The organism is Actinomadura sp. 1N219 (assembly GCF_044326405.1).
Lineage (GTDB): Bacteria > Actinomycetota > Actinomycetes > Streptosporangiales > Streptosporangiaceae > Spirillospora.
The window spans coordinates 1081924-1139594 of record NZ_JBIRAY010000001.1; the positions used below are offsets into that span (position 1 = coordinate 1081924).

At 71.0% G+C, this 57671-nt stretch carries 50 protein-coding genes (2 of these 50 only partly in view); 30 read left to right on the forward strand and 20 right to left on the reverse strand.

What is annotated here, in order from left to right; all coding sequences use genetic code 11:
• Positions 1-372, reverse strand: partial view of an LCP family protein gene (locus ACH35V_RS04910; RefSeq protein ID WP_395970309.1) — the 5' end (the start) only. Its footprint begins 1059 nt before the window's first position; only the first 372 of its 1431 coding nucleotides appear in the window; the start codon lies at positions 370-372; the stop codon falls past the left edge of the window.
• A 91-nt stretch (positions 373-463) separates the two neighbouring features.
• Entirely contained in the window at positions 464-1303 is an 840-nt protein-coding gene (locus tag ACH35V_RS04915) for a TIGR03089 family protein (protein ID WP_395970310.1), read from the reverse strand.
• A 99-nt stretch (positions 1304-1402) separates the two neighbouring features.
• Here ACH35V_RS04915 and ACH35V_RS04920 point away from each other — a divergent pair, with 99 nt between their 5' ends.
• The 3 genes from ACH35V_RS04920 to ACH35V_RS04930 all read left to right on the forward strand — a co-directional run bounded on the left by ACH35V_RS04920 (position 1403) and on the right by ACH35V_RS04930 (position 5624).
• Positions 1403-3457 carry a hypothetical protein gene (locus tag ACH35V_RS04920; protein ID WP_395970311.1) on the forward strand — a complete coding sequence of 685 codons (2055 nt, stop codon included), beginning with the start codon at positions 1403-1405 and terminating at the stop codon, positions 3455-3457.
• 147 nt (positions 3458-3604) lie between these two features.
• On the forward strand, positions 3605-4522 hold the full coding sequence (locus ACH35V_RS04925; protein ID WP_395971136.1) for a glycosyltransferase family 2 protein: 918 nt from the start codon (positions 3605-3607) through the stop codon (positions 4520-4522).
• A 10-nt stretch (positions 4523-4532) separates the two neighbouring features.
• Positions 4533-5624: a glycosyltransferase family 4 protein gene (locus ACH35V_RS04930; protein WP_395970312.1), complete on the forward strand. Its 1092-nt coding sequence runs from the start codon at positions 4533-4535 to the stop codon at positions 5622-5624.
• Here ACH35V_RS04930 and trxA read toward each other — a convergent pair.
• The 3 genes from trxA to ACH35V_RS04945 all read right to left on the reverse strand — a co-directional run bounded on the left by trxA (position 5605) and on the right by ACH35V_RS04945 (position 8231).
• A complete protein-coding gene (gene trxA, locus ACH35V_RS04935) occupies positions 5605-5928 on the reverse strand; it encodes a thioredoxin (protein WP_395970313.1) in 324 nt (107 codons plus the stop codon). The genes ACH35V_RS04930 and trxA overlap by 20 nt on opposite strands.
• A complete protein-coding gene (locus tag ACH35V_RS04940; RefSeq protein ID WP_395971137.1) occupies positions 5925-6953 on the reverse strand; it encodes a YbhN family protein in 1029 nt (342 codons plus the stop codon). Before ACH35V_RS04940 ends, trxA begins: the two co-directional genes overlap by 4 nt.
• Positions 6954-7121: 168 nt before the next feature.
• Positions 7122-8231 carry an RNA-guided endonuclease InsQ/TnpB family protein gene (locus tag ACH35V_RS04945; protein WP_395970314.1) on the reverse strand — a complete coding sequence of 370 codons (1110 nt, stop codon included), beginning with the start codon at positions 8229-8231 and terminating at the stop codon, positions 7122-7124.
• Positions 8232-8347: 116 nt separating this feature from the next.
• Between ACH35V_RS04945 and ACH35V_RS04950 the strand changes: the two genes are divergently transcribed.
• From ACH35V_RS04950 to ACH35V_RS04970, 5 genes are all read left to right on the forward strand, one after another.
• On the forward strand, positions 8348-9052 hold the full coding sequence (locus ACH35V_RS04950) for a class I SAM-dependent methyltransferase (protein WP_395970315.1): 705 nt from the start codon (positions 8348-8350) through the stop codon (positions 9050-9052).
• An 89-nt stretch (positions 9053-9141) separates the two neighbouring features.
• The gene (locus tag ACH35V_RS04955) at positions 9142-10275 is read left to right on the forward strand and encodes a glycosyltransferase family 4 protein (protein WP_395970316.1); all 1134 of its coding nucleotides are present in this window, start codon (positions 9142-9144) and stop codon (positions 10273-10275) included.
• A gap of 28 nt (positions 10276-10303) precedes the next feature.
• Positions 10304-11371 (forward strand): sugar phosphate nucleotidyltransferase, encoded by a 1068-nt coding sequence (locus tag ACH35V_RS04960; protein ID WP_395970317.1) that lies wholly within the window; start codon positions 10304-10306, stop codon positions 11369-11371.
• Positions 11372-11565: 194 nt separating this feature from the next.
• On the forward strand, positions 11566-12333 hold the full coding sequence (locus tag ACH35V_RS04965; RefSeq protein WP_395970318.1) for a DNA-3-methyladenine glycosylase family protein: 768 nt from the start codon (positions 11566-11568) through the stop codon (positions 12331-12333).
• Positions 12334-12648: 315 nt separating this feature from the next.
• Positions 12649-13569 (forward strand): LysR family transcriptional regulator, encoded by a 921-nt coding sequence (locus ACH35V_RS04970; protein ID WP_395970319.1) that lies wholly within the window; start codon positions 12649-12651, stop codon positions 13567-13569.
• Here the strand turns inward: ACH35V_RS04970 and ACH35V_RS04975 are convergent, their stop codons facing one another.
• The 3 genes from ACH35V_RS04975 to cofD all read right to left on the reverse strand — a co-directional run bounded on the left by ACH35V_RS04975 (position 13570) and on the right by cofD (position 18459).
• Complete coding sequence (locus ACH35V_RS04975; protein ID WP_395970320.1) at positions 13570-16119, reverse strand: bifunctional FO biosynthesis protein CofGH; 2550 nt, start codon at positions 16117-16119, stop codon at positions 13570-13572. It lies immediately after the preceding gene.
• A gap of 103 nt (positions 16120-16222) precedes the next feature.
• Positions 16223-17509, reverse strand: coding sequence for a coenzyme F420-0:L-glutamate ligase (locus ACH35V_RS04980; protein ID WP_395970321.1), 1287 nt, complete (start codon positions 17507-17509; stop codon positions 16223-16225).
• Positions 17506-18459 carry a 2-phospho-L-lactate transferase gene (gene cofD / locus ACH35V_RS04985; RefSeq protein ID WP_395970322.1) on the reverse strand — a complete coding sequence of 318 codons (954 nt, stop codon included), beginning with the start codon at positions 18457-18459 and terminating at the stop codon, positions 17506-17508. The genes ACH35V_RS04980 and cofD overlap by 4 nt, the downstream gene beginning before the upstream one ends.
• A gap of 138 nt (positions 18460-18597) precedes the next feature.
• Here cofD and ACH35V_RS04990 point away from each other — a divergent pair, with 138 nt between their 5' ends.
• The 4 genes from ACH35V_RS04990 (at position 18598) to ACH35V_RS05005 (ending at position 25058) form a co-directional block, all read left to right on the forward strand.
• Positions 18598-19581 (forward strand): hypothetical protein, encoded by a 984-nt coding sequence (locus tag ACH35V_RS04990; protein ID WP_395970323.1) that lies wholly within the window; start codon positions 18598-18600, stop codon positions 19579-19581.
• Between the two features lie 176 nt (positions 19582-19757).
• The gene (locus tag ACH35V_RS04995; protein WP_131966384.1) at positions 19758-20027 is read left to right on the forward strand and encodes a WhiB family transcriptional regulator; all 270 of its coding nucleotides are present in this window, start codon (positions 19758-19760) and stop codon (positions 20025-20027) included.
• Positions 20028-20226: 199 nt separating this feature from the next.
• Entirely contained in the window at positions 20227-23499 is a 3273-nt protein-coding gene (locus ACH35V_RS05000; protein ID WP_395970324.1) for a glycosyltransferase, read from the forward strand.
• Positions 23496-25058 carry a DUF5719 family protein gene (locus ACH35V_RS05005; RefSeq protein WP_395970325.1) on the forward strand — a complete coding sequence of 521 codons (1563 nt, stop codon included), beginning with the start codon at positions 23496-23498 and terminating at the stop codon, positions 25056-25058. The genes ACH35V_RS05000 and ACH35V_RS05005 overlap by 4 nt, the downstream gene beginning before the upstream one ends.
• Before the next feature lie 14 nt (positions 25059-25072).
• Here ACH35V_RS05005 and ACH35V_RS05010 read toward each other — a convergent pair whose 3' ends face one another.
• Positions 25073-25555, reverse strand: a complete 483-nt coding sequence (locus tag ACH35V_RS05010; protein ID WP_395970326.1) for a metallopeptidase family protein — start codon at positions 25553-25555, stop codon at positions 25073-25075.
• 166 nt (positions 25556-25721) lie between these two features.
• Here ACH35V_RS05010 and ACH35V_RS05015 point away from each other — a divergent pair, with 166 nt between their 5' ends.
• The 7 genes from ACH35V_RS05015 (at position 25722) to ACH35V_RS05045 (ending at position 32820) form a co-directional block, all read left to right on the forward strand.
• Entirely contained in the window at positions 25722-26102 is a 381-nt protein-coding gene (locus ACH35V_RS05015; RefSeq protein ID WP_132173385.1) for a DUF3499 domain-containing protein, read from the forward strand.
• A gap of 117 nt (positions 26103-26219) precedes the next feature.
• Positions 26220-27575 (forward strand): phosphomannomutase/phosphoglucomutase, encoded by a 1356-nt coding sequence (locus tag ACH35V_RS05020; RefSeq protein WP_395970327.1) that lies wholly within the window; start codon positions 26220-26222, stop codon positions 27573-27575.
• Between the two features lie 118 nt (positions 27576-27693).
• The gene (locus ACH35V_RS05025; RefSeq protein ID WP_395970328.1) at positions 27694-27876 is read left to right on the forward strand and encodes a Trm112 family protein; all 183 of its coding nucleotides are present in this window, start codon (positions 27694-27696) and stop codon (positions 27874-27876) included.
• Positions 27873-29033 (forward strand): SIS domain-containing protein, encoded by a 1161-nt coding sequence (locus tag ACH35V_RS05030; RefSeq protein ID WP_395970329.1) that lies wholly within the window; start codon positions 27873-27875, stop codon positions 29031-29033. The genes ACH35V_RS05025 and ACH35V_RS05030 overlap by 4 nt, the downstream gene beginning before the upstream one ends.
• Before the next feature lie 2 nt (positions 29034-29035).
• On the forward strand, positions 29036-30004 hold the full coding sequence (locus tag ACH35V_RS05035; protein WP_395970330.1) for a cation diffusion facilitator family transporter: 969 nt from the start codon (positions 29036-29038) through the stop codon (positions 30002-30004).
• Between the two features lie 437 nt (positions 30005-30441).
• On the forward strand, positions 30442-32085 hold the full coding sequence (locus ACH35V_RS05040; protein WP_395970331.1) for a sensor histidine kinase: 1644 nt from the start codon (positions 30442-30444) through the stop codon (positions 32083-32085).
• Between the two features lie 60 nt (positions 32086-32145).
• The gene (locus tag ACH35V_RS05045; protein WP_395970332.1) at positions 32146-32820 is read left to right on the forward strand and encodes a response regulator; all 675 of its coding nucleotides are present in this window, start codon (positions 32146-32148) and stop codon (positions 32818-32820) included.
• 28 nt (positions 32821-32848) lie between these two features.
• On the opposite strand, the gene ACH35V_RS05050 is transcribed toward ACH35V_RS05045, so the two are convergent.
• Positions 32849-33202 (reverse strand): MerR family transcriptional regulator, encoded by a 354-nt coding sequence (locus tag ACH35V_RS05050; protein ID WP_067905708.1) that lies wholly within the window; start codon positions 33200-33202, stop codon positions 32849-32851.
• 126 nt (positions 33203-33328) lie between these two features.
• Between ACH35V_RS05050 and ahcY (ACH35V_RS05055) the strand changes: the two genes are divergently transcribed.
• The 3 genes from ahcY (ACH35V_RS05055) to ACH35V_RS05065 all read left to right on the forward strand — a co-directional run bounded on the left by ahcY (ACH35V_RS05055) (position 33329) and on the right by ACH35V_RS05065 (position 36853).
• Positions 33329-34759 carry an adenosylhomocysteinase gene (gene ahcY, locus ACH35V_RS05055; RefSeq protein ID WP_395970333.1) on the forward strand — a complete coding sequence of 477 codons (1431 nt, stop codon included), beginning with the start codon at positions 33329-33331 and terminating at the stop codon, positions 34757-34759.
• 255 nt (positions 34760-35014) lie between these two features.
• Positions 35015-36271, forward strand: a complete 1257-nt coding sequence (ahcY, locus tag ACH35V_RS05060; protein ID WP_131966399.1) for an adenosylhomocysteinase — start codon at positions 35015-35017, stop codon at positions 36269-36271.
• Positions 36272-36274: 3 nt separating this feature from the next.
• The gene (locus ACH35V_RS05065) at positions 36275-36853 is read left to right on the forward strand and encodes a hypothetical protein (protein WP_395970334.1); all 579 of its coding nucleotides are present in this window, start codon (positions 36275-36277) and stop codon (positions 36851-36853) included.
• A 9-nt stretch (positions 36854-36862) separates the two neighbouring features.
• Here the strand turns inward: ACH35V_RS05065 and ACH35V_RS05070 are convergent, their stop codons facing one another.
• The 4 genes from ACH35V_RS05070 to ACH35V_RS05085 all read right to left on the reverse strand — a co-directional run bounded on the left by ACH35V_RS05070 (position 36863) and on the right by ACH35V_RS05085 (position 40345).
• A complete protein-coding gene (locus ACH35V_RS05070) occupies positions 36863-37483 on the reverse strand; it encodes a hypothetical protein (RefSeq protein ID WP_395970335.1) in 621 nt (206 codons plus the stop codon).
• The gene (locus tag ACH35V_RS05075; protein WP_395970336.1) at positions 37480-38169 is read right to left on the reverse strand and encodes a putative 2OG-Fe(II) oxygenase; all 690 of its coding nucleotides are present in this window, start codon (positions 38167-38169) and stop codon (positions 37480-37482) included. The genes ACH35V_RS05070 and ACH35V_RS05075 overlap by 4 nt, the downstream gene beginning before the upstream one ends.
• Before the next feature lie 133 nt (positions 38170-38302).
• Positions 38303-38800, reverse strand: coding sequence for a bacterioferritin (gene bfr, locus ACH35V_RS05080; RefSeq protein ID WP_395970337.1), 498 nt, complete (start codon positions 38798-38800; stop codon positions 38303-38305).
• Positions 38801-39247: 447 nt separating this feature from the next.
• Positions 39248-40345 (reverse strand): RDD family protein, encoded by a 1098-nt coding sequence (locus ACH35V_RS05085; protein WP_395970338.1) that lies wholly within the window; start codon positions 40343-40345, stop codon positions 39248-39250.
• Positions 40346-40419: 74 nt separating this feature from the next.
• On the opposite strand from ACH35V_RS05085, the gene ACH35V_RS05090 reads away from it, so the two are divergent.
• Positions 40420-41415 carry a stage II sporulation protein M gene (locus tag ACH35V_RS05090; protein WP_395970339.1) on the forward strand — a complete coding sequence of 332 codons (996 nt, stop codon included), beginning with the start codon at positions 40420-40422 and terminating at the stop codon, positions 41413-41415.
• Between the two features lie 198 nt (positions 41416-41613).
• On the opposite strand, the gene ACH35V_RS05095 is transcribed toward ACH35V_RS05090, so the two are convergent.
• From ACH35V_RS05095 to ACH35V_RS05115, 5 genes are all read right to left on the reverse strand, one after another.
• Positions 41614-42906 carry a DUF58 domain-containing protein gene (locus ACH35V_RS05095; protein ID WP_395970340.1) on the reverse strand — a complete coding sequence of 431 codons (1293 nt, stop codon included), beginning with the start codon at positions 42904-42906 and terminating at the stop codon, positions 41614-41616.
• Positions 42906-43874: an AAA family ATPase gene (locus ACH35V_RS05100; RefSeq protein WP_395971138.1), complete on the reverse strand. Its 969-nt coding sequence runs from the start codon at positions 43872-43874 to the stop codon at positions 42906-42908. The genes ACH35V_RS05095 and ACH35V_RS05100 overlap by 1 nt, the downstream gene beginning before the upstream one ends.
• A gap of 68 nt (positions 43875-43942) precedes the next feature.
• A complete protein-coding gene (locus ACH35V_RS05105; protein WP_395970341.1) occupies positions 43943-45160 on the reverse strand; it encodes a DUF4350 domain-containing protein in 1218 nt (405 codons plus the stop codon).
• A complete protein-coding gene (locus ACH35V_RS05110) occupies positions 45154-45861 on the reverse strand; it encodes a DUF4129 domain-containing protein (RefSeq protein WP_395970342.1) in 708 nt (235 codons plus the stop codon). Before ACH35V_RS05110 ends, ACH35V_RS05105 begins: the two co-directional genes overlap by 7 nt.
• Entirely contained in the window at positions 45858-46970 is a 1113-nt protein-coding gene (locus ACH35V_RS05115; RefSeq protein WP_395970343.1) for a hypothetical protein, read from the reverse strand. The genes ACH35V_RS05110 and ACH35V_RS05115 overlap by 4 nt, the downstream gene beginning before the upstream one ends.
• A gap of 463 nt (positions 46971-47433) precedes the next feature.
• Here ACH35V_RS05115 and mtrA point away from each other — a divergent pair, with 463 nt between their 5' ends.
• The 7 genes from mtrA (at position 47434) to ACH35V_RS05150 (ending at position 57076) form a co-directional block, all read left to right on the forward strand.
• The gene (mtrA, locus tag ACH35V_RS05120) at positions 47434-48111 is read left to right on the forward strand and encodes an MtrAB system response regulator MtrA (RefSeq protein ID WP_117357433.1); all 678 of its coding nucleotides are present in this window, start codon (positions 47434-47436) and stop codon (positions 48109-48111) included.
• A gap of 159 nt (positions 48112-48270) precedes the next feature.
• Complete coding sequence (gene mtrB / locus ACH35V_RS05125) at positions 48271-49908, forward strand: MtrAB system histidine kinase MtrB (protein ID WP_131966412.1); 1638 nt, start codon at positions 48271-48273, stop codon at positions 49906-49908.
• Between the two features lie 218 nt (positions 49909-50126).
• The gene (locus ACH35V_RS05130) at positions 50127-51884 is read left to right on the forward strand and encodes an LpqB family beta-propeller domain-containing protein (protein ID WP_395970344.1); all 1758 of its coding nucleotides are present in this window, start codon (positions 50127-50129) and stop codon (positions 51882-51884) included.
• A gap of 76 nt (positions 51885-51960) precedes the next feature.
• Complete coding sequence (locus ACH35V_RS05135; protein ID WP_395970345.1) at positions 51961-52629, forward strand: ComF family protein; 669 nt, start codon at positions 51961-51963, stop codon at positions 52627-52629.
• Between the two features lie 1128 nt (positions 52630-53757).
• Positions 53758-54402 (forward strand): ribosome hibernation-promoting factor, HPF/YfiA family, encoded by a 645-nt coding sequence (hpf, locus tag ACH35V_RS05140; protein WP_395970346.1) that lies wholly within the window; start codon positions 53758-53760, stop codon positions 54400-54402.
• A 552-nt stretch (positions 54403-54954) separates the two neighbouring features.
• Complete coding sequence (locus ACH35V_RS05145) at positions 54955-55611, forward strand: response regulator transcription factor (protein WP_207933348.1); 657 nt, start codon at positions 54955-54957, stop codon at positions 55609-55611.
• A gap of 73 nt (positions 55612-55684) precedes the next feature.
• Positions 55685-57076 (forward strand): winged helix-turn-helix domain-containing protein, encoded by a 1392-nt coding sequence (locus ACH35V_RS05150; protein ID WP_395970347.1) that lies wholly within the window; start codon positions 55685-55687, stop codon positions 57074-57076.
• A gap of 269 nt (positions 57077-57345) precedes the next feature.
• On the opposite strand, the gene ACH35V_RS05155 is transcribed toward ACH35V_RS05150, so the two are convergent.
• A protein-coding gene (locus tag ACH35V_RS05155) for an HGxxPAAW family protein (RefSeq protein ID WP_395970348.1) crosses the window boundary here: on the reverse strand, positions 57346-57671 show its 3' portion. Its footprint extends 55 nt past the window's final position; only the last 326 of its 381 coding nucleotides appear in the window; its start codon lies off the right edge, out of view — the gene reads right to left on this strand; its stop codon occupies positions 57346-57348.

Here is a 57671-nt window from a genome sequence, read left to right on the forward strand (position 1 = left end):
CATCGCCTGGCCGCCGCCGGGGGACAGGTGCAGCAGGATCATCGTGTCCGAGCGGGGCGGCTCGCCCTTCATCGAGCGGCCGTACTTGGCGTTCGCGCCCTCACGGGTGTCGGACCCGAGCATCAGGATGTTCAGCGCGCCGTTCAGCTTCTTCGGCCGGTTCGGGCCGAGCTGGGCGTTGACGTCCTCGTGCGCGATGTTCCCGAACGCCCTGCGGTACAGGCCGTAGGCGGTGAGGGAGCCGGCCACCATGACCGCCGACAGCCCGATGCACACCCATCCGAGGATGCGCCAGCCGCGTCGAGGCGCCGCCGGCTGCTGCCGCGGGTCGGCGTCGTCGACGTACTCCATGTACATCGGGTTGCTGTTCATCGGCTCCGAGGTCCGGGGGTGCGGCCCGCTTTCCGGGGTCGGGATGGTCGTCTCGTGGGCACGGGGCGTCGTCGGGCAAGGGAAGCGTAGGTCAGGCGAGCCGGCGCGGGGACCCGGATGGGTCATTCCGTCCGGGCGGGCCGGCCACCACCGTCACATGTTCCAGGGTGAGGCGTCGCTCTAGTACGGCTTTGTCGAAGTTTCGTTGGATTATGACGGAAGCACCCGAGGCTAGTGGTGCGAGCAAGCCGGTCAGTACCCCGTCCAATGTGGCGAACGACATGTCAACCAGAAGGCGGTCCCGCGCGTCTAGATCCCACTTTTCGGCGGCGTCGCGGGCCCTGCCGACCAGCTCGGCCGCGCTGAATGTGGCCTTTGTCACATTTAGCGCGGGCGTCTCCGGCGTCACTTCCGGCCCCGGGACGAACCTGTCTCCGTAGGCGCGGACTTCCACGGCGTAGTCGGTGACACCGGGCGGGCAGTCCGCGAGCGGGCCGCCCAGCGCGTGCAGCGACAGGCCGACGATCTCCTCGGCCCCGCCCGCCGCCTCGCCGTCCGCGATCACGTCCAGCACCTCCTGCGCCGCCGCCAGGATGTACGGACCAGAGGTGTCGGACGGTTCGGCGGGTGCGCCGTTTCGTACCGACTCCGGGTCGATCGGCTCCGCCACCAGCCCGGCCGACCAGCACGCCATCAGCCACACGGCCGTCTGCCAGTGCGGCGGCAGGACGAGCACCACCCGCGTACCGGGCTCGGCGGCGAGACCGTCCACCAGGAAGTTCGCCGTCTTGGCGACCCAGTTGTCGAACGTCCGGGCGGACAGCTCGACGCGCTCGCCCGACGCGTCGTCGTAGAAGGTCACCAGCGGGCTGGACGGGTCGTCCGCCACCCGCCGCCGCAGTAGCTCGGCGGGCCCGACGTCTGCGCTCATGGGTCAGAGCGTATGCCCGCATGATCGCCCTGGAGCCATCACGCGGCCGGTGCCGCTACGCTCCGCACGGAACAGGGAGTCTTCCACGGGGCGGAGATCATGGACGCGGGTCGGCTGCTCGTGCGGGTCACGGTGGCCCCGGCACTGCTCATCGCGGCGTGGCTGTCCGTCTCGCTGCCGCTGCTGATGGCGGGCGTGTTCCGTCCCGTCCCGGCGATCGCGCTGTTCGTGCCCGTCGCGGCGGTCGCGCTGCGGCTCGGCCTCCGCGGCCGGACGGACGTTCTCCGCGGCCGGACGGGCGAGGCCCGCCGCGACGTGCCCCGGTGGCCGGTTCTCGCCGTGCTCGGGATCACGGTGGCGTTCCTGGTGCTCCAGGTGGTGATGTGCTCGGAGCAGATCATCGTCCGCCGCGACCCGGCGTCCTACGTGCAGTACGCGGTCTGGCTGAAGAACGACGGGTCGCTGCCGATCCCGCTGATGGAGCAGGCGTTCGGCGGCCCCGACCGGGCGCTGAACTTCGAGAGCCCCGCGTTCTACCAGCACGACGGCGCGATCGTCCCGCAGTTCATGGCGGGGCTGCCGCTGGTGCTGGCGCTCGGCGGCTGGCTCGGCGGCATGCACGGCATGCTGCTGATGGCGCCGCTGCTCGGCGCGTGCTGCGTGCTCGCGTTCGCCGGGCTGGTGGCGCGGCTCGTCGGCCCGCGCTGGGCGCCGGCCGGGGCGCTGCTGCTGGCGCTGACGCTGCCGATGCTCTACGTGTCCCGCAGCACGTTCAGCGAGCTGCCCGCGATCGTCCTGCTGCTGGGCGGGCTGTCGCTGATGCACGACGCCCGCCGGGAGGACGGGCGGGTCGCCGATCTGAAGGCGTTCCTCGCGGGCCTGTCGCTCGGGCTCATCGTGCTCGTCCGCATCGACGGGCTCCGGGACGTCCTCCCCGTCTTCGTCTTCGCCGGGCTCTACGTGGCGCACAGGCGGGGCATCGGGTACTGGGCGGGCGGCGGGCTCCTGCTGGGCGCCGGCGCGGGGCTCGTGCAGGGCTTCACGATGTCGCGGCCCTACCTGACGTACCTGGGGCCGTCCCTCCGCCCGCTGCTGGCCATCGCGACGGCGGTCGTGCTGGCGACGGCGATCATGGTGGCGCTGCTGAACTGGGACCGGACCGGCCTGGCGCTGCGCCGCGCCGGGGCCGCCGTCGCGCGCGGGAGGCTGCCGGGCGCCGCCGCCGTCCTGACCGTGCTGGTGATGCTGGGGTTCGCGCTCCGGCCGCTTGTGCAGACCGTCCGGCGGGAGCCGTCCACGCGCGACGACGAGCTGAACGTCCAGTTCATCGAGACCGTCCAGAAGATCCAGCACCTTCCGGTGGACGGCACCCGCCAGTACTCGGAGAACACGCTGTACTGGGTGTCCTGGTACATCGGCATCCCCGCGCTGCTGTTCGCGACGCTCGGCGCGGCGCTGCTGGCGCGGCGGCTCATGCGCGGGCACGCCCCGGAGTGGCTGCTGCCCTACGCCATGATCGTCTGGACGACCGCGCAGGTGCTGATCAGGCCCGGGATCACGCCCGACCATCCGTGGGCGTCCCGGCGGCTGATCGGGCTGGTCATCCCCGGGCTGCTGCTGTTCACCGTATTCGCGGCGGCGTGGACGGCGAACCGCGTCCGCCGCCTCGGGTACGGGCGCCGGGTGGTCTGGACGGGCGCGGTCCTCGGCGTCGCCGGGATGCTGGTCCCGATCGTGCTGACGTCCGGCGGTTACCTGGTGACCCGGACGGAGCAGCACGAGGTCGCCGCCGTCGACGGCATGTGCGACGCGCTGGGGCCGCGCGGTTCCGTCGTCGTGGTGGAGAGGTCGACCGCCGACCGGTTCCTGCAGGTCGTCCGGGGCATGTGCGGGGTGCCCGCCGCGCGCACCACCGGCCGCGCCGCGCCCGCCGACGTGCGGCGCGTCGCCGCCGCCGTCGCCGCGGCCGGACGGCGCCCGGTGATCATGGCGGCGAAGGCCGATCAGGTCGCCCCGTACGGGACGCCGAAGCGGGTCCTGTACCTGAAGACCCGGCAGGACGGACGCACCCTCGCGCACCCGCCCGGCGGGACGTGGGGCCTGGCCGTGGAGGTCTGGATCGCCGAGCCGGGACGGCCTCAAGGCGGACGTTAAGGCGGACGGAGCCCGTCCGGGCGAGTATCCTCGCGCTGCGTGAGCACCCAGTCTGCCGAGCCGACGCACCAGCCCGCTCCCGAGACCGCGACGGAGCCGCCGCCCGTGCACGTGCCCGAGTCCGCGCACGTGCCCCGGACCGAGGCGGTGCCCAAGCCCGCCGAGCCGGAGTCCGGGCCCGTCCACGTCACGATCGTCCTGCCCTGCTACAACGAGCAGGACCACGTGATCGACGAGGTCGAGCGCATCTGCGAGGCGATGGACGGCAGCGGCAAGACCTACGAGCTGCTCGCGGTGGACGACTGCTCCACCGACGCCACGCTCGCCCGCCTGGAGGAGGCGGCGCCGCGGTTCCCGCACATGCGGATCATGGCGTTCCAGCACAACAGCGGGTCCGGGACCGTCCGGCGGATCGGCTCGCAGCAGGCCCGCGGCGAGATCGTCGTGTGGACGGACGCCGACATGTCCTACCCGAACGAGCGGATCCCCGAGCTCGTCGACGTACTGGACGCCGACCCGTCCGTCGACCAGGTCGTCGGCGCGCGCACCAGCGAGGAGGGCTCGCACAAGGCGCTGCGCGTGCCCGCGAAGTGGTTCATCCGGAAGGTCGCCGAGCGGCTCACCAACACCAAGATCCCCGACCTGAACTCGGGGCTGCGCGCGTTCCGCCGCGAGGTGTCGCTGCCGTACCTGCGGCTGCTGCCGCCCGGCTTCTCCTGCGTGACGACGATCACGATCGCGTTCCTGTCGAACCAGCACCCGGTCCGGTACCTGCCGATCGACTACGCCAAGCGGGCCGGGAAGTCGAAGTTCCACTTCACCAAGGACGCCTACCGCTACATCCTCCAGGTGCTGCGGATGGTGATGTACTTCAACCCGCTCAAGGTGCTGATGCCGCCCGCGCTGTGGCTGATCGTGATCGGGCTGCTCAAGGGCGTGTTCGACATGGTCGTGCACTTCGGCTACTTCGCCAACAACACCATCATGATCTTCGTGACGGGGTTGATCATCGCGTCGCTGGCGCTGCTCGCGGACCTGATCGTCCGATCTCGCGGCGACGTCTAGCGGCCGTAGGATGCGCATCGCGATCGTGGGCCCGGCCTTCCCCTACAAGGGGGGCGGCGCCCACCACACCACCGAGCTGGCGCACCGGCTGGCCGCCGCCGGGCACGACGTGGTCATCGAGTCGTGGCGGGCCCAGTACCCGGGGTTCCTGTATCCGGGGCAGCAGACGATCTCCGAGCCGGAGGGCGAGCCGTTCCCGGGCACGCACCGGCGGCTCGACTGGCGCCGCCCGGACGGCTGGTGGCAGACCGGCCGCGCGCTGCGCTCCTGCGACCTGGTCGTCCTGGCGGTGCTGACGCCGATCCAGGTCCCGTCCTATCTGGGGATCCTGGCTGGGCTCCGTCGCGGGACGCCGGTGGTGGCGCTTTGCCACAACGTCCTGCCGCACGAGCGCAAGCCGTACGACGAGCCGCTGATGAAGCGGCTGCTGCGCAGCGTCGACGGTGTTCTCGTCCATTCGAAGGCGCAGGCGGATCTGGCGCGGACGCTCACGGAACGTCCGGTGAGCGTCGCCGAGATGCCCGCCCACCTGCCGACTTCCGAGGCCCCGCCGGAGCACGACGCCAAGGTCAGGCGCCGGTTGCTGTTCTTCGGGATCGTCCGCCCGTACAAGGGCCTGGACGTTCTGCTCCGCGCTCTCGCCGAAGGCCCGGACGACGTCGCGCTGGCCGTCGCGGGCGAGTTCTGGGGCGGCCTGGACGACACGCGCGAGCTGATCAACTCACTCGATCTGACGTCCCGCGTGGAATTGCGTCCCGGCTATGTCCCGGCCGCGGACGTTCCGGGCCTGTTCGCCGCCGCAGACGCGCTCGTCCTGCCCTACCGGACGGCGACCGCGTCGCAGAACGTCTGGATGGCCTACGAGTACGGCCTCCCGGTCATCGCCACGGACGTCGGCGGCTTCGCCGGGCAGATCCGCGACGGCGTGGACGGCCTGGTCTGCACGCCCGACGACGTCCCGTCCCTGGCCGCCGCCCTGCGCCGCTTCTACTCGCCGGGGGAGCCGGAGCGCCTCCGCTCCGGCGTCCGTCCGGTCGATCACGGCCCGCTCTGGGCCGCCTACCTCGACGCGCTGACCGCGCTCACAGGTGCGGTTCGATGACCTTCAGCAGGGCGCGCTTCGGCTTGGCGCCGACGACCTGCTCCACGACCTCGCCCTTCTTGAAGAGCAGCAGGGTCGGCAGGCCCATCACGCCGAACTTGTTCGGCGTCTCGGGATTCGAGTCGTAGTCCAGCTTGGCGATCTTGATCTTGCCGTCCTGCTCCGCCGCGATCTGCTCCAGCACGGGGGCGATCATGCGGCAGGGCCCGCACCAGTCGGCCCAGAAGTCGACCAGTACCGGGGTGTCGCTGCTGAGGACCTCGTCCGCGAACGTCGCGTCGGTCACGGTGATGGGGGCCGTCACGGTCTCTCCTTCGTAGGCTGCGTACCCCTCACAAGCTCTTTCGAGGGCCGTTCATTCCCGGCGTCCGGGGCCCCGTCCGAGCCCTCGTCCTGGGCCTCGTCCGAGCCCTCGTCCGGGCCGGCGTCCGGGGTCGTCCGCCCGAGGAGGAACGCGACGCCCGCGTTGATGAGATCGGCGGCGGTCAGCAGCACCCGGGACGCGATCGCGACGACGACCGGCGCGCCCGCCGGCAGCACCGGCGTCAGCACCACCGTCAGCGCGGCCTCCCGCGCCCCGATGCCGCCCGGCGCGATGAACACCAGGAAGCCCGCGACGAACGCCAGCGCGTACGCGCCGGTCGCGACGAACGGCAGCCCCGCCCCGTCCCCGCCCACCGCCAGGCACAGCAACCACGTGTGGACGCCGAACAGGGCCCACCCGAGAACCGTCCACCCAACGGCCTTCAGCGTCACGCCAAGGCTCACCGGCCGCTCCAGCGCCGGCCGCCGGATGACCTTCAGCATCAGCCCCAGACACCACGTCACGACCTTCGGGTGCAGCATCGCCAGCAGGACGGGCGCCAGCAGGAACAGCGGCCAGTACCTGTCGCGGGCCGCGGCGGACGTCAGCGGCAGCGTCACCGCCGCGACCGCGAGCCCGCACGCCACCGACGTCGCCACCGCCAGCAGCGTCGACCCGAAGCTGCGCTCCGGCGGCACCTTGTGCTCGCGCGTCATCTCGATCTGCGTGACCAGCGCCCACACCTTGCCCGGCACGTACTTGCCGAGCTGGGAGATCCCCGAGATCCGGAAGATGGCCCGCACCGGCAGCGGGGAGCCGAGGCCGCCGAGGAACTCCCGCCAGCCCAGCATCCAGACGAAGAGCCCCGCCAGGCCCACGGCCAGCGCCCCGGCGAGCGTCGCCCACGACATCTGCCGGAACGCCTCGACGGTCGCGTCCCACTGGGACGCCACGCTGTAGGCGCAGAAGGCCAGCGCGAGCATCACCAGCAGCACGCGCAGGGCCCGCACGGCGACGACCTTCATCTTCACCCGCCCAGCGTAGGCGAACGTGGCCTACAGTTGGGAACGTTGACCTCGCCCTTCCTGTAGGAAGGGCTTCTGATGGTCACCCACCAGATTTCCTGTTTCCGCACCGGCCGCCCGCCAGGAAGAGTTCGTCCCTTGAGGTCTTACGTCAGCTCCGCAGGCGTTTCACCTCTCCGCCAGCCCGGCGGCGAGAATATTCTTTGCGGCGTTGATGTCCCGGTCATGCGTGGCACCGCAGCCAGCGCACTCCCAGGCTCGGACATTCAGCGACATGTGTGCAGTCCGGTGGCCACACGCACCGCACAATTTGCTGGATGGAAACCATCGGTCGAGCACGACGAGTTCACGGCCATACCAATCTGCCTTGTATTCCAGCATCGACCGCAGTTCACGCCAGGCCACATCCGAGATTGCGCGCGCCAGGCTGTGGTTCTTCACCATGCCGTGGACGCGCAGGTCTTCGATCACGACCACTTGGTTCTCGTGGACGAGCCGAGTCGTCAGCTTGTGGAGGAAGTCGTGACGTCCGTCGGCGATCCGCGCATGGGCTCGCGCAAGTCGCCGCCTGGCCTTCTCATGGTTCTTCGAACCTTTGACCTTGCGCGAAAGCACCTTGTGCGCTCTGCGCAGCCGTCTCCGACCTCGCTGTTCGTGCCTGGGATTGGGGACCTTCTCTCCGGTCGAGAGCGTCACCAACGATGTGATCCCGGCGTCGACGCCGACCGTCTGCTCCACCGGGTCCAGCCCTCGGATCGAGTCGATGCAAAGGATAGAGGCGAAGTAGCGGTCGGCGGAGTCTCGCGACACCGTGATGGTGGTCGGCTGAGCGCCCTTGGGCAGTGGACGCGACCAGATGATGTCCAATGGGGCACGCATTTTCGCGAGGGTGATCTCGCCATCGCGATAGGTGAAGGCGCTCCTGGTGTATTCAGCCGACTGTCGAGACTTTCTTCTAGATTTAAAGGTCGGGTACTTCGTGCGACCCGCGAAGAAGTTCGTGAACGCGCTCTGCAGGTGCCGCAGTGTTTGTTGCAGCGGCACCGACGACACGTCGGACAGAAAATTGAGCTCCGCCGTCCTCTTCCACCGGGTGAGCAGTGCCGACGAATCCTCATAAGAAAGGTGTTGGCCTTCAGCGAGATAGGCGCGAGAGCGCGCCTCCAACGCCAGGTTGTAGACGAGACGCACGCATCCGAACGTCTGAGCGAGCTGCTCGGCTTGCTCAGGGGTCGGGTAGAAGCGGTACTTGAACGCCCGCTTCACGGTCCGTGCCATGCTCGAAGGGTAGTGGAACGACCACGGGTAGTCGCAAGTTTGTTCGAAGAGCGGCGGCCGGCCAAGAAGTCCCATGCCTCTTGGTGGCGGGGACCACTGATGCTTAGAGAGTCCAGATGAAGATTTCGGATGTGGTCGCCTTCATGGGCCACCAGGTGCACGTGTGCCGGTACCGCGAGGCGGGGACGCTCCTCGCCTGGATGGGCCGTGAGCTGCACGGCAAGCGGGTTCTCGACGTCGCAGGCGGCGACGGATACTGGGCGGGCCAGGCCCGCAAGCGCGGCGCCGACGCCGTCTCGATCGACCTGGCCCGCGGCAAGATGGTCTACGGCCGGACGCTCGCGCACGCGCCCGCGCTGATCGAATGCGACGCGCTGCGCCTGCCGTTCGGCGACGGGTCGTTCGACGCGATCCTGTCCGTCTGCGCGATCGAGCACTTCGACGACGGCGGGAAGTCGCTGGACGAGATGGCGCGCGTCCTCAAGCCCGGCGGCGAGATCTTCATGTCCGCCGACGTGCTGAGCCGCGCCGACGCGTGGCCGAAGCTGCGGGACGCGCACAAGGCGAAGTACCACGTCCAGCACACCTACACGCACGACAGCCTGAGCAAGCTGATGGACGAGCGGGGCCTCGACCTGGTCAGGCACAGCTACCAGTTCCGCACGGCCGCCACCGAACGCCTCTACCTGTCGCTGTCCACCTACGGCGGCAAGGTCGGCTTCAACGCGGCCGCGCCCCTGACGCCGCTGGTCGCTCTGGCCGACCGGAAGGCCCCCAACGAACGGGGAAGCATCGTTTTGGTTCAGGCCCGCAAACGCTGAATGGACGTCCCGCGAAGAGGGCATGGGCGGGCGTAGGCTCGAAGAGTAAAGGGTGATCTACGCCACCGCGCTGGATGGGGGAGTGGACCGTGGCGCCTCGGATTCTGCTCGACGCCACCGCCGTGCCGGCCGACCGCGGCGGGCTCGGCCGGTACGTCGACGGCCTGCTGGCCGCCCTGCACGCGCAGGGCGCCGATCTCGCCGTCGCCTGCCAGCGCGCCGACGAGGAACGCTACGAGGGCCTCATCCCCGGCGCGCGCGTCGTCGCGGGCCCGGCGACGCTGTCGCACCGCGCCACCCGCCTGGCCTGGGAGCAGTCGGGCCTGCCGCGCGTGGCGGAACGCGTCGAGGCGGACGTCATCCACCTGCCGACCTACACGATGCCGGTGAGCGCCGTCCTGCCCACGGTCGTGACGATCCACGACGTGACGCTGTTCGCCGAGCCCGAGGTGCACGACCCCGTCCGCACCAGCTACATCAAGTCGGCGACCCGCACCGCCGCGCGCCGCGCCACCCGGCTGATCGCGCCGTCCCGCGCGACCCGCGACGAGCTGGTCCGCGTCCTGTCCGCCGACCCGGACCACATCGACGTGGCGTACCACGGCGTCGACCACGAGGTGTTCCACCGGCCGTCCGAGGCGGAGACCAAGCACGTCTCCGACCGGCTCGGGCTCCATGGCCGCCCTTACGTCGCGTACCTGGGGGCGCTCGAACCGCGCAAGAACGTCCCGAACCTGATCCGCGGCTGGGTCCAGGCATGCAAGGACCGTCCCGACCCGCCCGCGCTCGTCCTCGCGGGCAGCGGCGGCTGGGACGACGAGGTCGACGCGGCGCTCGCCACCGTCCCGCTTGAGCTGCGCGTCCTGCGCCCCGGCTACCTGTCGTGGTCGGCACTTCCCGGCTTCTTCGGCGGCGCGCTGGTCGTCGCCCTGCCGAGCCGCGGCGAGGGCTTCGGCCTGCCCGTCCTGGAGGCCATGTCGTGCGGGGCGCCCGTCCTCACGACGCGCCGTGGCCCGCTCCCCGAGGTCGGCGGCGACGCGGTCGCCTACACCGAGACGGAACCGGCCGAGATCGGCGCTGCGCTCGGCGGCCTCATCGACGACCCGTCCCGCCGCGCCGAGCTGGCCGAGGCCGCGCACACCCGCTCGCAGCAGTTCTCCTGGTCCGCGTCCGCGAAGGAGCACATGGCCTCCTACCGGCGGGCCGTGGACACGCCCCGCTAGGCTCGCTCGCACCCGAGAAAGGAACCGAGTGGAAGCGATCCTCCTGGTGGGAGGCCAGGGCACCCGCCTGCGCCCCCTGACCATCTCCACCCCGAAGCCGCTGCTCCCCACGGCCGGGGTCGCGTTCCTCGCCCACCAGCTCGCCCGCGCCCACGCGGCGGGCGTCGACCGCATCGTGTTCGCCACGTCGTACCGGGCGGAGATGTTCGAGGCGGCCTTCGGCGTCCACGCCCACGGCGTCGACCTCGCCTACGTCAGCGAGGACGAGCCGCTCGGCACGGGCGGCGCCATCCGCAACGCGTCGGGCGCCCTCACCTGCGGCCCGGACGACCCGGTGCTGATCCTGAACGGCGACATCCTGTCCGGCCACGACGTGCGCGCCCAGGTCAAGCTGCACGAGGAAGCCGGCGCCGCGGTGACGCTCCACCTGACCGAGGTCGACGACCCGTCCCGCTTCGGCTGCGTCCCCACCGACGCCGGCGGCCGCGTCACCGCCTTCCTGGAGAAGACGTCCCATCCGGTGACGAACCAGATCAACGCCGGCTGCTACGTGTTCCGCCGCTCCGCCATCGACACGATCCCCGAGGACGAGGTCGTCTCCGTCGAGCGCGAGACGTTCCCGTCGCTGATCGCGTCCGGTGCGACGGTGATGGGCCACGTGGAGGCGGGTTACTGGCTGGACGTCGGCACCCCGGAGGCGTTCGTCCAGGGTTCGCGAGACCTCGTCCTAGGCGCCCTCAGTTCCCCCGCGATGCCCGGCGAACCGGGCGAGCGCCTCACCCTCCCCGGCGCGGCGGTCGCGCCGGGCGCCGTCGTCCGCGGCGGCACCACCGTGGGCCGGAACGCCGTGATCGAGGCCGGCGCCACCGTGACCGGCAGCATCCTGCTGGACGACGCGTTCGTCGCCGAGGGCGCGACCGTCCGCGACTCCGTCCTCAGCCGCGGCGCCCGCGTCGGCCCCGGCGCCGTCCTGGACGGCGTCGTCCTGGGCGACGGCGCGATCGTCGGCCCCGGCAACGAACTCCGTCCCGGCCTGCGCGTCTGGCCCGGCGTGGAACTCCCCCCGACCGCCATTCGCTTTTCCACAGATGCCTGATTCCACCTGCGAGCCGCGCCTTGCCTGACACGTCGCCCGGTGCGGCCGGGGCGCCCGGGGAGAAGACCGCTGGGCGTCTCCCCGGCCGGGTTCGGGAATGGCGGCCGTCGTGGCCGCTCGATCTCGTGGGGGTGCTTTCGCCGCACAGGCGGGGGGCTGGCGATCCGGCGTTCCGGATCGAGCGGGACGGGTCCGTGTGGCGCGCGTCCCACACACCGGACGGGGCGGGGACGTTGCGGCTCCGGTGGAGCGGGGACGTCGTGGAGGCCACGGCCTGGGGCGCCGGGGCGGAATGGCTGCTGGACGGGGTTCCCGAGCTACTCGGGGACGCCGACGAGCCGGACGGGTTCGTCGCGCGGCACGACGTCGTCCGGGAGCAGGCGCTGCGGCGGCCCGGGCTGCGCATCGGGCGGACGCGGCGGGTCTTCGAGGCGCTCGTCCCGGCGGTGATGGAGCAGAAGGTGCTCGGGCAGGAGGCCTGGCGGGGCTGGGCGTACCTGCTGCGCAGGTTCGGGGAGCCCGCGCCCGGCGCGCCGCACATGCGGGTTCCGCCGCCGCCCGGGGCGTGGGTCCGGATTCCCTCGTGGGAGTGGCATCGGGCCGGGCTGGAGGCCGTCCGGGCCCGGACGATCATCGGCGCCGCGCGCGTCGCCGGGCGCCTGGAGGAGGACGCCGCGGAGGCGCGGCTGCGGTCGCTGCCGGGCATCGGGGTCTGGACGGCCGCCGAGATCAGGCAGCGGGCGGTCGGCGATCCCGACGCCGTCTCCGTCGGCGACTACCATCTGCCCGGCCTCGTGGGCTGGGCGCTGGCCGGCCGCAAGGTCGACGACGCCGGGATGCTCGAACTTCTGGAGCCCTACGCCGGTCATCGCTACCGGGTCACCCGGCTGCTGGAATCGTCCGGCAGGCGTCCGCCGCGGCGCGGCCCCCGTTTGCCCGTCCGGGACTATCGGTCGTTCTGACCGAGTCCGGGTCCGGACGGCGCCGCAGCCAGAAGTGGTTCGGGGTCCAGTCGAGTCCGTCGCGGCTGTCGGAGCCGAACAGCGGGCCGAGGACGGCGAGTGCGGTGATGAGTCCGAGCACGTACAACATGGTCTTCTTCTTCCTTTGGGATCGCAGTTGCAGCGTTCCCGCGCGGGGCGATCGGTGGGGGCGGGGTCTCCGTCTCTTTCCGTCGCACCATCAGTTTGACTCCGTCCAACGTTCAGGTCCAGCGACTGTTTCTGCAGGGATTGTGTAAGAATCTCTTCACTATGTTGGATCTGGGCAGGTTGCGGGTGCTTCGCGAACTGAAGCTGCGCGGGACGCTCGGGGCCGTCGCCGACGCGCTCGGGTACACGCCGTCCGCGGTGTCGCAGCAGCTCGCTCAGCTGCAGAAAGAGGTCGGCGTCCCGGTGGTCGAGCGGGCCGGGCGGCGGCTGCGGCTGACCGAGGCGGGCGAGGTGCTCGCCGAGCACGCGGACGTGCTGCTGGCGCAGGCGAAGCGCGCGGAAGAGTCCGCGCTCGCGGCGAGCGGGCGCGTCGCGGGCGTGGTGCGGCTGGTCGGGTTCCAGACGGCGTTGCTGCACGTTCTGGCGCCCGCGTTGCCTCGGCTCGCGGAGGCGTATCCGGAGCTGGTGGTGGACGTCCTGGACGAGGAGTTCCACCGCGTGCTCCAGGCCCTGGTGCTCCAGGAGATCGACGTGGTCCTGACGGACGAGTACTCGCATCTGCCGCGTCCGAGGCGTCCCGAGCTGAGGGCGGAGGTCCTGATCACCGAGGTCATGCGGGTCGGGCTGCCGGAGGACCATCCGCTCGCCCAGGACGGCGGGCCGGTGCGGATGGTCGACCTCGCCGGCTGCTCGTGGGCGACGGGCCACGTCGGCACCAACCACGGCGACCTGCTCGAACGGACCTGCGTGGAACTCGGCGGCTTCCGGCCGGACGTCCGGTACCGCTCGAACGACCTCCTGGTCATCTTCGCGATGGTCGCGCGGGGCGGAGCCGTCTGCCTCATTCCCGACCTCGCACTCGCCGAGCGGGAGGAGGGCATCGCCGTCCGGGACGTGGCCGGCACCCGCGTCGACCGCCGCATGGTCCTGTGGACGCGGGTCGGCGCGGACGTGCGGCCGTCGGTCAGGGCCGTCCTGGAGGAGCTTCGCCGGTCGGCGGACGCGCTCGTCGAACGCCGCCCCAGCTGCATCCGCGGCGTGCGGTGATCACGTGCCGACGAGCGGCAGCCGCCTCCCGAAATCGCCGATGCCGTCCGTGCGGCGGGACGCCTCCAGGCGTTCGGCGGGCACCTCGCCATAGAGCGTCGTGCGCTGCTTGGCCGGACGGCCCGCACGCGCCGCGATTGCCTCCAATTCGCTGATGGGTTTGAACGACCCGTTCTCCGACCCGGCCATGCGGCTGATGGTCTCTTCCATCAGCGTCCCGCCGAGGTCGTTGACGCCCCCTTGGAGGACGCGCGTACACAGTTCGTCGCCCAACTTCACCCAGGACGTCTGAATGTTGTGGATCGCGCCGTGCAGCAGAATGCGCGCCAATGCGTGGACGGCCACGTTCTCCCGGACGGTCGGCCCCGGACGCGCCAGACCCGCCAGGTAGATGGGCGAGTTGTGATGGACGAACGGCAGCAGCACGAACTCGCTGAACCCGCCCGTCCGTTCCTGGATCGAGCGGAGCAGCTTGATGTGCGCGACCCAATGCGACGGGTTGTCGACGTGCCCGTACATCATCGTGGACGTCGTCGGAATGCCGATCTCGTGCGCGGTGGTGACGACCTCGACCCACTGGTCGGCGGGCAGTTTCCCCTTGGTCAGCACCCACCGGACCTCGTCGTCCAGGATCTCGGCGGCCGTGCCGGGAAGGGAGTCGACACCGGCCTCCCGCGCCGCCTCCAGCCATTCCCGGATCGACAGGTCGGTCCGGGACGCGCCGTTCACGACCTCCATCGGGCTGTAGGAATGCAGGTGGATGCCGGGCGCCCGGCGCTTCACCTCGCGGGCGAGGTCGAAATAGGCGGTTCCCGGCAGGTCGGGATGGATTCCGCCTTGCATGCAGACTTCGGTGGCGCCCGCGTCCCATGCCTCGTTCACCCGGTCGCCGACCTGGCTCAGGGAAAGCGTGTAGGCGTCGGCGTCAGTGCGGCGCTGCGCGAACGCGCAGAAACGGCAGCCGGTGTAGCAGACGTTTGTGAAATTGATGTTCCGGGTGACGACATAGGTGACGTCGTCGCCGACCGCTTCGCGGCGAAGGTCGTCGGCCAGTTTGGTGAGCGCGTCCAGTTCTGGGCCGTCTGCGTGGAGCAAAGCCAACGCTTCGTCGTCCGACAGGCCCGCAGGGTTCTGCTCGGCGCGGGCTAGGGCCGTCTTGACGTCGGCGTCGAATCGCTGGGGGGCGGACATGCGGTCGCGTAGCGCGTCCCAGTCGCCGTACACCTCGTCGAAGTCGTCGCGCCGGTCGCTGGTGCGTCCGGTCGTGTCGATCTCGGTGTGCAGGTCTGTTCGCCCGGACGCCTCGAAACCGCCGTCGGGCTCCTGCCACGGACGTCCCTCAAGGGCGGCGTCCTCCCGCGCGAGACCGGTGGCCGGGTCGGCGAGCGCGGCGACGTGCGCGGTCAGCCGAGGGTCGAGCCACGGCTCGCCGCGCCGCACGTACTCGGGATAGATCGTCAGCCGCTCGCGCAGCGCGAACCCCGACTCGGCGGTCCGCGCGGCCAGCTCGTCGATCTGCGGCCACGGCCGCTCCGGGTTCACATGGTCGGGCGTCAGCGGGGACACGCCGCCCCAGTCGTCGATGCCCGCGCGCAGCATCAGCGCGAACTGGTCGGCGACCAGGTTCGGCGGCGCCTGCACGCGCGCCTTCGGGCCCAGGACGAGCCGCGTCACCGCGATCGTCGCGGCCAGCTCCTCCAGCTCCGCATCCGGGGCGTCGCGCATCTTCGTGTCGGGCTTCGCGCGGAAGTTCTGGACGATCACCTCCTGGATCGCGCCGTACTCCCGCATCGTCCGCCGGATCTCGAAGATCGCGTCCGCGCGCTCCTCGGCCGTCTCGCCGATACCGATGAGGATGCCGGTCGTGAACGGCACGTTCGTGCGGCCCGCGTCCTCCAGCACCCGCAGGCGGACGGCCGGGTCCTTGTCCGGCGACCCGAAGTGCGGGCCGCCGCGCTCGCTGAACAGCCGCGTCGCCGTCGTCTCCAGCATCATGCCCATGGACGGCGCGACCGGCTTCAGCCGCTGGAAGTCGCGCCAGGTCAGCACGCCGGGGTTCAGGTGCGGCAGCAGCCCGGTCTCCTCCAGCACCCGGATCGCCATCGCCCGGACGTAGGAGAGCGTGTCGTCGTAGCCGTGCGCGTCCAGCCACTCCCGGGCCTGCTTCCACCGGTCCTCGGGACGGTCGCCGAGCGTGAACAGGGCCTCCTTGCAGCCCATCGCCGCGCCCTGCCGCGCGATCTCCAGCACCTCGTCCGGGCTCAGGTAGGGCGCGTCCAGCTTGTGCGGGACGGTCGCGAACGTGCAGTACCCGCAGCGGTCCCGGCACAGGCGGGTCAGCGGGATGAAGACCTTGCGGCTGTAGGTGATGACGCCCGGCCGCCCGGCGGCGTCCAGACCGGCGTCCCGGGTGCGGGACGCGTAGGAGAGCAGATCGTCGAGCCCCGCACCGCGGGCTCCCAGCAATGTCGTGGCCTCGGATCGGTCCAGTGTCCTGCCGTCACGCGCGCGGGCCAGCGCCCGGCGAAGCGCGGAGCTCATGGCGTCCATGCGGGCACTCTATGCCAATCGTCATATTCAGCACCGCTCCGGGATCCCGGGAAGTTCCGGGCATTCAGCCTCAGCCGGAGCCGTTCGCGATCTATTCCCCAGCTCAGCGGATCTCGATGAAGTCGTCCGGGGTGCGGGGCGGGCGTTCGCGGGGCGGGGCGGCCGGGTGGCCGACGCCGACGGCGCCCATCGGGTCCCAGTCGCCCGGCAGGTCCAGCGACTCGCGGACGACGTCGCGGCAGAACATCGTGCTCGACACCCAGCAGGAGCCGAGCCCCTCCACCGCCAGCGCGACCAGCAGGTTCTCCACGCCCGCACCGGCCGCGACGACGAACATCTCGCGCTCGGCCCTGGACCGGCGCTTGTCCGGGTAGTCGTGCGAACCGTCCATGACCAGGCACGGCACGACCAGGTACGGGGCCCGCCGCAGCACCTCGCCGCGCCGCAGCCGCTTGGCGATCGACTCCTCGGAGAAGCCGTCGCGGCGCAGGTCGGCCTCCCAGGCGTCGCGCATCGCGTCCAGCAGCCGGGTCCGCGACTCCGCCGACTCCAGCAGGACGAACCGCCACGGCGTGGTGTGGTGCGGCGCCGGGGCGGTGATCGCGGCGGCGACGGCGCGCCGGACCGCCGCCGGGTCGACGGGGTCGGCGGTGAACTCGCGGATCGTCCGCCGCGCCCGCAGCACCTCCGACGGCCCGTACCGGAACATGTCCTCCTCGGGCCTGCGGACCAGCGCCCGCGCGCCCGGCCCGTCCTCGCGCGTGACCAGCCCGGACAGGCCGCGCACGACAGCGACAGGCACACCGTCGAGCTTGCCCTTCACCAGTTCGGCCGCGGCCGCGACCTCGTCGGCGATCGCGGTGATCGTGGCTTCGAGACGGTTCCCGTGCGCGTCGTCCCGGCCGCGCAGGTCGCTGAGCGGCTCCAGGCCCGCGACGCCGATCGCCGCGTCCGTCAGGCCGTTCCGCCACGGCCGCCCGAGGGTGTCGGACACGATCACGGCGACGTCCGTCCCGGTCCGCTCGCGCACGCCCGCGCGGATGCGGCGGGCGGAGTCGTCCGGGTCCTCCGGCAGCAGCAGCACCGTGCCCGGCGCCGTGTTGGACGCGTCCACCCCGGCGGCGGCCAGCACGAGGCCCTGCCGCGTCTCCACGATCCGCGTCTCGCCGCGCGCGTGGACGCGCCGCGCCACGACCCGCACCGTCTCGGCGTCGATGGCCTTCTCCCGGTCGTCCGCGACCAGGACCCGCCCCTCCGCCTTGCTGACGATCTTGGACGTGACGACGAGCACATCGCCGTCCGCCACCGTCCCGGCCGGGATCAGCGCGGCGATGTCGTCGCCCGCCGCGACCTCCGGCATCCCCGCGACCCCGAAGACCTCCAGCCTCATCGGGTCTCCTCCTCGCGCTTCAATTCCAGCGCCAGGTCGACGGCCGCCTGGGCGATGGCGGCGGTGGCGTCCGCGTCGCTCATCAGCAGCGGACGCGGCCGCACCTCGATGCCCTCCACCCGCACGTCCGCGTCGGCCTCGTCGACGAGCCAGCCGTCCAGCAGCCCGAGCCCGTACAGCTCGGCGACCGCGCGGGCCGACGTCTCCACGCCGATCGCCGTCAGGCAGGCGTCCGCCATCCCGCGCACGGGCGCGCCGCCTATGATCGGCGAGACGCCGACGACGGTCTTCGCCGCGATCGCGTCCCGGATGCCGGGCACGGCCAGGATCGTCCCGATGCTCACCACCGGGTTGGACGGCGGGAACAGCACGACGTCGGCGGCCTCGATCGCCTCCAGCACCCCCGGCGCGGGCTTGGACTCCTCCGCGCCGACCGCCGCGATCGACAGCGCCGGGACGGACGCGCGCAGCCGCACCCACCATTCCTGGAAATGGATCGCGCGCCGCCCGCGCTCGTCCTCGATCACCACGTGCGTCTCGACCTGGTCGTCGGTCATCGGGATCAGACGGACGCCCGGCTTCCACCGGTCGCACAGCGCCTCGGTCACCGCCGACAGCTTGTATCCGGCCGCGAGCATCTGCGTCCGGACGATGTGCGTCGCGAAATCGCGGTCGCCCAGCCCGAACCAGCCCGGCCCGGCGCCGTACGCGCCGAGCTCCTCCTTGACGGTGAAGGTCTCGCCGGCCCGTCCCCAGCCCTGGTCCTCGTTGATGCCGCCGCCGAGCGTGTACATCACGGTGTCCAGATCGGGGCAGACCCGCAGCCCGAACAGGGAGATGTCGTCCCCGGTGTTCCCGATCACGGTGATCTCGGCCGCGGGCAGCGCGGACCGGAGCCCGCGCAGGAACCTGGCCCCGCCGATCCCGCCCGCCAACGCCACGATCTTCATAAGATCACCCTATTCACTGGCCCGTCCCCGCCGCCCGGGGCCCGGCCGTGAAGGGGCCCGGGGGCCGTCCCCCTGGCGAGTTAAAGTATGCAAAGCTTTGCTGTGTAATCGGATTGCCTCGGTCTGGGAGAATTCACCGTGAACAAGGAAGCCGTCCAGCGCCTGCGCGAACCGGCCGCCTGGGTACTGATCGTCGCGGCGGGATTGCAATTGCTCGCGGGCATCATCTCGCTTCTCGGCGACGACGGCCCCTTCACGCTCGGCGCGCTGGTCGAGACGCGCGACGGAATGTTCCTCCAGTTCGGGACGGTCGGCCTCCTCGTCCTGGCGGTCCTGCTGGTGACGTGGGGCGAGGCGCCCACGCCGCAGGCCCGGACGATCGTCATGGGAGCGCTCGGCGTCCTCGGCGGCATCGCCCTGTTCGGCGTCATCTGCTGGCTCGCCGGAATGCTCACCGACTCCGACACCACGAAAGCACTCACGAAATTGTCGGTGTTCGTGTTGGGCGCCGGGAAGATCGCCGTCGTGGGCGTCGGCGGATGGTACGCCTACACCGTGTTCCAGGGTCTGCAGCCGGCGCGTCCGCAGATGCCGATGCAGCAGGGCTATGGCGAATTCGGTTACCAGCAGGGGCAGCCCGGTCAGCCGGGTCAGCCCGTCCAGCCGGGGCAGCAGGGCTACGGCCAGCAGGCGTACGGGCAGCAGCAGTACCAGCAGTACGGCCAGCAGCAGCCGGGCGCGGAGGGCCAGCAGGCGGCGCAGCAGGGCTACGAGCAGCAGCAGTACGACCAGCAGCAACAGCAGTACGGCCAGCAGGCGTACGGCCAGCCCCAGCAGCAGTACAGCCAGCAGCAGTACGACCAGCAGCAGCAGTACGGCTACCAGGCGGGCCAGCAGGGCTACGAGCAGCAGCAGGGCCAGCAGGGGTACGAGCAGCAGGCCCAGCAGGGGCAGCAGCCCACCGAGCAGGACGAGATGGGCGAGTGGACCCGCGCGTACGGCGGCAGCGGCGGCCAGGAGCAGGGGCCGCAGGGCACGCAGCCCGCGCCGCCGCAGCCGGGCGCCGGCGAGCAGGAGGGCGGCGACTGGTACCGGGACAACCGTCCCCCGCCGCCGCAGTGATCTACCCTCCACCCATCCCGGCATAACCCGCTTTGTCGCCCCGGAAAGCTCTATCGGCTTGACGGGGACGGCGCTACACGCGTGTAATTTCGTCGGTGTAGTTTCAATGCCTTCTCGGGGGAAGGAACCGACGAGCAGGCGTTGACCAGGGGGTTCCACGGGCAGGGAGGTGCGCTGTGAGCGAGGTGGTCATCCCGCTGGCGCACGGCACAGACGGCGACGGCGAAGAGTTGGGCTGGCAGGAGCGCGCCCTGTGCGCGCAGACGGACCCAGAGGCGTTCTTTCCGGAGAAGGGCGGCTCCACTCGCGAGGCCAAGAAGGTGTGCCGGGCATGCGAGGTGCGTACGGAGTGCTTGGAGTACGCGCTGCAGCACGATGAACGTTTCGGCATCTGGGGAGGTCTCTCCGAGAGGGAGCGTCGCAAGCTCAAGCGCCAAGCCGTTTGACGTTCGACGTCTGACGCCGTCGCCGGAATCGGCAGGGAGGCGGCCGGGAAGGGGAGCCCGGTCGCGCCCCGCGGATCTTCGGGATCCGAGGCACGTTCCGTGCGGCCGCGCGTACAGTTATCAGCCGTGTCGGCCCCTGGGCCGGCACGGCTGCTGATGATTCAGCCCCGAACCTGTCGTCCCACAGATCGAGCGATCCTTGCCCCCCACTCTCGATCGCCATGTCGTCACGGCCGTCCTCGTCGCGCACGACGGTGCGCGGTGGCTTCCGGAGACGCTCAAGGCGCTGCTGACGCAGGCGCGTCCCGTGCAGCGCCTCCTGACCGTGGACACCGGAAGCCTCGACCGCGGGCCCGCTGTCCTCGCCGAGGTCGTCGGCGCGGAGAAGATCCTCACGCTGCCCCGCACCACCGGGTACGGGGAGGCCGTCGCGGAGGCGCTCCAGCAGGACGCCGCGTCCGCGCCCGTCCCCGATGACGATCCGGCGCCCGCCGACCAGCCCGAGTCCCAGGCGGCGTCCAAGCCCCGCACCGAGTGGATCTGGCTGCTGCACGACGACTCCGCGCCCGCCCACGACGCGCTCGCCCAGCTCCTGCGCACCGCGGACACCGACCCGAGCATCGCGGTGCTCGGCCCCAAGGTGCGCGACTGGGACGACCGGCGCGTCCTGCGGGAGGTCGGCGTCACGGTCGACGCCGCCGGACGCCGCGAGACGGGCCTGGACCGGCACGAGTTCGACCAGGGGCAGCACGACGGCGTCCGGGACGTGCTGTCGGTCGGCAGCGCCGGGATGCTGGTCCGCCGCGACGTGTGGGACGGCCTCGGCGGCTTCGACGCCGACTACGGCATCTTCCGCGACGACCTCGACTTCTGCTGGCGGGTGCACGCCGCCGACCACCGGGTCGTGACGGCGACCGACGCGGTCGTGTACCACGCGGAGGCGTCCCGGCGCGGGATCCGCGAGATCGGCATGACCGCCGAGCACCCGTCCCGCCGCGACCGCCGCAACGCCGTCCAGACGATGCTCGCCAACCTGCCGCTCGGCCCGATGCTGCGGTCGCTGGTCCGCAACGTGTGGGCGTCCCTCGTCCACGCGCTGTACCTGGCGGCCACCAAGCAGCCGGTCGCGGCCCGGGAGGAGCTCCGCGCGCTCGGCGACGTCCTGCGCGACCCGGGCCGTGTGCGGGCGGCGAGGGCGGCCCGCGCGGACGGCCGGAAACGCGTGTACCGCACCGTCCGGCGCTTCCAGCCCCGCTGGGTCGTGATGCGCCGGACATTCGAGGCGATCTCCGAATACTTCGCCGCCCACGAACGGGAACGCGAGAGCCGCGACGACGACGAGGCCCCGTCCGACGACGAGCCCGGCCCGATCCGCCGCCTCCTCGCCCGCCCCGGCGTCGTGATCTTGCTGGCGCTGGCGACGGTCGCGGTCGCCGCGGAACGTTCCCTGCTCACGGCCGCCGGACGGCTCGGCGGCGGCGCGCTCGTCCCCGCGTGGGGCGGGGCGAGCGACCTGTGGGCGCAGTACCTGTCCGGCTGGCATCCGGTCGGGCTCGGCAGCGACGCGGGTAGCCCGCCCTACGTGGGGGTGCTCGCCGTCCTGTCGACGGTGACGCTCGGCAAGCCGTGGCTGACGGTCTCGGTCCTGCTGCTCGGCAGCGTGCCGCTCGCGGGCCTCACCGCCTACCGCGCGTCCCGTCTGCTGGTGACGGAGTCGCCTGTGCCGGAGCCGCGGAAGCCGCGGAAGGGGCGCCGCGCCCGCGCCAAGAGCCGCCGCGTCCCCGTCTCCGCCGTCCGGGCCTGGTTCGCGGCCGCGTACGCGCTGCTGCCCGCCGCGACCGGCGCCATCGCGGGCGGACGGCTCGGCACCGCCGTCGTTCTCGTCCTGCTCCCGCTGATCGCCGTGAACATCGCCCGCGTGTACGGGCTGCCGCGCTCGGAGGCCGCCGCGTTCGACGTCCGGACGCGGCGCAAGCGCGCGGGCCGGGCGGCGTGGTCGGCCGCGCTGCTGCTCGCCGTCGCGATGGCGTTCGTCCCGCTCACCTGGCTGATCGCCGTGATCGCCGCCGTGACCGTGTGGGCGCTGTTCGACCGTCCGGGACGGCGGGCGCGCCGCAACGTCGCCATCGCGCTGGGCGTGCCGCCGCTGCTGATGCTCCCGTGGACGGTCGGCCTCCTGCTGAACCCGTCGCGTTTCCTGGTCGAGGCGGGCCTGCACCGGTGGTTCGAGCCCGCCGCTGCGGCCGACCTGCTCGCGCTCGACCCCGGCGGCCCCGGCACGCCTCCGGCGTGGGCACTGGCCGGGCTGCTCGCCCTCGCCGTGTGCGCGCTGCCGCTGCGCGGGCGCCGCTACACCGTGCTGGCGGGCTGGCTGCTGGGCGTCTACGGGCTGCTCGCCGCGATCCTGATCAGCGCCGCGACCGTCCCCAAGGGCGCGGACGAGGCGCCCGGCTGGCCCGGCGTCGCGCTGATCTTCGCGGGGGGCGGGGTGCTGCTCGCGGCGACCGCCGTCGTCCAGCGCGCGACCGAGGCGCTGGCGGGCGACCACCTGATCTACAAGTCCGGCGGGGCGGCCGTCGTGCTCGCCGCGCTGTCCGGGCCCGTGCTGGCCGCCGGGTTCTGGGTGGCCGGGGGCGCGGGCGGCCCGCTGGGCAAGGTCGACCCCGACGCCGTTCCCGCGTTCGTCCACGGGCCCGGCGGGGCGAGGACGCTCGTCCTGCACCGAGAGCCGAACGGACGCATTTCCTACACGCTGCTCAGGGACGCCCGCCCACGGATAGGCGAATCCGAAGTCGCGGACGGCGGCGAAGCCCACGACCGCCTGGACGACCTCGTCGCCGGACTGGCCGCCGGCCGTGAAGGCAATGACGGGCCCGCTCTGACGCGCATGGGCGTCCAGTACATCCTGGTGCCGAATCCCAGGAAGAACCCCGTCACTGACGTCCTCGACTCGGCACCCGAACTGACGCGCCTTAGCCGCACTGAAACGTTCGCTGTTTGGCGGCTCCAGTCGCCGTCCGCCCGCATGATGCTTCTGGAAGGGGCCACCGTCACGCCCCTTCCCGCCGGACGGATCGACGCGCGCATGCAGATCCCGCCCGGAAACGGCACTCGCACGCTCCTGCTCGCCGAACCGTCCGACGATGGCTGGGACGCCACCCTGAACGGCGAAGACCTCAAGGAACGCGAAGTGGACGGCTGGGCCCAGGGCTACGACATTCCCGCCGCCGGAGGAGAGTTCGAGCTGACGAGGTCTATGACGATGCGGCACATCTGGCTCGTCGTCCAGGGCATCGCCGTACTGCTCGTCGCCGTCCTGGCCCTGCCCGGCGCACAGGCGGAGACCTTCAGGTTCACCGGTGAACGCGAACGGCGCCGCGGACGGCGAGGACGCCGCCGCAGGGGCCACGTCCGCGTCCAGCACGAGCCGCCGCCCTCCGTGGAGGAACCGAAGCCGGAGGAGGTCTCGTGAAGGCGCGCAAACTCCCGAACCCGCGCAAGCTCGTGAAGGCGCCCAAGCTCCCGAAGGCGCCCAAGCTCCCGAACCCGCGCGACCTGGTCAACACGGACGAGCTCGTGAACACCGACACGCTGCTGCGTCTCGTCGGCATGCGGTACGCGTCCGCCGCGCTCATGCTCGTCGGCGTCGCCGCGCTGTACGGGGCCGCGACGTTCTCCCGTCCAGGGGACGCCGAAGCGAACGGCCGCGAAGCCCCGGTCACGTCAGCCGTGATGGTCTGCCCCGGCCACGAGGGCGGGCGGCTGGCGGTCCAGTCCCTCGCCTCCTCCAGGAAGGGCGGACGCGTCGACATGACGCCGACGAAGGGCGGCTCCGCGCTCGCCTCCATGACGTCGCCGGGCCAGGGCTGGGAGAAGGACACCGAGTCCGGCGACGACTCCTACACGCTCCGCGCCACCGGCGCGATGGCCGCCGGGCTGGAGGCCGAGCAGACCACCTACGAGGACGGCGGCGACGACCGCGGCCTCGCCGGCGCCCGCTGCGCCACGCCCGCCACCGACCAGTGGTTCATCGGGCCCGGCCCCGTCGCCGCCGACGAACTCGACCTGTACCTCACGAACGTCGACTCCCAGCCCGCGTCCGTGGACGTCATCGCGCTGTCCGGCGAGGGCCCGCTCGACACGATCGATGGCCGCGGCACCCGCGTCGAGCCGTACACCACCCGGGTCGTGAAGATCGGCGGGTCGGCCGAGGGGCTCGGCGACGTCGTCAAGTCGGCCGCCGACCTCGCGCTTCGCGTCCGCACCAACGGCGGACGGGTCACCGCGTCCTTGCGCGTCCGCGCGGGCGAGAAGAAGGGCATCGAGTGGCTGCCGCGGTCGCCCGCGCCCGCGTCGTCGGTCGTCGTGCCCGGCGTGCCGGGCGGGCCGGGCAAGCGCCGGCTGCTGATCTCCGTGCCCGGCGAGGCCGACGCCCGGATCAGGGCGCAGGTGATCACGAAGGACGGCGCGTTCGCCCCGCAGGGCCAGGACGTCCTCGACGCGCCCGGCAAGACCGTCACGTCCCTGGCGATCGACGGCGCGCTGGTGGGGAAGGCGGGGGCCGTCCGGCTCGTCGCGGACCGTCCGATCGTCGCGGGCTTCGCCGCCGACCGCGGCGCCGACATCGCCTACGGGACGTCCACGCCGCCGCTCGGCGGCTCGGGGCCCGGCATCGTGGCCGACAACCGGTTCGACTCCTCGCTCGTCCTCACGGCCCCGTCCGGCGCGGCGACCGTCGAGGTCACGACCATGAACGCGACGGGCAAGAGCGCCCCGCAGGTGATCGAGATCCCGGCGGGCCGCACCGTGGAGACCGCGCTGGCCGCCCCGAACGGTGACGCCGAGGACGGCGCCGCCTACGGCGTAGTGATCGTCCCGAAGGCCGGGTCGGGGCCCGTCCACGCCTCCCGGACGCTCTCCAAGGGCAAGGACGACGACTACCTGTTCACCGTCCTGCCGATCACGCCCGCCGCGACCACCGTCCACCTGCCCGACACCGCCGACACCCAGGGAGCCTTGACCCCCGGCTAGTCGTCGACCCCCGGCTAGTCGTCGGGCGAGTCGTAGCTGGGGTCGACGGATTCGGGGGAGAGCCCGAGGAGGTCGGCGACCTCCTCGACCAGAAGGTCGCGGATCAGCCGGGCCATCTCGGCCTCGCCCTTGGCCCGCGCCTCGACGGGACGCCGGAACACCGTGATACGCACCGGCCGCTTGCCCTCACCCGGAGCGATGAGCCGAGCAGAGCTCGTCGTTTGATCGGTGGCGGGCGGGGGCTGGAGGACGGTCTGCCCGAGAGGAATCGGGCCCTCGAACCCGGGCTCGACGCTTGGAACCTCCTCGACGGTGAACCGCACCCGGGCCAGTTCGCGGCCCCAGCGGCTGCCGAGCCGCCGCACCTCGTCCTCGACGAGGTCGTCGAACCGTTCCGCGCGGGTGCGTGAGATCGGAGCCTGCGGGGGCGTCAGAGGACCACGTACGCCACGGCCGTGCCGATCGCGGCGCCGTACGCCTGCCACACGGGATCGCACGCCACAAGAGTACCTCTCCACCTCGCCGAACACGTGTGCGGTGGCCACACGGTGAGAGTTGGAGACCACACGGAATGTAGTTGTTACCTCGGAAATCGACCGGTAACGGCGACACGTTCGGCCGGGTGGTGGCGGAGCCGGTGGGAGGGAGGTACGGTCAGCCATCGTGAGCCCCGTCCGCACCTGCTCTCGTACCGCCTGCAAGGCGCCCGCAGTGTTCACGCTCACGTACGTCTACCGCGATTCCACCGCGGTGCTGGGTCCGCTCGCCACGTACGCCGAGCCGCACTGCTACGACCTGTGCGCGGAGCATTCGGAACGGCTCACCGCCCCGATGGGATGGGAACTGGTGCGGCTCCCCGTCGAGGAGGAGACCGAGCCGAGCGCGGACGACCTGGAGGCCCTCGCCGACGCCGTCCGCGAGGCCGCGCGGCCCGCCCCCGGAACCGGTCACGAGCCGGTCGGGCAGGGCACGGAGGTCGGCCGCCGCGGCCATCTGCGGGTGCTGCGCTCGGAGCCCGCGGGGACGCAGCCCGGCCAGGAGTGATCTTCGGGCCCGCGTCCGAGACCGCTCGGCGGCGTCGCGGCGGGGCCCGTCCGCCCTTCCCGGTAGGCTCGTGAACCCCGTTTCTTTGGGACAGGGCTCAGCGGACAGGGAGCAGGAGTGGGCGACCTCGCCAAGATCTTCAAGGCGTACGACATCCGCGGCGTCGTGCCGGACGAACTCGACCCCGCGACGGCCGAGGCGGCCGGCGCGGCGTTCGTGCGGGTGACGGGCGCGGACGCGATCGTCACCGCCCACGACATGCGGGAGTCGTCGGTGCCGCTGGCCGAGGCGTTCGCGCGCGGCGCGACGTCCCAGGGCGCGGACGTGATCGAGGCCGGGCTCGGCTCCACCGACATGCTCTACTACGCCAGCGGCAGCCTCGACCTGCCCGGCGCGATGTTCACCGCGAGCCACAACCCCGCGAAGTACAACGGGCTGAAGCTGTGCCGCTCGGGCGCCCGCCCGGTCGGCCGCGACACCGGCCTCACCGAGATCCGCGACATGATCGAGAGCGGCGTCCCGGCCTACGGCGGCGAGCCGGGGACGGTCTCGCGGCGCGACATCCTCAAGGGCTACGCCGACCATCTGAAGACGCTGGTCGACCTCTCGTCGATCCGTCCGCTCAAGGTCGTCGTGGACGCGGGCAACGGCATGGGCGGCCACACGGTCCCGTCCGTGTTCGAGGGCCTGCCGATCGACCTGGTGCCGCTGTACTTCGAGCTGGACGGCACCTTCCCCAACCACGAGGCCAACCCGATCGAGCCGGCGAACCTGCGCGACCTCCAGGCCAAGGTCCGCGAGACGAGCGCCGACATCGGGCTGGCGTTCGACGGCGACGCCGACCGCTGCTTCGTCGTGGACGAGCGCGGCGAGATCGTCGCCCCGTCCGCGATCACGGCGCTGGTCGCGACGCGGGAGCTGGCCAAGCACCCCGGCTCCTCGATCGTGCACAACCTGATCACGTCGAAGGCCGTCCCGGAGATCGTCTCCGAGCAGGGCGGGACGCCGGTCAGGACGCGGGTCGGGCACTCGTTCATCAAGCAGACGATGGCGGAGACGGGCGCGGTGTTCGGCGGCGAGCACTCGGCGCACTTCTACTTCCGCGACTTCTGGTTCGCCGACTCCGGCATGCTGGCCGCCCTCCACGTCCTCGCGGCGCTCGGGGAGCAGGACGGGCCGCTGTCCGAGCTGCTCGGCGAGTACACGCGCTACGTCGCGTCCGGCGAGATCAACAGCGAGGTCGCCGACCAGGACGCCGCCACCGCGAACGTCCGCGCCGCCTTCGCCGGACGCCCCGGGACGGCGATCGACGAGCTCGACGGCCTCACCGTGAGCGACGACGCCGCCGGGTGGTGGTTCAACCTGCGGCCGTCCAACACCGAGCCGCTGCTGCGCCTCAACGCGGAGGCGGGCGACGACGCGACCATGGCGGCGATCCGCGACGAGGTCCTCGCCCTGGTACGGAAGAAGTGACCGGCCGGCGGAGGACGTGACGGCTTCGCGAGAACGTGACGGCTTCGCGAGAACGACCGGCCGCGGGGAGAGCGACCCGGGGCGGGAGAAGTGACCGAGAGGGAGAAGTGACGCTGCTATGACCTTGAAGCTCGACTCCTGGCTGCTGGAGATCCTCGCCTGCCCCAACTGCGGCGGCGACCTGCGCGCCGACGAGGAGGCCGCGGAGCTGGCGTGCACCGGGTCGTGCCGCTACGCCTACCCCGTCCGCGACGACATCCCCGTCCTGCTGGTCGACGAGGCCAGGACCCCCGCTCCGTGATTTCGGGGCTCGATCCCTCCCGGCTGGACGACGTCGCGGCGGCCGAGGCGGCCGATCCCGGGGGGATGCTGCGGCAGGTCGCGTCGTCGGCGGCGCAGGTGCGGGAAGCGCAGCGCGCCGCGGCGGAGGCGGGCATCGACCGTCTCGCCGAGGACGGCAGGCCCCGCGCGATCGTGATCGCCGGCATGGGCGGCTCGGGCATCTCAGGCGACGTCCTCGCCGCGGTGTGCGGCGTGGGCTGCGCGGTCCCGGTGACGACGGTGCGCGGCTACCGGCTGCCCGGCTGGGTGGGCGCCGCCGACCTCGTCATCGCGGTCTCCTGCTCCGGGAAGACCGAAGAGACACTCGAAGTCGCCGCGGAGGCGTCCCGCCGCGGATGCAGGCTCCTGTTCGTCGGCGGGCCGGATTCGCCGCTCGCGGAGCTGTCCGACAGAAGCCGCGGCGTGTTCGTCCCGGTGCGGTCGGTGGGGCAGCCGCGTTCGACGCTGTGGGGCCTCACGATCCCGCTGGTCCTCGCGGCGCGCACGCTGGGGCTGGCGGACGTGCCCGAGATGGTCCTCGAATCGACGGCCGCGCTGCTGGAGGACGTCGCACACCGGTGCCGTCCGTCCAGCGAGCCGTTCGTCAACCCGGCCAAGCGGATGGCGCTGGACCTCGCGGGCGACGTCCCGCTGGTGTGGGGGGCGTCCCCGCTGGCGGCGACGGCGGCGTACCGGCTGTGCTGCCAGCTCAACGAGAACGCCAAATACCCGGGCGTCTTCGGCGAGGTCCCGGAGGCCGGCCACAACCAGGTGATGGCGTTCGACGGTCATTTCGGGCGCGGCGCCACGCGATCGGCGCCGTCGTCGTCGCCGTCCGACCCTGACGACTTCTTCCGCGACCGGGTGGACGATCCCGAGCACGGCCTGCACCTCGTCCTCATGCGGGACGTGGAGGAGCATCCGCAGGTCCGCAAGCGGTGCGACGCGTCCGTCGACATCGCCCGCGACCGGGGCGTGGCCGTCACCCAGATCGGGGCCGAGGGCGAGCATCCGCTGGAGCGAATCGCGACTCTGATCGCGCTCGCTGACTATGTCACGGTTTACTTGGCTATCGCGCTGGGTGTGGATCCCACTCCGGTGCCTGCCATTCAAGAGCTAAAAGCGAGGATTGCTTAGAGATGAGTGCTGAGGGCGGAACCAAGGCCATCGTCGCCGCGCTGGCCGCCAACCTCGGGATCGCAGTGTCGAAGCTGGTCGCGTTCGCGTTCACCGGTTCGTCGTCGATGCTGGCCGAGTCGATCCACTCGATGGCGGACTCGGGGAACCAGGGGCTCCTGCTCCTCGGCGGCAAGCGCTCCAGGCGCGAGCGGACGCAGCAGCACCAGTTCGGCTACGCCCGCGAGCGCTACTTCTACGCGTTCGTCGTCGCGGTCGTGCTGTTCACCGTGGGCGCGGTGTTCTCGCTGTACGAGGGCCAGCACAAGATCAACCACCCGGAGGAGGTCAAGTCGCCGGGCTGGGCGTTCGGGGTGCTGATCGTCGCGATCATCATGGAGATCTTCTCGTTCCGCACCGCGATCGTCGAGTCGAACCGGGTCCGCGGCGACCAGGGCTGGTGGGCGTTCATCCGCCGCGCCAAGGCCCCTGAGCTGCCCGTCGTCCTGCTGGAGGACCTCGCCGCCCTCGTCGGCCTGCTCCTCGCGCTGTTCGGCGTCTCGATGGCCGTGGCGACCGGCAACGGCGTGTGGGACGGCGTCGGCACCGTGGCGATCGGCGTGCTGCTCGCCGTCGTCGCGACGATCCTGGCGATCGAGACCAAGAGCCTGCTGATCGGCGAGGGCGTCACGCCCGAGCACGAGCGGGAGATCGTCGAAGCGCTGGAGTCGGTCGAGCAGGTCGACCATCTCATCCACATGCGGACGGAGTACCTGGGCCCGGACGAGCTGCTGATCGCCGCCAAGATCGCTGTCAACCACGACCACACGGCCGCCGACGTGGCCCGCGGCATCGACGCCGCCGAGGCCAAGATCCGGGCGCAGTTCCCGGAGGCGAAGCTGATCTACCTGGAGCCGGCGCTGGACGAGGCCCCCCGCAAGCCCGTCGCGGGCACGGCGTCCCCGACGTCCGTGGAGCTGGAGAAAGACTGACCGACGCTCCGGAACCCCTGCGTGAGGTGCGCGACGTGTGCGGCGGCCTCGCCGCGCGACGTGGTCGCGCGGGGCCGGAGGAACATGGGACCCCTCGCCGGGCGGCCGCCGCTGTGCCGGCCAACCCCAGCCCAGGCAAGACCGGCGAGTGCCTCCTAAGAGGCGCGAACCACGGCCGTCCGGCGAGGTGCTTTCCCATGCCTCCCCGCCCGGACCCCTGAACACCGGGCGGTTCTGGTGTGACCGCGGCAGCCGCCCCGAACCCCCTACGCCGGAGCCGCTGCCGTCGCGGTCACGGTTAGAACACTACGTTCGCGGCGGTCTCCGGCACGTCCCCCTCAAGGAGGGAAAGCGGGTGGTACTCCAGACGGAGCCGCGCCGCCCGCATACATCCGCGCGGTGAGGTGAGAGCAAGCCTCAGAGGTCAGTATTGAGTCGTGACGTCCGATGACAAGCCCTCGACCGGACCCGGCCCCGCGGGATTCGGCCCTGCCGTGGCGCACCACGCGTGGCGGCTGTCCGGCCGGATCGTGGCGGGAGTGGGCCAGCTGCTGCTGTGGATCCTCACGGGGATCGGCACCCTGCTGCGCCCGCTGGCGGTGCGCCTCGTCGCGCGGCTGAACGGCGGCGCGGCACGGCATCCGCCGCCCGGCATGCCGGGTTCCGCCGTCCCGGCCGGGACGACCGCGCCGCTGCCCCGCTGGATCAACACCTGGCGGGAGGTCGTCGGCTCCTGGTACTTCGCGCCGCTGACCGGGCTCGCCCTCACCATCGCCGCGCTCGCCGAGCTGGCGCCGCGCGCCGAGACGCCGCTCAGCCTCGCGGGCGGGTTCGCGGTCGCGTCCACGCTCCCGCTCGGCTGGCGGCGCGAGAACCTGCGGCCGGTCGCGGCCATTGTTCTCGGCGCGGTCGCGGCGAGCCTGCTCACCGGGCAGATCCTGCTGGTCACCACCGGCTTCGCGGCCCTGTACACGCTGTACGCGCTGGGCCGGCAGCTGCCCCGCCAGTCCACCGGTGTCCTCGCGGTCGGCAGCGTGGTCACGCTCGCGGTCGTCTACCTGGCCACCTCGACGCTGGACGACGTCCCGTGGCCGGCCGTCTTCATCGCCGTCCTGGCGGCCATCGGGCTCGGCGACGCGCGCCGTGTTGTGGAGTCCGCCAGCAAGACCGAGGCGAAGGCGGCCGAGCGGACCAACGAGACGCTGACCCGGCTCACGGCCGTGCAGCGGGAGCAGGCGGTGATGCGGGAGCGGGCCCGCATCGCCCGCGAGCTGCACGACGTCGTCGCGCACTCCGTCTCCATGATCGCGGTGCAGGCGGAGACGGCCCCGTACACGATGGAGAACCTGTCGCCCGAGGCCCGCGCCGGCTACACCGAGATCGCCAAGACCGCGCGGGAGGCGCTGGTGGAGATGCGGCGGCTGCTCAGCGTGCTGCGCGCCGACGCGAAACCGGAACCGGACGCGGCCAACTCCCCGCAGCCGCGCCTGGACCGGCTGCCCGACCTGATCGAGCAGCACCGCGGCGCGGGCGGCCACGTCGACCTGGCCGTGCACGGCGACCCGCGCCTGCTGTCGACGACGGTGGAGCTGTCGGCGTACCGGATCGTCCAGGAGGCGCTGACGAACGCGCGGCGGCACGCGCCGGGGGCCGGGGTCCGCGTCGACCTGACGTTCATGCCCGACCGGCTGGCGGTCCGCGTGCACGACAGCGGCGCGTCCGGGCCAGGGCCGTCCCAGACCAGGGTCCTGAACCGCGACGACCCCGCGTCCCGTACCGCCGTGCTGGACGACCCCGCCGGGGCCACGTCCGTGGACGCCGCCGGACACACCCGCCTGGAGACCCCGGAGCCCGGCGTCCCGCAAGGGCCGGGCGCACCGCAGGGGCCGGGTGGCCTACACGGGTCGGGTGGCGGACATGGCCTCGTCGGGATGCGGGAACGTGCGACCATGCTGGGCGGGCGGTTCTCCGCCGGCCCGGCCGAACAGGGCGGGTTCCTGGTGGAGGCCGAGCTTCCGCTGACGAGGGAAGGGAATACCACCCGTGGACACGGCTCCGAGGCGCCTCCCGGCGGCGCCTGACCCCGTCACCGACGCCATCGACGTCATGGACCTCAGCGCCGAGCCCGCGGGGCGGCAGCGGTGATCAACGTGCTGATCGTCGACGACCAGACGATCGTCCGGGCCGGGTTCGCGGCCCTGCTCGCCGCGCAGGACGACATCACCGTCATCGGCGAGGCCGGCGACGGGCGCGAGGCCGTCCGGATCGCCGAGCGCAGCCGTCCCGACGTCGTCGTCATGGACATCCGGATGCCCGGCATGGACGGCATCGAGGCCACCCGGCGCATCCTCGCCCTCCCCGGCTCCGAGAACGTCCGGGTGCTGGTGCTGACGACGTTCGACGTGGACGAGTACGTCTACGAGGCGCTCGCCGTCGGCGCCAGCGGCTTCCTGCTGAAGGACGCCACCGCCGAGGAGCTGGTGTCCGCCGTCCGGGTGGTGGCGCGCGGCGACTCCCTCCTCGCCCCGCAGGTCACCGGACGCCTCGTCCGCGAGTTCACCAAGCAGCGCCGCAACAGGCCGCAGGCGCCGTCGGAGCTGTCCACGCTGACGGCGCGGGAGACGGAGGTGCTCGTCCTGATCGCGGGCGGGCTGTCCAACGGCGAGATCGCGGCGCGCCTGGTCGTCAGCGAGCACACGGTGAAGACGCACGTGGCGCGCGTCTTCACCAAACTCGGCCTGCGCGACCGCGCCCAGGCGGTCATGCTCGCCTACGAGTACGGCGTCGTCGTCCCAGGCGAGAACGCCCCCGGCTGACACCGGTCCGGCTGGCACGGGCCCGGGGTCAGCGGCGGCGGAGCAGGCGCATCGCCTTCTCCTTCTCGAAGTCGAGCGCGCGGGTCGGCGGCGCGGACAGCCGTCCGATGCGTTCGCCCAGCTCACGGACGTGCGCCTGCACCTGCGGCTCGGCCAGGACGCGCAGCCCGAACGCCAGCTCCGCCGGGCCGATGTCGTAGCGCTTCTCCAGCGCGAGGGCGAGCGCGACCGCCCGCAGCTCGGCGTCGCCGAACCTGCGGTGGCCGCCGCCGCGCCTGGCCAGCGCCGCCTCCCGGGTGACGGGCAGCAGCCCGAGAGCCTCGCGGTAGCGGAGCATGCGGGGCGAGGTGCCGAGCCGCCGTGCGGCCTCCGTGATGCGCATGAGCTGATTCTGACAAATTTGTGTCAGAAAGTCGCGTCCGACCGTGCCTGCGGCCCGTCGCCGCGCTTAGACTCCCTGCGTACCGACCCGCCATCCGCCATCCGCGGACCAAGGAGCAACGAAAGCATGGACTACAAGGTCGCCGACCTTTCGCTGGCCGATTTCGGGCGCCGGGAGATCCGGCTCGCCGAGCACGAGATGCCGGGCCTGATGGCGGTGCGCGAGGAGTACTCCGCCGCCAAGCCGCTGCGCGGCGCCAAGATCATGGGCTCGCTGCACATGACGATCCAGACCGCCGTGCTGATCGAGACGCTGGTGGAGCTGGGCGCCGACGTCCGCTGGGTGTCCTGCAACATCTTCTCCACCCAGGACCACGCCGCCGCCGCGGTCGTCGTCGGCAAGGACGGCACCAAGGACGACCTCAAGGGCGTCCCGGTGTTCGCGTGGAAGGGCGAGACGCTCGAAGAGTACTGGTGGTGCACCGACCAGGCCCTGCAGTGGCCGGACGGCACCGGCCCCAACATGATCCTGGACGACGGCGGCGACGCGACCCTCCTCGTCCACAAGGGCGCCGAGTACGAGAAGGCGGGCGCCGTCCCCACCGCCACCGAGGACGACCCCGAAGAGCTGGGCATCGTCCTCGACACCCTCCGCCGCACCATCGCGGAGAGGCCGGGCCGCTGGACGGAGGCCGCCGCCGCCGTCAAGGGCGTCACCGAGGAGACCACGACCGGCGTCCACCGCCTCTACGAGATGGCGAAGGCCGGCACCCTCCAGTTCCCGGCGATCAACGTCAACGACTCGGTCACCAAGTCGAAGTTCGACAACAAGTACGGCTGCCGGCACAGCGTGATCGACGGCCTGAACCGCGCCACCGACGTGCTGATCGGCGGCAAGGTCGCGCTCGTCTGCGGCTACGGCGACGTCGGCAAGGGCTGCGCCGACGCGCTGCGCGGCCAGGGCGCCCGCGTGATCGTCACCGAGATCGACCCGATCTGCGCGCTGCAGGCCGCGATGGACGGCTTCCAGGTCACCACCCTGGACGACGTCGTCGAGACCGCCGACATCTTCGTCACCACCACCGGCAACTTCAACATCATCACGGCCGCCCACATGGCCCGGATGAAGCACCAGGCGATCGTGTCCAACATCGGGCACTTCGACAACGAGATCGACATGGCGGGCCTCGCCAAGACGCCCGGCATCGAGAAGATCGAGGTCAAGCCGCAGGTCGCCGAGTGGCGCTTCCCGGACGGCCACTCCATCATCGTGCTGGCCGAGGGCCGCCTGATGAACCTCGGCTGCGCCACCGGCCACCCGTCGTTCGTGATGTCCAACTCGTTCACGAACCAGGTCATCGCGCAGATCGAGCTGTTCACCAAGACCGAGGAGTACCCGCTCGGCGTGTACGTCCTGCCCAAGCACCTGGACGAGAAGGTCGCCCGCCTCCACCTCGACGCGCTCGGCGTCAAGCTCACCGAGCTGACCAAGGAGCAGGCCGCCTACATCGGCGTCCACGTCGAAGGCCCCTACAAGCCGGACCACTACCGTTACTGAGTTCATTGCATTTCTCTCCTCCTTCGGCCCTGGCGGGCCTCCATCGTCGAGAAACGCGAGCGATCGCTAGCATCGCTCCGACTCGCCTGGCGGCTCGCTGCGCGATCAGTTTCTCGCTTCGCTCGAAACTGGCTTCGCACGCGATCGCGACGATTGAGGTCGTTGCGTGGTTGCGGCGGTGGCTGAGGTAGGTGGGTATGCCGGTGCTGCCGGACGGGTACCGACCCGTCCGGCAGCCGCCTTTTAGGGGAGTGGATGAGCGATATTGCGGACGCTTCGCTGGCGTATGAGGGCGTCAAGCGGATCGAGTGGGCTGACCGGAGCATGCCCGTGCTGCGCCAGATCCGGGAGCGGTTCGCTGACGAACGTCCTCTGGACGGACTGAAGGTCGCCGCGTGCATGCACATCACGACCGAAACGGCGGGACTCATCCGGACGCTCCAGGCGGGCGGTGCGAGTGTCGCGCTCGCGGCGTCCAATCCTCTGTCGACGCAGGACGACACGGCGGCTGCGCTCGTCCAGGAGTACGGCGCGGAGGTGTTCGCCCGCGCGGGCACCGACCGCGAGGGTTATTACGCGCATATTCACCAGGCGTTGGAGACGGGGCCCGACCTCGTCCTGGACGACGGTTGCGACCTGGTCAACACGCTGCACATCGACCGCACCGACCTGCTCGGCACGGTCAAGGCGGGCTGCGAGCAGACGACGACCGGTGTCATCCGCCTGCATCAGATGGCGCTTGAAGGCGCGCTTCGTTTTCCCATGGTCGCGGTGAACGACACCGACACCAAGCACATGTTCGACAACCGCTACGGCACGGGCCAGTCGACCCTGGACGGAATCATCCGCGCGACCAACACGCTCCTAGCGGGCAAGACGGTCGTCATCGCGGGCTTCGGTTTCTGTGGGCGCGGCCTGGCCGAACGGGCTCGCGGACTAGGGGCTCGGGTCGTCATCACCGAAATCGACCCTGTGAAGGCGCTCGATGCAGCGTTGCAGGGTTTCGCCGTCCAGCCCATGGCCGAGGCGGCCGTGAACGGCGACGTTTTCATCACCGTCACGGGAAACCGTGATGTCGTTAACGGGGAGCATCTCGCCGTTATGAAGGACGGCGCGATCCTTGCGAACTCCGGGCACTTCGACGTCGAGATCGACGTGCGCGCACTGAGCGATATGGCGGTCGAGGTGCATAGCGGCAGCCGTCCGCAGACCGCCGAGTACGTCCTGGCCGACGGGCGGCGCCTCGTCCTCCTCGCGGAGGGCCGCCTCGTCAACCTCGCGGCCGCCGAGGGCCATCCGGCCGCCGTGATGGACATGTCGTTCGCCGACCAGGCCCTCACGTGCGCGTGGCTCGCGACGGCCCATTCGACGCTGTCCGCGGCCGTCCACGACGTCCCGAAGGACATCGACACGGAGGTCGCCCGCCTGAAGCTGGCGTCGATGTCCATCTCCATCGACCGCCTCACCCAGGACCAGGAGGACTATCTGCACTCCTGGCGTCTCGGGTCCTGAGCCGTGCCGTCCGGGACGTACCTGCACGCGGGCGAGGGCCTTGAGGAGCGCTTCAAGTGCGCGCCGGGCCCGGGCGGCTGGCGGTACACGTCCCAGCGTCCGGACGGCGTCCGCACGGATCTGGTCGTGGACGCACGGTGGCGCCAGATCCGCGTCGAACTCGTCACCCCGACCTGGTGGGTTCGGGGCGGCGTCACGGGTCCCGAGGTTGCCTGGGTTCGTGCCGCCGAAGAGACGGGCACCGAACATGCCGAACGTGCGTCCGGCTTCCTAGCGGAGTCGCCTGGTTTCCTCATTGCCGTTGCCCGCTCACTGGAGTTGGACGAGAACGCGCAGACTGACGTCCGTCTCGTCCAGTTGAGCGGTCCCTCCCTTTCGCCGCTCACCACCAATTGGCGCTGGCGGCTAGCGGGAACGTCCGTGCATGAGACCGAAACGGAACCGCTCCCGGTCTCGCAGTACGAAGTCACGGACCTCTCCACAGGGGAAGTTGAAACCGTCCACCTGGCGGGTGACGTGGTTGTCGCCGCTCCGGGCATCGAACTCACCGACCTGGAGTCTCCGCCCAACCTGCTGGGCTAGCGCAGTAGGTCACCGGAGGCTTGAACCAACGGCCACCAGGACGTGCTGACCGCGTTCCAGTGGCGCCACAGAGGAAGCGAGCCAGCCGGGGACGGCGACGTGCGCGCCCGGCACGGGACGGACCACCAGGTTGCGTCCCCACGGCTGTCCGGGCGTGGCGGCCCTTGGAGAGCCGGTACGGGGGTCGGCGAAGGCGATGGCGCCCGATCCGTTGACCGCGGGGGCGGCGTCCAGCACCCACCACGCGACGAGGTCGCCAGGATGCACCGCGGCAGGACGTTCGTAGCCGTGCCGCCAGACCTGGACGTCGATCGCGACGCCGCCGACGGGAGGCGCGAGGCCGGGCCCGTAGGAGTCCGCGAGCGCGTCGAACGAGCGGTGGAACTGCGCGGCGGCCGCCTCCAGGTCGGTGATGATCTCGCCGGGCGGCAGGCTCTCCAGCGCGGGCCCCTCGGCGCCGATGCCCGCGGCGGACGGGGACAGCAGCCCGGCGGGGTCGAGCGTGGCGAACGCGACGGGCGTCCCCCAGTGCTGCTGGACGGGCGACACGGCATTGCCGCAGCCGCGCCTGCCACGGCTGGACGAGGCGACGGGCGCGGGGACGGGAACGGGGGTGGTGGTGATCGTCATGAGACTCGGCTCCAGCGTTCGTGGTAGGCGATGTTCCAGGCGATCGCGATCCGCAGCCGGGAGTCGGCGGCGGTCGCCCTCATCCAGTGGGCCTGCCAGCCCGGGAAGGCGATCATCCGGCCGGGGACCGGCGAGTAGCTGACCGGTCCGGGGGAGGCCGTCCGGCTCATGGCGGCGGGGCGCGGATCGAGCATCCGCAGGTATCCGGCGTCGCTGTCGCCGCTCGGCTCGGCGGCGACGGACAGCACGCCCGACCAGGCCGAGTCGTGGCGGGTGTGCGGGCGCAGCGAGTCGCCCGCCCGGCAGACCACCGCCCACGCCTCGGCGTGGACGTCGTCGTCGCCGATCTCGTCGGCGGCCTCGCCCATCACCGCGTGGGCCAGCGACTGCCCCGCGACGCTGATCTGGTGCCTCAGCCAGTCGATCGAGGGATGGCTCCAGGACAGCAGCGTCTGGGACGACTTGATCACGGTGATGCCGCCGTCCGCGGCCTTGCGCCTGTCGGCCTCCTCCGCCTCCAGGATGAGCGTTCGCAGGTTCGGGAGGTGCTCGGCGGCGCCGGCGCAGTCGGCCTGGTAGACGGGCGTCCGCCACATCTGCAGCACCAGCCGTTCCGCAGCGGCCGGGTGGCCGCCGCTTATGTCGCCCAGCGTGTCGTCGGCATTGCTTGTTCCGGTGTCGGTCACGGGACCGCTCCTTGTAATTCTCTGGCGCGCACCGGGCCGCTGAGGGCATCCGGCTGGAATCGAATCGACCCTCAGCGCCCGGTACGCACGGGGGTTCGGAGTCAGACTGGTTCGGGGACAGACTGGCTCAGGGTCAGACGGGTTCGGTGACGTCCTCTCCGGGCGCGTCGGTGAGGCGCTGCAGATAGTTGTGCTCGCCGAGGGAATCGATGAGGCCGAGTTCGGTCTCCAGGTAATCGACGTGCTCTTCCTCGTCGGCGAGGATCTCCTCGAAGATCCTGGCCGAGGTGATGTCGCCGCGCGAGCGCATCAGTTCGACGCCGGGCCGCAGCCGCGCCACGTTCTCCATTTCCAGGGCCAGGTCCGACCGCAGTTGCTCGGGGACGGTCTGCCCGATCCGCAGCGGGTTGAGTTTCTGGTAGTTCGGCATCCCCTCCAGGAAAAGGATCCGCTCGGTGAGCCGCTCGGCGTGCTTCATCTCGTCGAGGGATTCCGAGCGGGTGTGTTCGGCGATGCGTGTGTAGCCCCAGTCCTGCTGCATCTTGCCGTGCAGGAAGTACTGGTTGATCGCCGTCAGTTCAGCGGTGAGCTGCTCGTTGAGCAGCCCGATGATCTCTCTGTCACCTTCCATAACGCAAACGCTGACATGGCCGGCGGCGGTCGGCCAGCATAGAAAATTCGAGTTGAACTTCCTTCACGCAGCGAATTCATGGCGTGGACTGCGGTGATCGTCCGCGCAATCCCCGGCGGACAATTCGCAAGTGCCAGATGGGGAGGTCCTAGGTGGAAACGCCGAGGACCGACGGTGCGCTGTGATAACCCTGACCGGCCCGCAGGTCACCCCGACCGTCGCGTTGTATTCACTGACCGTTCGGTAGGTGACGCCTTCTATGGGACGCCAGTGCGGCCTTTAATAGAAGGGTGCCCGACAATTATTAGGATTGCCTGACCTAATTGAGGATAGGCTATCCTAAACCGTTCCACAATTGCCGATGGCTAGGTTATGTGGGAACCAGGGGAGATCATGTACGACCGTTCCCATTCCCGAGTTCTCGCTGTCGCCCGATCCGGCGGCGCGTCAGCGGGTGGTGGGCGGGTACGGGCCCTGCGGCGGAGGTCCGGGCGGCGCCGCCCCAGGAGGCGGATACGGGCTGCTGGGGCCCGGACCTGGGGCCGGGTAGGCCCCGGACGGGTACGGGCCCTGAGCGGGCGGACGAGGCGCGTTCAGGACCTGCTGGTACGGCCCCGCGCCGTAGTCGGACGGCGGAAGGAACTGCGGCTGGCCCGGCACGGGAGCGCTGAACGGCGGCGGCGCCGGAGGCCCCTGCCGGGGCGGTCCGGACGGCGGCTGGCCTGCCATCGCCATCGCGGGGGCGGGCCCCGGGGCCCAGGCCGTCCAGCCGAGGCGCTGCATGCGGCGGTGGCGGCGCTGGGCGAGCCGCTGCTCCTCGCGGTGGCGGCGCTCCGCCAGGACGGCCGACAGCAGGATCTCCGGCCGGACGCCCGGCGGCGGAGGCGGGCTCACCACCGCGACGACCTGCGACGCGATCCGCTGCCCCAGCGAGTCGCGCACGTCCGGCAGCAGCTCCCAGAAGCGCGACAGGTACTGCCGGGCCGTCATCGCCAGCTCGTCCGACAGCTGCGACAGCTCCAGCGAGCTGCCCCACCAGGCCAGCTGCGGCGGCATCACGGCCACCGGCCCGAAGAACGCCGACGTCGGGACGCGTTCCTGGATGACGATCGTCCCGGCGAACAGGTCGCCGAGCCGCTTCCCGCGCCGGTTGCAGAACGAGGTGATCAGGGCGGGCGAGCCGTAGAACGTCCAGAACTCGATGACGCCCGCCAGCGCGCGCACGAGGGCCTGCCGGAACCGGATGGGCCCGCCGTCGTCGGCGACGACGCGGAGGCCCACGGCCATCTTGCCCAGCGTCCGTCCGCGCGACAGCGTCTCGAACACGCACGGATACCCCACGAGGACGGTCACGACGGCGAGGAGTGTCAGCCCTATCGTCCACGCCTCGTCCGCTACGAGCGACGTCATGGCAGTGAAGTAGATGGCGATGTTGAGCAGCACCATCTGGAAGATCAGGTCGAGCAGTATGGCGCAGCCACGGCTGGCCAGGCGCGCGACCCTGATGTCGAGCGCGACGGCCTCGCCGGTGACGAGTTCGGCCATGTCCTGGTCCTCCAATTGGCTGGGCTGCCGTCCATTTTGCCGGTTGGACGGAGCGAGGCGTTAGTCTCCCTCGGGTGGACGTCGACGCCTATGTGGCCGCGCACAACGCCGACTGGCAGCGCCTGGAGTGGCTCATCAACCGCGGCCGCAGGCTGACCGGCGCGGAAGCCGACGAACTCGTCGAGCTCTACCAGCGGACGGCGACGCACCTGTCGGTCGTCCGTTCCAGCTCTCCGGACCCTCAGCTCGTAGGCCGGTTGTCCTCCCTCGTGGCACGAGCCAGGGCCGCGGTGGCCGGCGCCCAAGCCCCTCTCTGGCGGGACGTTACCCGCTTTGCGACTGTGTCGTTCCCAGCGGCCGCGTACAGGATGAAGTGGTGGTGGCTCGGCAACGCCGTCCTGGGCAATCTGCTGGCTCTGGCCCTGGCGATCTGGGTCGTGCACAGCCCCGAAGTACAGGCGAGCATCGCGACACCGGACGAGATCCGCGAACTCGTCGAGCACGACTTCGCGAACTACTACACCGAGCATTCGGCGTCGTCGTTCGCGTTCCAGGTCTGGGTCAACAACGCGTGGGTATCGGCGATCGCGCTGATATTCGGCATCCTTCTCGGCATCCCCACCGTGTACGTCCTGCTGATGAACCAGATCAACCTCGGCCTTACCGGCGGGCTGATGTTCGCCTACGGCAAGGGCGACGTGTTCTTCGGGCTGATCCTTCCGCACGGCCTCCTGGAACTCACCGCCGTCTACCTGGCCTGCGCGGGCGGCCTCAAACTCGGCTGGACGGTCATCGACCCTGGCCGCCGCCGTCGCGGCCAGGCCCTCGCAGAAGAGGGACGAGCGGCCGTCAGCATCGCGATCGGCCTCGTCGCCGTCCTGCTCGTGTCCGGCCTCATCGAGGGTTTCGTCACCGGCTGGGTGCACACCACCTGGCTGCGCATCTCCATCGGCGTCGTCGCCGAGGTCGCGTTCCTCGCCTACGTGATCGTCCTCGGCCGCCGCGCCACCCGCCAAGGCGAAACCGGCGACGCCGACCTACGACCCGACCTGGCTCCCGTCGCCGGATAGCGCGTTTTTATTGCAGCGCTCTCCTCTTTCGGGCGCTGGGCGCCCTCCATCGTCGAGCACTGCGCGCGATCGCTGCATCGCTTCGTCTCGCCTTGGCGGCTCGCTGCGCGATCAGGTTTCTCGCAGGCTCGAAACCTGCCTTCGGACGCGATCGCAAGCGTTGAGGTCGTCGCGTGGTTGCGGCGGTGGCCGAGGTTCTTACAAGCGTCCAGCGGCTTTTAGGGCGAGGTAGGCGTCGGCTAGGGCGGGGGCTATTTCCTCCGGGGGCGCGTCCACGACCTCTACGCCGTGGCCGCGTAGTTCGGCGGTGAGGCGGCGGCGTTCGGCGCGGGCGCGTTCTGCGGCTGCGGCGTCGTACACGGAGGCGAGGTCGCCCCGGGCGGCCGCCATCTCGCCGACCCTCGGGTCGGAGACCGCCGCGATCATGACGAGGTGGCGGGCGGTGAGTTGCGGCAGCAGCGGCAGCAGGCCCTCTTCGAGCGCGGCCGTGTTCAGCTCGGTGAGCAGTACGACGAGGCACCGCTGCCGGACGCGGGCCATCAGCGTCGACACCATCCCGGCGGCGTCGCATTCGATCAGCTCCGGCTCCAGCGGCGCTAGGGCGTGCACCATCGCGGGCAGCAGATCCGTCCTGGACGCGCCTTCGACGCGGGCACGGACACGCCGGTCGTAGGCGAGCAGGTCGACGCGGTCGCCCGCGCGGGACGCCAGGGCGCCGAGGAGCATCGCGGCGTCCATGGAGCAGTCGAGCCTGGGAATGTCGCCGACGCGGCCCGCGGACGTGCGGCCGGTGTCGAGCACCAGGTAAATCCGACGGTCGCGCTCAGGGCGCCACGTGCGGACGACGATGTCGTTGCGGCGTGCGGTGGCGCGCCAGTCGATGGAACGGACGTCGTCGCCGTCCACGTACTCGCGCAGTGAGTCGAACTCTGTGCCCTGCCCACGGATGAGGGCCACGTGTGCTCCGGTGAGTTCGCGTAGCCGTGCGAGCTTGGCGGGCAGGTGGCGGCGGGACGGAAACGCTGGGAGGGCACGGACCGTCCAGGGCGCGGCGCGCGAAAGCTGACGCGCGGCCAGTCCGAGCGGTCCGACAGAGCGGACGACGACGGTGACGGCCTTCCGGTCGCCGCGCCTTGTCGGCGTCAGCGTCATCTCCACGCGTCGCCGTTCACCGGCGGGCACGTCTACTTTCACGCTGCGGGGCGTGGCTCCGGCGCTCGGCGGCCACACGTCCCGTAGGCGGGCCTTGAGGCGCCGCCGTCCGAGGTTCTCCACGATCAGCGACACCTGGGCCGTCCCGCCGAGACGGACGTTCGTGTCACCGGAACGGTGGAAGCGCAGCGCGCGCACGTTCCCGGCGAGGGCCAGGTCGACGGCGACGCCGAACAGCAGGACGCCCCAGACGATGAACAGCGTCCACCAGCTCGGCGCGAACAGCGGGACCGCCGCGCTGAGCAGCGCCAGGAGGCCGAGGCGTCCGGTCAGCGCCATCAGCGCGGGGCGGGGACGTGGGCGAGGATGCCCTCCAGCACGCCGTCGGCCGTCGCGCCCTCCAGCTCCGCCTCGGGACGGAGCTGGACGCGGTGCCGCAGCGTCGGCCGGGCCAGCGCCTTCACGTCGTCCGGCGTCACGTAGTCGCGGCCGGACAGCCACGCCCACGCGCGGGAGGTGGCCAGCAGCGCCGTCGCACCACGCGGCGACACGCCAAGCTGGAGTGACGGCGACTGGCGGGTTGCCCTGCACAGGTCCACGACGTAGGCCGCGACCTTGGGGTCGAGGTGGACGCCCCTGACCGCGGCCCGTCCAGCGGCCAGTTCGCTCGCGCCCGCGACCGGCTGCACCGCTGACAGGTCACGCGGGTCGAACCCAGCCGCGTGCCGTTGAATCATGGCGATTTCTTCGTCCCGCGTGGGCACGGGCACGGTCAGCTTGACCAGGAACCGGTCGAGCTGAGCCTCCGGCAGCGGATAGGTGCCCTCGTACTCGATCGGGTTCTGCGTCGCGCACACCACGAACGGGTCGGGCAGAGCGCGCGCGGAGCCCTCCACGGAGACCTGCCGTTCCTCCATCGCCTCCAGGAGGGACGCCTGCGTCTTCGGCGGCGTCCGGTTGATCTCGTCGGCGAGCAGGAGGTTGGTGAAGACGGGACCCTCGCGGAACTCGAATTCCGATGTCCGGTTGTCGTACACCAGCGATCCGGTCACGTCGCCCGGCATCAGGTCGGGGGTGAACTGGACGCGCTTGAAGTCCAGGTCGAGGGCGCGCGACAGCGTCTTGATGAGGAGCGTCTTCGCCGTACCTGGAACGCCCTCCAGCAGGACGTGGCCGCGGCACAGCAACGCGATGACCAGACCGGTCACCACGGAATCCTGACCGACGACCGTCTTGGCGACCTCGCCGCGCAGCGCCGTCAGCGCCGCGCGGGCGATTTCGGCCTGGCGCTGCGTCTCCTCGGACAGCCCCGGCGGAGTATCGCTCTCGGTACTCGTGCCGGGCACGTCGTCCTTCCCGAGCTCTACTGGGCGGTTCAAGACTGGCGTACCTGCCTTTCCAGGTCGTCGAGGACGTCGCTGAGGGCGATGAGCCCCGCGTCGTCCAAGGGTTCAGGACCGTACAGGGCCGCGCCGACGTACGTCTCGTCGTACGTCGTGCGGCGGGCGACCGCCGAGACGATCTCCTGCACGGCGGAGGGGTCTTGCGCACGGCTGCGGGGGAGGCCGAGCAGTGGGACGAGCCGTTCACGGGCCCCCGACCGCAGCGCGTCGGACGCGCGGTCACGGGCGTGCCCGGCGCGGTAGAGGCGGGCGCGTCCCTCGACCGTCTCGGCAGAGCGGACGACGACCGGAAGCGCCTCCGCGACAACCGGCCCTAGGCGGCGAGACCGCCACAGCGCTACCAGCACCACCGCGACAAGCAGTTCGAGGAAGAAAAGCTTGACGCCGAACGGCAGCAGATCGGTGAGCGACTGTTGTCCCGCCCCAGAGCCGGACTCTGGCAGATCCGGGACCAGCCACACCACAGAGGAGCCCGTAGCGGCGCCCGCCAGATTCATGCCCAGCGCTGCGTTGCCCTCCTCTGTGAGACGGCGGTTGGTCAGCGGCGAGACTGAACCGAGCACGGTGACGGTCTGCGCACCGTTCTGCACTTGGACGACCCGTGCACTGCCGTACTCCGTCTTGTAGCACTCTGTGGCAGAGCCGCCCTTGACCTCGTAGGTCTCCGACTCGTGGAACGCGACCGATCCCGAGAGGGTCGCCGCCTGGAGGGAACAGCCAGGCTCGTCGGCGTCCTCGAACGTTGCGCCGTCCTTGCGCACTCGCGGGGCCAGGTCGGCCAGCGCGAACGACGTGGGCCGGACGAGCAGGAGATCCACCTGCGCGTTGCTCAGGAGGATCAGGTCCTCGTTGGTGAGCCGCTCGGTACGGGTCACCACCATGACCGCCCCGGGACCGGCCGCCTCGACGGCGTCGTCCGCGTGCCTGGCCACGGTCACCTGCGTCCCGTTCTGCCGGAGGATCTCCACGAGGGCCCGGCTGCCGTCCTGCTTGGGCGACTCGGGGTCGAGCGCCTGCGCCGACGTGGCGGGACGCAGCGCGGCCAGGATGATCGCGATCACGATCATGGCCAGGATCACCGCCACGACGCCGCGCGCCGACCGCCAGCGGCGCCCCGCGACCTGCCGCGCCGACGGCTCGGCGGCCGATTGCGCGCTCTGCCCGCTTTGTGGAGGTGTCTGCGTCACCATCGCGGGCCTCCGTCCTCACCGGCGCCGACGGGCGTCAGGTCGTCGGCCTCCAGCGGCTTCGGCTTCGCCGCGCGCAGCTTCTCGTCCACGTTCTTGACCTGCGCGTATCCCTCGGCGGTGCCCGGACGGTCGCCGTACCAGACGTCGTCGAAGATCCGCACGGCCACGCGCAGGTCCTCGGCCAGCTCCGGCACGGCCTCGCCCGTCTCCTGCGCCAGCTCGTCGGCGGTACGGCCGGGACGCGCGGCCAGCACCGCCCGTTCCTCCAGGTCGCGGGCTATCGCGCGGAGCCGTTCCCGGATCGCCTCCGCCCACTGCCCGGCCGCCGCGTGACGTTCCGCCGCGTCCCTGTGGTCGAGCGCGGTGGACGTCTCGTCCTCCAGCAGAGGCTCGTTCCGGGAGCGCAGGTTGCGGCGGCCCCGCATCAGCCACGCGACGAGCGCCGCCGCTATGAGCACGACGACGACGATGACGACGATCGATGCCCAGCCGCTGCCGCTTCCTTGCGAATCCGGTGCGGGAGACCCGTTGAACAGGTCCTGAAGCCATTCGGAGAAGTCGTCCCATAGGCGTTCCAGCCAGGACGGCTTGTCGCGCTGGTAGACCTGCTTCTCCAGCTCACGGCGGGCCATCTCGCGTGCCTCGTCCCGGCCGACCGGGTCGAGAGCCGCGGAATCGAGCAGCATGTGCATGCGCATCATGGGTTCGCTCCCGTTCCCGGACGTGCCGGCAGCGGACCGGTTCGCCACAGGTCGATGAAGCCTTCCTCCTGATCGCCCTGTTCGCTCTGTTCGTTCTGGGCGCCCTGCTCGCCTAGGGCCCCTTGGACGCCATTCGCGGGGGCAGCCGAGATGGCGGTGACGGAGCGTCCTCGCGTACGCAGGTCGAGGTCGAAACCTTCGCGGCGCATCCGCCTGTCCATGTAGAGCAGGGCGATGACACCGGCGTCGAACGGCAGGACGACCGACCAGCTCACGATGCGGCCGAGCGTGTCCACTGCGAGGGCCGCCATCGTCGAATCGCTGCCAGAAGAGTCACCGAAGAAAATCAGCTGCACGAACAGGAACGGGATGCGCAGCGCGAAGAAACCCATGAACACCGTCACGAGCAGGGCCAGCAGGAGCGTCCCGAACGTCCGGAACCAGCGGCCCTTGGAAAGAGTCACCGCCCTGCGAAGCGCGCCCCTCACCGTCTGCCGCTCCAGGACGACCGCAGGGACGGCCAAGACGAATAGCAGATAGAGCCACACCATCAGGCCAATGCCGATGGGGAAGCCCAGGATCCCGGCCAGCACGCTCAGGCCCGGATGCGCGTCGGCGGCGACCAGCAGCGCGAACGGCAGAATCGGCACGACCAGCGCGATGAGCGAGATCGCCATGACGGCCGCTGCGGTCGCGGCCAGTCGGCCAAGCCGCGGTCTGGCATCCCGCCACGCTTGCCTAGGCGCGATCGGCATGCCCACAAGCTCCCGGCCGTGGATCGGCGCAAGCAGCCCGGAGAGCAGCAAAATCCCGTACGCCGACAGCACCAGACCCATAACCGTCAGCGTTAGCTGCGCGCCCAGCGATTCCATCAGTACGTCCGGGGTGACCTCGTCGCGGGCCACATCGCCGATGAAGAAGTACGCGGCGACCGAGCTCGCCACCTGGATGACGGTGCTGATCCCCACGGACAGGCCGAGGGACGTGCGCGGACGCCGCCGGATCCCGGCAATGGCGCCGTCCAGCATCTCCGAGATGGACATGGGACGGAACGGGACGCCCTGCGCGTCGACGTCCGCATCGTCGTCCCAGCCGTCCGGTCCCGGCATCTCGTGGCTCCCTGCGATCTCTGGCGGGGTCTTCCGGCGCGCCCGCCCGGGTCTCTCCGGCGCGCCCGCCGGGTCTCTCCCGGGCCCGTGACGTCCACCGGTCAGGTCATCCTGTCACGGGCGAAGTGCCGCGATTGCCGTGACCGGCCGGGCGGGTGGCGATCCGCGCGCTCCCCGGACCGGCGGAGCGCCGGAATCTGCCGGTCCCGGTCAACCTCGCGCGCGTTTCGGGAGTCACTTCTACAATTCCGTGCCGCGCACCGGATCCTTGGGGAGCCATGTACGACGCAAACGCGGGTAACCTTGCACGCCAAGGCATATCTCTCCCTGGCGAGGTGGGGCCGGAGCATAGCGCCGCGGAGATCTTTTCACCTGACGACACGCTTGGGGCGGCACCCGCCGGCCCCGGCGAGGATGAAAAGCGCTCTACCCACCGAACCCCGACTTTGTGACGATGAGGGCCATGAGAGGACGTGTACTGGTCGTCGACGACGATCTCGCGCTCGCCGAGATGCTCGGCATCGTGCTGAGGGGCGAGGGCTTCGAGCCGTCGTTCGTCCACGACGGCGACAAGGCGCTCGAGGCGTTCCGGGAGACCCGGCCGGACCTGGTGCTGCTCGACCTGATGCTGCCCGGGGCGGACGGCATCGACGTGTGCCGCCAGATCCGCGCCGAGTCCGGCGTGCCGATCGTCATGCTGACGGCCAAGAGCGACACCGTCGACGTCGTCCTCGGCCTGGAGTCCGGCGCCGACGACTACATCGTCAAGCCGTTCAAGCCGAAGGAGCTGGTCGCGCGCGTGCGCGCCCGCCTGCGCCGAACCGACGAGCCCGCGCCGGAGACCCTCCAGATCGGCGACATCGCCATCGACGTCGCCGGACACTCGGTCAAGCGCGGCGACAAGCACATCCCGCTGACGCCGCTGGAGTTCGACCTCCTGGTGGCACTGGCGCGCAAGCCCCGGCAGGTATTCACCCGCGAGGTGCTACTGGAGCAGGTGTGGGGCTACCGGCACGCCGCTGACACGCGCCTGGTGAACGTCCACGTGCAGCGCCTCCGCGCCAAGATCGAGAAGGATCCGGAACGTCCCGAGATCGTCGTCACCGTGCGCGGTGTCGGCTACAAGGCCGGACCCGCCTGACCACGCGGTGTCCGGTGACACACGACGGCACCGCATTCGCCGAATTCCATGACACCGCCGTAATTCCCGCCAGGGCCGCATCCCCCGTGACACGCCGATGACCGTCCAGCACTCTCCCGGAGCCCTGCGTTCAGGGCCGCGCCGCATCGCGGACCTCTCATGAAAGCCGACATGAAGAGGGCGATGCGGCCCGCTCGGCGCGGTCTGCGGGCGGTTCAGCGCGTCCTGCGCAGCGCCGCGCGGACGGGCTACACGCGGTGGCGCCGTTCGATCCAGGTACGCATCGTCACGTCGACCCTGTTCATTTCAGCGATCGTGGTGGCGATCCTGGGCGCGTTCCTGATGCAGCAGGTGTCGTCGGCCCTCATGGACGGGAAGGTCAAGGCGGCACGTCTCCAACTGGACGACGGCCTGGCGCAGGTACAGCGCGACTTGGGGAACTCGCCCGGGGACGGCAGCCGGCTCAATTCGACGATCGAGCGGCTGAAGTCACGTAGCGGCCCGTCCGGGTTGTACGAGGTCTACATCCGCGACACCAACGAGCAGTACTTCGACGGGTACACGACCAACGAACTGCGGCAGGAGAGCGTCCCGCGGCGGCTTCGGGAGGAACTGAAGAACGCGCCCGCAGGAGCGCGCGCCTACACCTACGGCAAGCTTTCCTACGTTGATGACCGTCCGTCCGAGAGCGGCCTCATCGTCGGCGGCAAGACAGGCCAGTTCGAGCTGTACTACCTGTTCCGGCTTGAGGAGGAACAGCGGACCCTCACCAACGTGGGGCGTTCCATGGCCGGCGTGGGCATCGTCCTAGTGCTGCTCTTGGCGGCGATTGCCTCGCTGGTGACGCGCCAGGTCGTCATACCCGTCCGGCTGGCCGCACAGGGGGCGCAGAGGCTCGCCGCCGGACGGCTCGAAGAGCGCATGAGGGTCCGCGGTGAGGACGATCTGGCGCGCCTTGCGCGCTCGTTCAACGACATGGCCGCGAACCTGCAGGAAAAGATCGGCGAACTGGAAGACCTGTCGCAGGTGCAGCGCCAGTTCGTATCGGACGTCTCCCACGAGCTCCGCACGCCCCTGACCACCATCAGGATCGCCGCGGACATGCTCTACGAAAACCGCGACACGTTCGACGACCCTGCGGTGGGACGCTCTGCGGAGCTGTTGCAGAGTCAGCTGGAGCGGTTCGAGTCGCTACTGGCGGACCTGCTGGAGATCAGCCGGCACGACGCGGGCGCGGCGACGCTGGACGTCGAGTCACTGGACATGCGCGATCTCGTCCTGCGCGTGGTGGGCGACATCCAGGGGCTGTCCGAACGCAAGGGCAGCAAAGTCGTCCTGCAACTGCCCGGCGAGCCGTGCATGGCGGAGGTCGACCGCCGCCGGGTCGAACGCATCCTGCGCAACCTGCTCGTCAACGCCGTCGAGCATGGCGAGGGCGAAGACATCATCGTTTCCGTCGCCGCAGACAGGGACGCCGTCGCCGTCGCCGTCCGCGACCACGGCGTGGGGCTCAAGCCAGGGGAGGGGCAGATGGTCTTCGACCGCTTCTGGCGCGCCGACCCCGCCCGCGCCCGCACCACCGGCGGCACCGGCCTCGGCCTGTCGATCTCCCGCGAGGACGCGCAACTGCACGGCGGATGGCTGCAAGCGTGGGGAGAGCCCGGTGCGGGCTCCCAGTTCCGCCTCTCGCTGCCTCGCACGGCCGGGGCCGAACTCAGGGGCTCCCCCCTCCCGCTCGTCCCTCCAGGGGCCGGTGACGCCCGCCCCCTGTTCGCCGAACTGGAGGCCGGCGAGTGACCGCCCGCGGCCCCACCACCCCCACCCGACCACCCGCCCGCGCCGCGCTCGACCGGCTGATCAGAACTGCCAGGCTCGGCCGGGCGATCGGCCGTGGCCGACCTGACCGACTGATCGGCACTGCCGCGGCCGGCCGGGTGATCAGCCGCGCCGGGGTCAACCGGCTGACTGGCCGTGGCGGGACGGGCCGGGTCATTGGCCGCGGCAGTTTCGGTCGGTTGGCGGTCGCGGTTCTCGTCCTCGGCGGGGCCGGGTGTGCGTCCGTGCCCAGCGGCGGCCAGGTCATTACTGGGAAACCCGCCGAACGAGCCGAACGCGTCGATGACCCCTACGTCCGGCTGATTCCGGTGAAGCCGCGTCCTGAATGGGGGCCCGCGCAGGTCGTCTCCGGGTTCCTCGCCGCGTCCGCGAGCTTCGACGACAATCACAAGGTCGCCAGGATGTACCTCAGCGGCCGGAGCTCCTGGAATCCGGGATTTCGCCCGTCCGTGACCGTCCTGAGCAGCCGCATCACCGAGCCGCAGGTCGTCAAGGCATCCGAGAACCAGGCGACGGTGAAGGTCTCAGGGGAAGAACTCGGCACCATTTCCACCGACGGTCAGTACACCGCGTCCCCGAAGGGTCTTGAGGCCACGTTCCTGCTTGCCAAGACGCCGCAGGGCCTCTGGCGCATCACCAGCGTGCCCGGCGACGACAAGACCGGACTGCTGCTTTCCAAGGGCGACGTAGAGCGCGCCATGCGCACCGTCAACCTGTTCTTCTTCGCGCCCGACCAGCAGACCCTCGTCCCCAACGGCATCTTCCTGCCCGTCGTGAACCGGCAGACGCTGCCGACGCAACTCGTCCAGGCGCTGCTGGACGGCCCTACGTCCTGGCTCAACGGCGCCGTCCATACGGCCTTTCCGCGCGGAACCCGGCTGCGGCACGGCGTGCAGGTCGACAAGGAGGTCGCCACCGTCGACCTCACCAAAGAAGCCCGCGCCGGCGATGTCGAGCAGATGTCGGCACAGCTCAGTTGGACGATGCGGCAACTTTCAGAGATCAAGCGGTGGCGGCTGAGGATCGACGGCGAGACCGTGACCCCCGAGGGCATGGAGTCCACCCAGCCCGTGCACGCCTGGGAGCCCAACTCGCCCGACGGTCAGGTTCCGCAGGGCGAGTCCCACCAGAACGCATACGTCGTCGGCCCGTCCGGCTTTCTCGGCACGCTGGAGAGCGACCGCGCCCAGCCCGTAGTGACCGGTGCTGCCGGGCGCCTCTCCCGTCCCGCCGTCGCTCCCGACTACAGGGAATTCGCCGGTCTCAACCCTGCGGGTAACCAGGTCCTGGTGGCCGCACCCCTCACCGGCGCGCCCGCCCCACGCGTGGTGCTCAACGCGCAGGAGGGGGCGCGCTTCACCGCTCCGACCTGGAGCCGCGACGGCACCCTGTGGGTCGTGGAGACCAAGAAGGACGAGTCGTGGCTATGGGTGCGTCCGCGTGGCAGACCGCCCGTCCGCGCTGCGCACTGGGGGCTGGGCGGCCGCGAGGTCCGCGCCTTCCGCGTGGCGCGCGACGGAGTCCGCGCCGCCGTCATCGCGCATATCGACGGCCGTCCCCAGATCCAGCTCGGCCGCATCGCTCACGCACCCGACGGCTCACTCGACGTCGGCTCTTTCCTGCCCGTGAGCTCCGAACTCCAGGACGCCGTCGACCTCGCCTGGCGCGACTACAACACCCTCGCCGTCCTCGGCCGCGCCAAGCGCGACTCGCAGACCCTCCCGTTCCTGATGCCGATCAGCGGCAGCGCCATCACGTCCCTGGGTGTCGGGTCCCTCGGCGAGCCCCGCACGATCGCCGCCGCGCCCGGCGCCCCGATCTTGATCGGCACCCGCTCGTCCGGGAAGGACCAGGTCTGCCGCCAGCGCGCCCCGAGCAACTCCTACAGCCCGTGGATCTGCCCGACCCCGGCCAAGGACCCCAACTACCCCGGCTGACGCGCCCTCTTCGAGAGTTATCCACAGTTAGCCGAGTCCGGGACGAACCCGCGCCGACGCGGGCATCGTCATGTCCATGAGCCTGCTCGCCGACCTGATCGACCTGCTGCTTCCCGAACGCTGTGCCGGATGCGGCGGAGAGCCCATCCTGCTCTGCGACGCCTGCGCGGTGCCCCTGCAAGGCCCCGCAAGACCCGCCAGGACGGCCCCGGACGGCCTCCCGCCCCCGTGGACGGTCACCGCCTACGACGGCCCCTTACGGACGATCCTGTCCGCCTACAAGGAACGCGGCCGAACGGCCCTGGCCGTCCCGCTGGGCGAGGCCCTGGCAACAGCCATTCAGGCTGCCCTGACGAGGCTCGACCCGCCGCAGACCGTGGTGTGGGTGCCGTCCAGACGCGGGACCGTCAGGCGGCGCGGCCACGACCCCTTGCGCGAAATCGTCGCCGCCGCGCTACACCGCCTACGCGCCGACGGCATACCGATAACCGGCCTGGACGCCCTGAGACACCGAAGACGGGTGGGCGACCAGGCGGGCCTGACGGCCGCACAACGCCTCACCAACCTCGACGGCGCCCTAGAAACCACAACACCCGACATAGCCGGCCGCCAGGTGATCCTGGTGGACGACGTCATCACCACAGGCGCCTCCTTAGCCGAAGCGGCCCGCGCCCTACGCGCCGCAGGCGCCACCCCCACAGCCGCCGCCACCATCGCCACAACCCCCCGCCGCCACCCCCGATAACCACCCCAGCAGCCGCCGCACCTCTCGCCGCCCCCCCGGATAAACGGCCCCCAAGGCCCCCAACCTCCCGCCCGCCGATGCCGTGCGGGCGGTCGCCAAGGCCCGGCACAGCGCGGCAGCCCGGCCCAGGAGCGGTCGAGAGACGCGGTCATCGAGTCGACCCGCCAGTCCGGGGGACCGCCCCACGGTCGATCCGGCGGCTGCGGAGTCTGGGCCGGCGTGGCAGCCCGGCCCAGGCGGTCGAGGTTCGACGCGTTGTCGAGCTGCTGGCGGTCTGGATGTCCGATTCGGAGCTGTCGCCGCCATCACGGGGCCGCCGCTGGTACCGCGACTCATGCCGGTGGTGAGTGTCACCCCGTCGGTGAGGGTGGTGTCGGTTGATGCCGGAGGGGGCGTGAACCTTGCGTTGGGGGGTGTCGGTGACTTTCTTCGTTTTCGAGGGGGTGGGGGATCGTCACCAGGTGTAGTCGGGTCGTGTTGTGAGTGTTTGGGGTGGTTCGGGACACGTCTTGTGAAGCGGGGGTAGAGCTTTCCCAAACTCACCGGGGGGTCAGGCTCGGGTGACCTGTGTGGCCGCGAGGGGCGCAACTGGCGTGCGGGCGGGGGCTTGCGGCGTGTCCTGGGGCGTTCGCGAAGGGGTTGGGGTGGCCGTTGCGACAGGTTCCGATGACGTTCAGTGAGCATTTCCTCGGCCGACCCCCCTGACATTCGTGGCGTAAGGGGTTAGCGTTCCTGACATGGCACCCGCCCGGGTCCGTGGTTGCGTCGGATCGCAGTGCTCGTCAGGAGCGCTACAGGTGGTCCGGCAAGCCGATGCCAGGCGCAGGCGAAACGGCCCACGTAAGGCGACTTCTCGTCGACCGATCACGGTGCGCCTTAGAGGTAAGTCCTGCCCCGCCGGGGGATCCGACATCCCCCGAACAGGGAGAAGGGCAGTAGTGGCGACAGCGCCGCGAGCCCCTCAGCAGGCGGATGTGGGGACGAAGACCAGGTCGGCCGGGCGGGTGCGACCCACCGTCCTGTGGTGTCCGTCCGGGACAGTGAGCATTGTTCCGTCGAGGATGAAAGGTGTTCGGTACGGGCATCCCGGGCAGGGCCGGATCACAACCGGGAGAAGGGGGGTCCCGCGTGAACATCACCGTGAGGGGCCGGCACACCGACGTCAACGATCGATTCCGGCGGCACGTCGACAACAAACTCGCCAAGATCGAGCGGCTCGACCAGAAGGTCATCCGCGTTGATGTGGAGGTGTCCGAGGAACGCAACCCGCGGCTGGCCGACCAGCGCGAACGGGTCGAGCTGACGATCCGCTCCCGCGGCCCGGTGATCCGGGCCGAGGCCGCCGCCGACGACCGTTACGGCGCACTCGACCTGGCGCTGGACAAGCTGGAGTCACGGCTGCGCCGGGACTCCGAACGACGGAAGGGCCACGGCGGCAAGGGCCGTGCCAAGCTCGCGACGATGGAGACCCTCCCCGAAGCACTCCCCGAACCCCCGCGGGCCGCCCCACCGCCCGTGGAGGAGGAGCCCGAGCCGGTGAAGGTCTCGCCGGACGAGAACCTCGTCCCGATCCCCATGGACGGAGACGGCCCCCTGGTCGTCCGCGAGAAGTTCCACAAGGCCGAGCCCATGGGCATCGAGCAGGCCCTCTTCGAGATGGAGCTCGTCGGCCACGACTTCTACCTGTACCGCGACAAGGCCACCGGGCACCGCTCGGTCGTATACCGGAGAAGAGGCTGGGACTACGGAGTGATCAGGCTCGTCGAAGAGTGACCGTTCGTCATCCGGCCCGTCCGCGAGGGCGTGGCCTGCGCAGACCTACGAAGTTGCAACCGTTCCGTGATGCGGCACTCGCGTCACGTCACCGTCCGAACCGTGTCATGATCTGAAAAGGCGTACCAGCCGATCCGCGGACGCGGTGGTCCGGGGGAGAATCCGGTGCGGAGCGGCACAGCCGGCCGTCCCGGATCCCGACCGGTCACCGCGCCGCGGCGGTGGTCCTGCGGATCGAACGATTCGCGGGGCCCGCGGCGGCCCACCCGGGAACCTCCCGGGACGCACAGCAGTTCACCGGGGGACACCCCGGCCCGAAATCCCCCGGGTCAGCCCCCGGACCCCGTATGTTCCCGGGGACGACCCGTCGGAGAGCAACCCTCCGGTGGTTCCAGATCGCTGAATAGTGAAGGGGGGAAGCGGCGTCTCCTCCACGCCGCGACTCTGGTGAGCGAGAATCCCGAGGCTCGCGACGCCGCGGCGGTACCCCGTCAGGCCGGCGCCGCCCCCGCCGGCCGGGAGGCGGCCCCGTCGGCCGGGACGGCCGACCCGATCCGCGTGCTCATCGTCGACGACCATGCGCTGTTCCGCAGGGGTCTGGAGATGGTCCTCCAGGGCGAGGACGACATCGAGGTCATCGGCGAGGGCGGCGACGGCCACGAGGCCGTCGAGATGGCCGGCGACCTGCTGCCCGACGTCGTCCTGATGGACATCCGGATGCCGCGCCGCAGCGGCATCGAGGCCTGCACCGCGATCAAGGACGCCGCGCCCAGCGCGAAGATCGTCATGCTGACCATCAGCGACGAGGAGGAGGATCTCTTCGAGGCGATCAAGGCGGGGGCCAGTGGCTACCTGCTCAAGGAGATCTCGATCGACGAGGTGCCGCAGGCCGTGCGCGCGGTGCACGGCGGGCAGTCGCTGATCAGCCCGTCGATGGCGTCCAAGCTCATCACCGAGTTCGCGGCGCTGGCCAAGCGGAGCGAGGAACGCACCCAGCAGGTCCCCGCGCCGCGCCTCACCGAGCGCGAGATGGAAGTGCTCCGGCTCGTCGCCCGCGGCCTCGGCAACCGGGAGATCGCCCGCGAGCTGTTCATCTCCGAGAACACCGTGAAGAACCACGTCCGCAACATCCTGGAGAAGCTCCAGCTCCACTCCCGGATGGAGGCCGTCGTCTACGCCGTCCGCGAGAAACTCCTGGAAATCACCTGATCCCGCGCTGGGGCACGGCCGCCGCGCGACCGGCAATCCGGTTTTGTCGGTGTTGTGTCGTAGCATCGCGGGCGTGGTTCAGACACCAGGCGGAACACCGGCGGTAGAACTCGGCGCGGACGAGGCGCGGCGGCTCCAGTTGCGGGCTCAGGGCCTCCTGGGGGCGCAGCCCAGAGGGGGCGTTCCGGCGATGCTGGAACGGCTCGGGGCCGTCCAGCTCGACACGATCTCCGTCCTCGCCCGGTCCCACGAGCTGGTCCCCTATGCCCGCCTCGGCCCGGTCGGACGCGGTGCGATCGAGTCCGCCTACTGGGGCAGCGCCAACGACCACCGCAAGGACAACGCGGAGGGCGGCCGCAAGGGCGGCGCGGAGAGCGGTCACGAGGGCGGCGCGGAGGGTAGCCGTAAGGGTGACCGCGAGGGCGGTGCGGAGGGCGGCCGCGAGGGCGGCGTTGAGGGTGGCCGCGAGGGTGGCCGCGAGGGCGGCGTTGAGGGCGGCCGTAGGGATGGTGGGGCGTTCGAGTACTGGGCGCACGCCGCGTCCATCCTTCCCATGGCCGACTGGCCGCTGTTCGCGTTCCGCCGCCGTGCCTACCTGCGTCGCGGCTGGCGCTGGCACAGGGTGCCCGAGGGCGTCTGCGCCGAGATTCGCGCCCGCCTGAGATCGGACGGCCCGCTGACCACCAAGGAGCTCGGCGGCGCCAAGGCGAGCGCCGAATGGTGGGACTGGAGCGACCACAAGATCGGCATCGAGTGGCTGCTGGACGTCGGCGAGGTCGTCTGCGTCGAGCGCGTCGGCTGGCGGCGCGTGTACGACCTGGCCGAACGGGCCGTCCCGGACGAGCTCCGCACCCGGGAGCCCGACGACGACGCCTGCCTGACCGCCCTCGTCGCCCGCGCCGGACGGGCCCTCGGCGTCGCCACCCGCGGCGACCTCGCCGACTACTACCGGATCAGGCAGGACCAGGTCGACCAGGTCATCGACGCGACCGGGCTCGTCCCCGCGACGGTCGCCGGCTGGCCCCAGCGGGCCTGGGCCGACCCCGACGCCCTGGCCGCGGCGGCGCGCGGCCGGCACGCCACGACGCTGCTCTCACCGTTCGACTCCCTCGTCTGGGACAGGGCCCGCGCTTCCCGCGTCTTCGGCTTCGATCACCGCTTGGAGGCGTATGTCCCGAAGGCCAAGCGCGTCCACGGCTACTTCGCGATGCCGCTCCTCGCCGGGGGCCGTCTTCTCGGACGAGTCGACCCCGCCAGAGAAGGAAGCACCCTCATCGCCCGCCAGGCGTCCCTGGAACCGTGGGCCACCCGCACCTCCGCCCGGACGGAGACGTCGGCCGCGGCTCTGGCCACCGCCCTCTGGCGCGCCGCCGCCTGGGTCGGCTGCGACGACGTCCGCGTCGAGCGAACCGACCTGCCCAGGGCCCTCATCGAATCCGCACTCAAAGCCGCCACCCCAACCTGACCCACCACCCCACCCCCACACGCACATCCCGCCCACGCACATCCCGCCCAGGCCCTAGCCCGGCTGCCCGCGACGGTGTGTGTGGGAATTGGGTACTGGGTGCGACTTGGGGTTCACTCTGGGTTTGAGGCGAGGGTTGGAATGGACGGGGTTTCGGGCTTGTTGTTATTCGGGGTGATGTTGTCCTGATTCTCGGTCATTGGCGGGTGTTAAGCGTTCCGCTGTGAAGGCCGCGAAGGCCCGCCGCGAAGGCCGTTAATGGGGGCGTGTCAGCCGTGCGGGGTCTGCTGGGGGTCGGTGGCGACCGGACGGTCCAAGGACTCGCCAGCCGGGCCGCCGCGGCGCTTGGCGGTGCGGGAGCCGAACAGGGAGTAGTCGACGATTTCCGGGATGACCCTGGGGGCGTCCACGACGACGTCGGCGAACAGGTGCACGAAACCGCTGATGATCATGCCCAGGACGATGATCCCGGCACCCACCCAGAACATGACCCACATCGGCCCCAGGCAGAGCGCCACGCCGCCGACCACGAAGCCGGCGAAGACGACGGTGACGGCGGCCCACGATCCGGGCCGTCCGGCGTGCGATCCGTGCG

Excerpts from the sequence above, each read along its gene's own strand:
- ACH35V_RS04915 (WP_395970310.1), bottom strand. The coding sequence starts at position 1,303 with ATGAGCGCAGACGTCGGGCCCGCCGAGCTACTGCGGCGGCGGGTGGCG.
- ACH35V_RS04920 (WP_395970311.1), top strand. The coding sequence starts at position 1,403 with ATGGACGCGGGTCGGCTGCTCGTGCGGGTCACGGTGGCCCCGGCACTG.
- ACH35V_RS04930 (WP_395970312.1), top strand. The coding sequence starts at position 4,533 with ATGCGCATCGCGATCGTGGGCCCGGCCTTCCCCTACAAGGGGGGCGGC.
- ACH35V_RS04940 (WP_395971137.1), bottom strand. The coding sequence starts at position 6,953 with ATGAAGGTCGTCGCCGTGCGGGCCCTGCGCGTGCTGCTGGTGATGCTC.
- ACH35V_RS04945 (WP_395970314.1), bottom strand. The coding sequence starts at position 8,231 with ATGGCACGGACCGTGAAGCGGGCGTTCAAGTACCGCTTCTACCCGACC.
- ACH35V_RS04950 (WP_395970315.1), top strand. The coding sequence starts at position 8,348 with ATGAAGATTTCGGATGTGGTCGCCTTCATGGGCCACCAGGTGCACGTG.
- ACH35V_RS04975 (WP_395970320.1), bottom strand. The coding sequence starts at position 16,119 with ATGGACGCCATGAGCTCCGCGCTTCGCCGGGCGCTGGCCCGCGCGCGT.
- ACH35V_RS04980 (WP_395970321.1), bottom strand. The coding sequence starts at position 17,509 with ATGAGGCTGGAGGTCTTCGGGGTCGCGGGGATGCCGGAGGTCGCGGCG.
- cofD (WP_395970322.1), bottom strand. The coding sequence starts at position 18,459 with ATGAAGATCGTGGCGTTGGCGGGCGGGATCGGCGGGGCCAGGTTCCTG.
- ACH35V_RS05025 (WP_395970328.1), top strand. The coding sequence starts at position 27,694 with ATGACCTTGAAGCTCGACTCCTGGCTGCTGGAGATCCTCGCCTGCCCC.
- ACH35V_RS05035 (WP_395970330.1), top strand. The coding sequence starts at position 29,036 with ATGAGTGCTGAGGGCGGAACCAAGGCCATCGTCGCCGCGCTGGCCGCC.
- ACH35V_RS05050 (WP_067905708.1), bottom strand. The coding sequence starts at position 33,202 with ATGCGCATCACGGAGGCCGCACGGCGGCTCGGCACCTCGCCCCGCATG.
- ahcY (WP_395970333.1), top strand. The coding sequence starts at position 33,329 with ATGGACTACAAGGTCGCCGACCTTTCGCTGGCCGATTTCGGGCGCCGG.
- ahcY (WP_131966399.1), top strand. The coding sequence starts at position 35,015 with ATGAGCGATATTGCGGACGCTTCGCTGGCGTATGAGGGCGTCAAGCGG.
- ACH35V_RS05070 (WP_395970335.1), bottom strand. The coding sequence starts at position 37,483 with ATGACGATCACCACCACCCCCGTTCCCGTCCCCGCGCCCGTCGCCTCG.
- bfr (WP_395970337.1), bottom strand. The coding sequence starts at position 38,800 with ATGGAAGGTGACAGAGAGATCATCGGGCTGCTCAACGAGCAGCTCACC.
- ACH35V_RS05085 (WP_395970338.1), bottom strand. The coding sequence starts at position 40,345 with ATGGCCGAACTCGTCACCGGCGAGGCCGTCGCGCTCGACATCAGGGTC.
- ACH35V_RS05095 (WP_395970340.1), bottom strand. The coding sequence starts at position 42,906 with ATGGCGCTGACCGGACGCCTCGGCCTCCTGGCGCTGCTCAGCGCGGCG.
- ACH35V_RS05105 (WP_395970341.1), bottom strand. The coding sequence starts at position 45,160 with ATGGTGACGCAGACACCTCCACAAAGCGGGCAGAGCGCGCAATCGGCC.
- ACH35V_RS05110 (WP_395970342.1), bottom strand. The coding sequence starts at position 45,861 with ATGATGCGCATGCACATGCTGCTCGATTCCGCGGCTCTCGACCCGGTC.
- ACH35V_RS05115 (WP_395970343.1), bottom strand. The coding sequence starts at position 46,970 with ATGCCGGGACCGGACGGCTGGGACGACGATGCGGACGTCGACGCGCAG.
- mtrA (WP_117357433.1), top strand. The coding sequence starts at position 47,434 with ATGAGAGGACGTGTACTGGTCGTCGACGACGATCTCGCGCTCGCCGAG.
- mtrB (WP_131966412.1), top strand. The coding sequence starts at position 48,271 with ATGAAAGCCGACATGAAGAGGGCGATGCGGCCCGCTCGGCGCGGTCTG.
- ACH35V_RS05135 (WP_395970345.1), top strand. The coding sequence starts at position 51,961 with ATGAGCCTGCTCGCCGACCTGATCGACCTGCTGCTTCCCGAACGCTGT.